Origin of the sequence: Paenibacillus aceris (genome assembly GCF_017874035.1) — a bacterium.
Taxonomy (GTDB): Bacteria; Bacillota; Bacilli; order Paenibacillales; family NBRC-103111; genus Paenibacillus_E; species Paenibacillus_E aceris.
Genome location: NZ_JAGGKV010000004.1, coordinates 403701 through 461371, shown reverse-complemented (window position 1 = coordinate 461371; position 57671 = coordinate 403701). Strand labels below are relative to the sequence as shown.

46 protein-coding genes and 1 pseudogene (1 of these 47 only partly in view) are annotated in these 57671 nt (G+C 43.7%); 31 read left to right on the top strand and 16 right to left on the bottom strand.

The genetic code is table 11. The features are described from left to right. The first annotated feature begins 109 nt into the window (after positions 1-109). Positions 110-259, top strand: a complete 150-nt coding sequence (locus tag J2Z65_RS35210; RefSeq protein WP_338111783.1) for a hypothetical protein — start codon at positions 110-112, stop codon at positions 257-259. A gap of 141 nt (positions 260-400) precedes the next feature. Then, on the top strand, positions 401-3118 hold the full coding sequence (locus J2Z65_RS10895; RefSeq protein ID WP_167065505.1) for a cohesin domain-containing protein: 2718 nt from the start codon (positions 401-403) through the stop codon (positions 3116-3118). A gap of 354 nt (positions 3119-3472) precedes the next feature. On the opposite strand, the gene J2Z65_RS10890 is transcribed toward J2Z65_RS10895, so the two are convergent. Beyond that, entirely contained in the window at positions 3473-3904 is a 432-nt protein-coding gene (locus tag J2Z65_RS10890; protein ID WP_167065503.1) for a DUF6442 family protein, read from the bottom strand. Beyond that, positions 3901-4107: a helix-turn-helix transcriptional regulator gene (locus tag J2Z65_RS10885; RefSeq protein WP_167065501.1), complete on the bottom strand. Its 207-nt coding sequence runs from the start codon at positions 4105-4107 to the stop codon at positions 3901-3903. Before J2Z65_RS10885 ends, J2Z65_RS10890 begins: the two co-directional genes overlap by 4 nt. Before the next feature lie 506 nt (positions 4108-4613). Here J2Z65_RS10885 and J2Z65_RS10880 point away from each other — a divergent pair. The 10 genes from J2Z65_RS10880 (at position 4614) to J2Z65_RS10835 (ending at position 20875) form a co-directional block, all read left to right on the top strand. Next, positions 4614-5696: an endospore germination permease gene (locus tag J2Z65_RS10880; protein WP_167065499.1), complete on the top strand. Its 1083-nt coding sequence runs from the start codon at positions 4614-4616 to the stop codon at positions 5694-5696. Positions 5697-5716: 20 nt separating this feature from the next. Further along, complete coding sequence (locus J2Z65_RS10875) at positions 5717-7195, top strand: spore germination protein (protein ID WP_167065497.1); 1479 nt, start codon at positions 5717-5719, stop codon at positions 7193-7195. Next, on the top strand, positions 7192-8316 hold the full coding sequence (locus J2Z65_RS10870) for a Ger(x)C family spore germination protein (RefSeq protein ID WP_167065495.1): 1125 nt from the start codon (positions 7192-7194) through the stop codon (positions 8314-8316). The genes J2Z65_RS10875 and J2Z65_RS10870 overlap by 4 nt, the downstream gene beginning before the upstream one ends. A 507-nt stretch (positions 8317-8823) precedes the next feature. Next, positions 8824-10365, top strand: a complete 1542-nt coding sequence (locus J2Z65_RS10865; RefSeq protein WP_167065493.1) for a response regulator transcription factor — start codon at positions 8824-8826, stop codon at positions 10363-10365. Positions 10366-10387: 22 nt separating this feature from the next. Continuing rightward, a complete protein-coding gene (locus tag J2Z65_RS10860) occupies positions 10388-12166 on the top strand; it encodes a sensor histidine kinase (RefSeq protein WP_167065490.1) in 1779 nt (592 codons plus the stop codon). A gap of 203 nt (positions 12167-12369) precedes the next feature. Then, on the top strand, positions 12370-13677 hold the full coding sequence (locus J2Z65_RS10855) for an ABC transporter substrate-binding protein (RefSeq protein ID WP_167065487.1): 1308 nt from the start codon (positions 12370-12372) through the stop codon (positions 13675-13677). 107 nt (positions 13678-13784) lie between these two features. Next, complete coding sequence (locus J2Z65_RS10850; RefSeq protein ID WP_167065655.1) at positions 13785-14651, top strand: carbohydrate ABC transporter permease; 867 nt, start codon at positions 13785-13787, stop codon at positions 14649-14651. Further along, a complete protein-coding gene (locus J2Z65_RS10845) occupies positions 14651-15469 on the top strand; it encodes a carbohydrate ABC transporter permease (protein WP_167065485.1) in 819 nt (272 codons plus the stop codon). Before J2Z65_RS10850 ends, J2Z65_RS10845 begins: the two co-directional genes overlap by 1 nt. Positions 15470-15508: 39 nt before the next feature. After that, positions 15509-18559 carry a beta-galactosidase, LacZ type gene (lacZ, locus tag J2Z65_RS10840; protein ID WP_167065483.1) on the top strand — a complete coding sequence of 1017 codons (3051 nt, stop codon included), beginning with the start codon at positions 15509-15511 and terminating at the stop codon, positions 18557-18559. A 123-nt stretch (positions 18560-18682) separates the two neighbouring features. Then, positions 18683-20875, top strand: coding sequence for an alpha-galactosidase (locus J2Z65_RS10835; protein ID WP_167065481.1), 2193 nt, complete (start codon positions 18683-18685; stop codon positions 20873-20875). Positions 20876-21504: 629 nt separating this feature from the next. Here J2Z65_RS10835 and arsC read toward each other — a convergent pair. From arsC to J2Z65_RS10820, 3 genes are read right to left on the bottom strand one after another with little or no spacing between them, the layout of a single operon-like run. Beyond that, complete coding sequence (gene arsC / locus J2Z65_RS10830; protein WP_167065479.1) at positions 21505-21933, bottom strand: arsenate reductase (thioredoxin); 429 nt, start codon at positions 21931-21933, stop codon at positions 21505-21507. A gap of 35 nt (positions 21934-21968) precedes the next feature. Continuing rightward, on the bottom strand, positions 21969-23381 hold the full coding sequence (locus tag J2Z65_RS10825; RefSeq protein WP_167065477.1) for an arsenic transporter: 1413 nt from the start codon (positions 23379-23381) through the stop codon (positions 21969-21971). Between the two features lie 8 nt (positions 23382-23389). Continuing rightward, a complete protein-coding gene (locus J2Z65_RS10820) occupies positions 23390-23713 on the bottom strand; it encodes an ArsR/SmtB family transcription factor (protein WP_240159956.1) in 324 nt (107 codons plus the stop codon). A 363-nt stretch (positions 23714-24076) separates the two neighbouring features. On the opposite strand from J2Z65_RS10820, the gene J2Z65_RS10815 reads away from it, so the two are divergent. The 3 genes from J2Z65_RS10815 to J2Z65_RS10805 all read left to right on the top strand — a co-directional run bounded on the left by J2Z65_RS10815 (position 24077) and on the right by J2Z65_RS10805 (position 25440). After that, positions 24077-24499, top strand: a complete 423-nt coding sequence (locus J2Z65_RS10815; RefSeq protein WP_167065473.1) for a VOC family protein — start codon at positions 24077-24079, stop codon at positions 24497-24499. A 239-nt stretch (positions 24500-24738) separates the two neighbouring features. Further along, positions 24739-24942, top strand: coding sequence for a hypothetical protein (locus J2Z65_RS10810; protein WP_193581087.1), 204 nt, complete (start codon positions 24739-24741; stop codon positions 24940-24942). A 54-nt stretch (positions 24943-24996) separates the two neighbouring features. After that, a complete protein-coding gene (locus tag J2Z65_RS10805) occupies positions 24997-25440 on the top strand; it encodes a cell wall hydrolase (protein WP_167065471.1) in 444 nt (147 codons plus the stop codon). Positions 25441-25608: 168 nt separating this feature from the next. On the opposite strand, the gene J2Z65_RS10800 is transcribed toward J2Z65_RS10805, so the two are convergent. The 3 genes from J2Z65_RS10800 to J2Z65_RS10790 are packed head-to-tail and all read right to left on the bottom strand — an operon-like array spanning position 25609 to position 29259. Continuing rightward, entirely contained in the window at positions 25609-26697 is a 1089-nt protein-coding gene (locus J2Z65_RS10800; protein ID WP_167065468.1) for a GerAB/ArcD/ProY family transporter, read from the bottom strand. Between the two features lies 1 nt (position 26698). Then, complete coding sequence (locus J2Z65_RS10795) at positions 26699-27766, bottom strand: Ger(x)C family spore germination protein (protein ID WP_167065466.1); 1068 nt, start codon at positions 27764-27766, stop codon at positions 26699-26701. 26 nt (positions 27767-27792) lie between these two features. After that, positions 27793-29259 (bottom strand): spore germination protein, encoded by a 1467-nt coding sequence (locus J2Z65_RS10790; RefSeq protein ID WP_167065464.1) that lies wholly within the window; start codon positions 29257-29259, stop codon positions 27793-27795. Positions 29260-29542: 283 nt separating this feature from the next. Between J2Z65_RS10790 and J2Z65_RS10785 the strand changes: the two genes are divergently transcribed. The 6 genes from J2Z65_RS10785 to J2Z65_RS10760 all read left to right on the top strand — a co-directional run bounded on the left by J2Z65_RS10785 (position 29543) and on the right by J2Z65_RS10760 (position 35714). Beyond that, entirely contained in the window at positions 29543-30031 is a 489-nt protein-coding gene (locus tag J2Z65_RS10785) for a GNAT family N-acetyltransferase (protein ID WP_167065461.1), read from the top strand. A gap of 237 nt (positions 30032-30268) precedes the next feature. Then, positions 30269-30877, top strand: a complete 609-nt coding sequence (locus tag J2Z65_RS10780; RefSeq protein ID WP_167065459.1) for a DUF1349 domain-containing protein — start codon at positions 30269-30271, stop codon at positions 30875-30877. Positions 30878-31327: 450 nt separating this feature from the next. Continuing rightward, entirely contained in the window at positions 31328-31957 is a 630-nt protein-coding gene (locus J2Z65_RS10775) for a cysteine hydrolase family protein (RefSeq protein ID WP_167065457.1), read from the top strand. 609 nt (positions 31958-32566) lie between these two features. Next, the gene (locus J2Z65_RS10770; protein WP_167065454.1) at positions 32567-32908 is read left to right on the top strand and encodes an ArsR/SmtB family transcription factor; all 342 of its coding nucleotides are present in this window, start codon (positions 32567-32569) and stop codon (positions 32906-32908) included. Positions 32909-33240: 332 nt separating this feature from the next. Next, a complete protein-coding gene (locus tag J2Z65_RS10765) occupies positions 33241-34629 on the top strand; it encodes an NAD(P)-binding domain-containing protein (RefSeq protein ID WP_167065451.1) in 1389 nt (462 codons plus the stop codon). A gap of 362 nt (positions 34630-34991) precedes the next feature. Further along, positions 34992-35714, top strand: a complete 723-nt coding sequence (locus J2Z65_RS10760; RefSeq protein ID WP_167065448.1) for a YheC/YheD family protein — start codon at positions 34992-34994, stop codon at positions 35712-35714. Between the two features lie 748 nt (positions 35715-36462). Here J2Z65_RS10760 and J2Z65_RS10755 read toward each other — a convergent pair. Continuing rightward, a complete protein-coding gene (locus J2Z65_RS10755; RefSeq protein ID WP_167065442.1) occupies positions 36463-37323 on the bottom strand; it encodes an alpha/beta fold hydrolase in 861 nt (286 codons plus the stop codon). 369 nt (positions 37324-37692) lie between these two features. On the opposite strand from J2Z65_RS10755, the gene J2Z65_RS10750 reads away from it, so the two are divergent. The 5 genes from J2Z65_RS10750 (at position 37693) to J2Z65_RS10730 (ending at position 46322) form a co-directional block, all read left to right on the top strand. After that, complete coding sequence (locus J2Z65_RS10750) at positions 37693-38745, top strand: hypothetical protein (protein WP_167065439.1); 1053 nt, start codon at positions 37693-37695, stop codon at positions 38743-38745. Between the two features lie 322 nt (positions 38746-39067). Beyond that, positions 39068-42772 (top strand): Ig-like domain-containing protein, encoded by a 3705-nt coding sequence (locus tag J2Z65_RS10745; RefSeq protein WP_167065436.1) that lies wholly within the window; start codon positions 39068-39070, stop codon positions 42770-42772. Between the two features lie 251 nt (positions 42773-43023). After that, a complete protein-coding gene (locus J2Z65_RS10740; protein WP_167065433.1) occupies positions 43024-44187 on the top strand; it encodes a DUF4317 domain-containing protein in 1164 nt (387 codons plus the stop codon). Positions 44188-44413: 226 nt separating this feature from the next. After that, positions 44414-45214 carry a MerR family transcriptional regulator gene (locus tag J2Z65_RS10735; protein WP_167065430.1) on the top strand — a complete coding sequence of 267 codons (801 nt, stop codon included), beginning with the start codon at positions 44414-44416 and terminating at the stop codon, positions 45212-45214. A gap of 157 nt (positions 45215-45371) precedes the next feature. Further along, positions 45372-46322 carry a methylenetetrahydrofolate reductase gene (locus tag J2Z65_RS10730; RefSeq protein ID WP_167065427.1) on the top strand — a complete coding sequence of 317 codons (951 nt, stop codon included), beginning with the start codon at positions 45372-45374 and terminating at the stop codon, positions 46320-46322. A gap of 59 nt (positions 46323-46381) precedes the next feature. On the opposite strand, the gene J2Z65_RS10725 is transcribed toward J2Z65_RS10730, so the two are convergent. Further along, positions 46382-47719: an S-layer homology domain-containing protein gene (locus J2Z65_RS10725; RefSeq protein ID WP_167065424.1), complete on the bottom strand. Its 1338-nt coding sequence runs from the start codon at positions 47717-47719 to the stop codon at positions 46382-46384. Between the two features lie 313 nt (positions 47720-48032). Between J2Z65_RS10725 and J2Z65_RS10720 the strand changes: the two genes are divergently transcribed. Beyond that, entirely contained in the window at positions 48033-48407 is a 375-nt protein-coding gene (locus J2Z65_RS10720) for a nuclear transport factor 2 family protein (protein WP_167065421.1), read from the top strand. Between the two features lie 163 nt (positions 48408-48570). Continuing rightward, complete coding sequence (locus tag J2Z65_RS10715; protein WP_167065418.1) at positions 48571-48765, top strand: hypothetical protein; 195 nt, start codon at positions 48571-48573, stop codon at positions 48763-48765. A gap of 79 nt (positions 48766-48844) precedes the next feature. Here J2Z65_RS10715 and pdxR read toward each other — a convergent pair whose 3' ends face one another. The 5 genes from pdxR to J2Z65_RS10690 all read right to left on the bottom strand — a co-directional run bounded on the left by pdxR (position 48845) and on the right by J2Z65_RS10690 (position 53660). Further along, on the bottom strand, positions 48845-50281 hold the full coding sequence (gene pdxR, locus J2Z65_RS10710) for a MocR-like pyridoxine biosynthesis transcription factor PdxR (RefSeq protein ID WP_167065415.1): 1437 nt from the start codon (positions 50279-50281) through the stop codon (positions 48845-48847). A 624-nt stretch (positions 50282-50905) separates the two neighbouring features. Further along, entirely contained in the window at positions 50906-51673 is a 768-nt protein-coding gene (locus J2Z65_RS10705) for an ABC transporter permease (protein WP_167065412.1), read from the bottom strand. Beyond that, positions 51674-52435 carry an ABC transporter ATP-binding protein gene (locus J2Z65_RS10700; RefSeq protein ID WP_167065409.1) on the bottom strand — a complete coding sequence of 254 codons (762 nt, stop codon included), beginning with the start codon at positions 52433-52435 and terminating at the stop codon, positions 51674-51676. A gap of 13 nt (positions 52436-52448) precedes the next feature. Then, on the bottom strand, positions 52449-53315 hold the full coding sequence (locus tag J2Z65_RS10695; protein WP_167065406.1) for a pentapeptide repeat-containing protein: 867 nt from the start codon (positions 53313-53315) through the stop codon (positions 52449-52451). A gap of 15 nt (positions 53316-53330) precedes the next feature. Continuing rightward, a complete protein-coding gene (locus J2Z65_RS10690; protein ID WP_167065403.1) occupies positions 53331-53660 on the bottom strand; it encodes a PadR family transcriptional regulator in 330 nt (109 codons plus the stop codon). 209 nt (positions 53661-53869) lie between these two features. On the opposite strand from J2Z65_RS10690, the pseudogene J2Z65_RS10685 reads away from it, so the two are divergent. Further along, a pseudogene (locus tag J2Z65_RS10685) lies at positions 53870-54061 on the top strand (HPr family phosphocarrier protein); the annotation flags it as partial. 142 nt (positions 54062-54203) lie between these two features. After that, the gene (locus J2Z65_RS10680) at positions 54204-54716 is read left to right on the top strand and encodes an acyl-CoA thioesterase (RefSeq protein ID WP_167065400.1); all 513 of its coding nucleotides are present in this window, start codon (positions 54204-54206) and stop codon (positions 54714-54716) included. A 61-nt stretch (positions 54717-54777) separates the two neighbouring features. Here J2Z65_RS10680 and J2Z65_RS10675 read toward each other — a convergent pair whose 3' ends face one another. After that, positions 54778-55875, bottom strand: a complete 1098-nt coding sequence (locus tag J2Z65_RS10675) for a glycoside hydrolase family 88/105 protein (protein WP_167065650.1) — start codon at positions 55873-55875, stop codon at positions 54778-54780. Between the two features lie 481 nt (positions 55876-56356). Here J2Z65_RS10675 and J2Z65_RS10670 point away from each other — a divergent pair, with 481 nt between their 5' ends. Further along, positions 56357-57671 carry the 5' portion of an MFS transporter gene (locus J2Z65_RS10670; protein WP_167065396.1) on the top strand. Its footprint extends 191 nt past the window's final position, so 1315 of the gene's 1506 nt are visible here — the first part of the coding sequence; the start codon lies at positions 56357-56359; its stop codon lies off the right edge, out of view.

Below are 57671 nucleotides of genomic sequence, written 5' to 3'. Positions count from 1 at the left end.
TCCTTAGGCGCGGGTATGCTGGCAGATGCAGTTGCCGTCATCTCCTCTTATCACGAGCTGCGGCTGGATGCATCCTATAATGAAAATTGAAAGCGGATAGGGATGGTTACTGCTGGCACTTGCGATCCTCTTTGAGTTAACCGGCACAACATCAAATGAAGCTATCTGTGGGATTTACAATGATCTTACCATCTTTTTGATGTTTGTTTTGTATGGCTGTAGTTTTACCTTCTTGAACTTCGCGCTAACCTTATATTGAAGTAGGGGTAGCTTACCCGATTTGAATGGTGCTTATTGTCATTGGTGTCATAGGTCTAAAAATAAGCAGTAAGGCTCACTAACTTCATTGGCTAGCTAGTGGAGGCCATGCAATTAAATTCGATAGAAATGAGGGCTGTACATGTGGTCTTTTCGTAATTCCATGTCCAAAGTGCTTGGTTTAACTCTCGCGATTTTAACCGTAATTCAATCCGTTCCAGGTTCGATTGAGCCTGCGCATGCGGCAATAGCCTCGATTGTGGTGGATAAATCCACGTATATTTCTGGAGAACCGATCACCTTAACTTATACAGGTTCGTCCCTGAAGGATTGGATCGGACTCTACAATTATGGGGCCGTACCTAAGGCGAGCAATCCAGCACTCAATTGGAAATATACGAGCAGCGGGACACAGCCTGACGGTGCGATGTCATTAACGCGAACGCAACCAGGTCATTACGAAGCGATTTATATGCAAAACGACGGATATACGATTCTGGGACGATCGGAATTTAACATTATTCAGTTAAATGCGCCTACGGGAATTACTTTCATAAATTCGGAAGTGGATGCCGGCGAAGTAGCAGGAGATGTCTTGGTCAAAAGCCCATCCGATCAAACCAATGTGACGGGGTACAACTTGTATTGGGGCGGCGATTCCGGCAAATTATCCGGACAAGGAGCGATTGCTTCACTACCGCGAACGGTATCCGGGGATACATTTGCTACCTATACGTTTCCTGCTAACACGGTTGTTCCGAGAGGTGCCACAAAGCTCATGGCCTACTCAAATTCAAGTGTAGGCGAATCTATTTCGAGTGTAAGCATGGAGATTCCGGGTATTGTACTGCCTACACCGAATGTGAAGTTTGAGGTCATCACGGATACTCACGTTCAAGCTTCAGCCACGGGGCAATATTCCAAAGGCTTCGATGCAGCGTTAAAAGATATCAGCACAAACGGTGCTGAAACAGATGGGATCATGCACATCGGCGATATTACCGACAGCGGCTCCCAAGCGGAATATGCGACTTTCTCAAGCATTTGGAATAAGTATAAAGCAAGCCTGCCACCGATGCATTTTACGTTTGGCAATCATGATGTCAGATGGGCAGATTTTAAACAACGTATGACCGTGTATACGGCAAATACAGGCATGGATAAGCAATATTATGATTTTTGGCTGAAAGGGTATCATTTTATTTTCTTAGGTACGGAAAAAGGGTTGAAGGATGCCTCTTACTTATCCGAAACGCAGCTAAACTGGTTGGATGAGACGTTATCGGAGAATGAATCGCCCGGAAAGCCAGTATTTATTTTTCATCATCAGCCATTAAAGAATACGGTTGCCGGTGCCAACGTTGGCTTCAATAAAAACTTTTACTGGTACGGCGTGAGACAAGATAGAGAGCTAAAAATGATTTTAGCGAAGCACCCTCAATCGATTCTGTTCAGCGGTCATACCCACTGGGAGCTGGGTTCGAAAGATACGATGTATAACGCCAAGTATGCAACGATGTTCAATGCGGCTTCGGCCGGGTATTTATGGACAGATAATGATACTAGCAAAAACGGTTCTCAGGGCTTCTATGTAGAGGCCTATGATGATAAAGTGCTTGTCAAAGGCAGAGATTTCATTGCGGGTTCCTGGGTTCCGAACGCACAGTACGTGGTTTCGCTTCCTGCACAGATTCCAGTTGTGGACCCTGCGCAGGACCCTGATTTGGATTTAGGCAATCCGACGATGCAATTGAATAAAACGAATTATCGCCCTCAAGAAGCGATTCAAGTTACGTATACAGGATCATTGAGGGCAGATGCCTTCGGTATTTTCCCTAGAGGAACGATCCCAAGTGAGACAAGTCCGAAAACGCCAATCGCAAGTATTAAAACAAGCGCGGTACATCAACCGGATGGTGAGTTGACGTTTACGACAAGTCTGGCACCAGGCAGCTACGATATGATTTACCTGGGTGAAACGATGAACACGGAGCTTATGCGTGTGCCATTTGAAGTTGTGAAAGTCGATAAAGCAGGCTTAACGGATGCGATTGCCGGCGCTCAAGTGAAATACAACACGGCTGTAGAAGGCGCGAATGTGGGCGAGTATACGGCTGGCTCGAAAGCTTTGCTGATGAGCGCAATTGAAGTTGCCCAGGCGGTAGTAGATGATTCCGCAGCTGTGCAAGCGGACGTAGATCAAGCAGCGTCGGCGCTAGCCTTGGCAGTGCAGGCGTTTGAAGCGTCCATCATTCCACAAGATCCGTCGACAACATTAATGGGAAGCAGCAGCATTCAAAGTGGACAGTCAATCGAGATTACTTATGCTTTGAACAGTGTTAAAAAGCAGGTGTACGCTGAAGACATCAAGATTACTTATGATCCTAATGTTATGGAATTCGTTTCCGCCAATTCGCTGCTGTCGGGCTTGAGCATTGTGAAGACGGTGAAAGATGTTCCAGGTAAACTTCGCTTGATTGTTGCGAGCCAAGGTGCTGGTCATGCTATCACTGGAGATGCGCAGCTAGTGAAAATGACATTTAAGTCGAAGCAACTTTCCAAAGTGACAACGACATTAATCGCAGTAACGGATACAACACTTGGAGACGAGCATGGAGATGAGTCCAAAGCGTTAAATTCTTCTTTAAGCATCCAAGTAACACCAGTCCCTGTCGGCATTCCAGGTGACATGAACCATGATGCGAAAGTATCGGTAGGCGATCTGGGCATCGTAGCTGCTAATTACGGCAAAACGTCCGCAAGTCCTGATTGGGAGAGCGTTAAACAAGCAGATTCAAACAATGATGGTAAGATCGATATTATAGATCTGGCATTCATTGCATTGAAGATTATGGAATAACGGAAGAAGAGGGGTAGTTTCAATAAGAGAGACAGAAATACGTTTTCGAATGGTCATTATTAAGCTAAACGGGAGAATGTTAGCTGAATAAATGTAACAAGAATGAAATCTTATTTTCATATAGCTTTAATGAATCAAGCCTATAATAAAACTGACCCCCTTTAAAATATAAATAATTATGACCCACAGCCCGTTGCTGTGGGTCACTTTTTTGTACCTTGAAGTAACGGGCAGTTATCTGGAACTATATTGACTTTGTGTTTTAGGTTATTCACATACGGCATTTCGATTTGAGCGCATTACATGAAAAAGGAGCAACCTTTCGATTACTCCTAAAGAAGTACTTGAATTTTATTACATCTCTTTATAGTACTTGACACGGTAATAAGCGCCATATCCATGGATAAACAGATAGGCAAAAACCAATATCAATACCGTTATTTTATCTATACCCATCAAGGCAAACGCTAATATTAAGGCTCCAAACAAAAAAACAATCATGTCATATGCTTTCGCTTTTGCCCGATTAGCGATTGCCAAATTACGCTCATCTTTCTTTTCAATCTCTATCTGCTTTGCTGCGGCAGGATTATTCTTCATAAGGCGTCGGCCGATTAATTCTCCCATACCGTGACCGAAAATACCACAGCCAAGCCCAACACAGATATAAGGCAACGCTCGCAGCATACCTTGTGGATCTTCAATTGTTTTGATGAAGTACAGACCACCTGCCAGTAGTCCTACGCCTACAAGGGTAAGAAAAAAAGACGAAATAGTTTTTTTCATACATTTTCATCCTCCTCATAAATAAAGATTTCTTCGATATTCATACCGAAAAAACGAGCAATCTTGAACGCTAAAAGGATCGATGGGTTATAACGTCCGTTTTCCAGCGAACCGATAGTTTGCCTTGACACTTCAAGAGCCGTTGCTAATTCTTCTTGTTTAATTCCGCGTTGTTTGCGGATTTCTTCTAAACGGTTGTTCAATGCGTTCACTCTCCTTATGGAAAGCTGGCTTTCCATAAGGAGAGTATATCGTGCATCTCAAGCGATGTAAAGCGTACTTTCCATTTTGATGAGGTTTTTAAATTCCTAAGGGGATGATATTGACGTCAAGGGGATAAACGAGGATATAGTTTTTACGACACCATCGAAATACGGACGAAGAGATCCTGCCCTCGCAGCATATCTGACCTCCACCTCATGGACAGGTTGAATGAAGGAATGTGGGAGCGTAGACTCTGTGAGACATGGGAGGGTTGACCGCCATGAGCACATGTGGAGATCCAAAGGTGCAACCATACTTTTCCACGGTAACCACAATTTACAGCAGGTGGTTTAAGTGAAGAGCTTTTTTGCACATCTGCATACCCATATATATCTTCATCTACAACTTCATTCCATTGAAAAGTTGTGATATGGGATATTTTTCCCAAAATAGGTGAACCATATATATAAATCAAGCTCATTTCATCTTAAAGGGGGATTCATACATGATTCAAAAGAATTTGCCCTTTGCGCTCGTCATGATGACTTTAATGATGTCTGTCGGTCTAATGAATCACGTTCAAATAGTCCCTTTATTATTGGAAACGGTACAAAGGGACGCTTGGATCAGTATCGTAATATTGACTGTCCCCATCTGCGTATTCATGATTCCGGTTTACTACATCTGTAAAAAAACGAGTGGAAGTAACATTCAAGACTGGATCAAGATCAACTATGGCTTCATACCTTCTCTTCTTTTTCGGAGTTCATGGATCGTATATTTTATTTTTTTCGTCTTCGTCGCGGTTAAAGATACGGTCATGTGGACGCATGTCTCCTATTTACCACATACCCCCGTGCTTGTTATCGCCCTATTCTTATGTGGTTTATCCGCGATTGTCAGCGTTTTTGGTGTACGCATGATTATGATTGCATGCGGCATTTTTTTGCCGACCGTATCTTTGCTCGGTTTCTACATTTCCTTTGCGAACATTCCGAATAAGGATTACTCCAGTATCTTTCCCGTCCTTGAAAACGGTTGGAGTCCTATTCTGAAAGGGCTGATTTATGTAGGAGGCGGATTGTCGGAGTTGGTCATCATCATATTTCTAAACCAGCAAGCTTCAAAAAAATCATTATTTTATTATGTTTTACTTGCTCTGCTGTTAGCCTGCCTGGCTTTTGGTCCGACTCTAGGATCGATCAGTGAGTTTGGTCCATTGGAGGGTGCCAAACAACGATATCCTACTTTTGAAGAATGGCGGCTTCTACGTATTGGACATTTTGTCGAACATATGGATTATTTGTCCATTTATCAGTGGATTACCGGCGCATCCGTTCGTATTTCGCTTGGCATCTGTCTAATCCTTGATCTTGCCAATTTGTATAAGCGGCGTACTCGAGCATTAGCCGCTTCATTGATTGGTGCAGGATTCATATTGGCTAACCTATTAAATATCAGCGATTATGATTTTTTGTTTTTTTTACGGCATTGGTATTTTCCAGCGGTATTACTATTCCATTTGCTGATCGTCGTGATCCTGCTCGGTCTTATCGCTCTATGGAGGCAAAAGAACGTAACAACGTAGTCTAAAAAGGTGGTACAACTATGCTGCAGTCAGACAAGATCTCCATCGGTTCTTTAGAAGAGCACTCCATCAGGGAGCTGTTCAAAAACAGCCACGATGTTCAAATCGATAACGTACTAATGAATTTTCGTCATTCAACGCATAGCGTGATTTTAATTTACTGCATCGGCATAGCCGATTCCAAGCAAATCAATAATTATGTCCTGCTTCATTTGGAGGGCATGATAGAGCTTCATCCGGACGAACAATCTCTCGAGTGCTTCGGTCCTTTACGATTGAAAAAGTTGAATGGGAATGACAACGTTGATACGCTGACAGCTGATGTTTTTACTGGAACCTTAATTATATATTTAGAAAAATCACAAACCTTTTATTCTCTGGAAATCGCCGATGCTCCGAAACGCAATCCTGAGGAATCCGCATCGGAGGTCTCAGTAAAAGGATCGCGTGACGGTTTTACGGAAGACTTGACAACCAACGTCGCCTTGGTTCGACGCAGAATTAAATCAGCCACATTGTGTGTTGAATATTTCACTGTCGGCAGAAGAAGTCAAACCAAGGTGGCATTATTGTATGTAAGTGATATTGCAAATTCCGATTTGATCCGAGAAGCCAAAGAACGTCTTTGTAAAATTGATGTGGATGTGCTGCATAATAGCAGCCAATTGGAGGTCATGCTTGCTGATAGTTCGATTTCTTTATTTCCTTTAATCGATTATATCGGGCGTCCGGATTATGTGACTGAAAGCTTAATGGTCGGTCGGTTTGTTTTTTTGGCTGATGGCTCCCCTAACGCCATTATTGCTCCAGTCACGTTTACCGAGATTCTCAAAACACCGGAGGATCTCTATTTACCATTTCAATTTGTTACCCTTGAAAGACTACTTAGAATACTTGGATTTATTATAGGAACACTATTGCCGGGCTTCTGGGTCGCATTATCCGCCTTCAATGTCGACCAGATCCCTTTCTCCCTGCTGGCTTCAGCAAAAATAAACAGGACTGGTCTTCCTATGCCGTCCACACTCGAAGCGTTTCTAGTAGTTAGTATTTTTGAAGTGTTCCGGGAAGCAGGCATTCGTTTGCCCAAATCGGTCGGTCAGACGGTTGCCGTTGTCGGCGGGCTGATCATTGGTGACATGTCTGTAAAAGCCGGTCTTACCTCGCCAATCATGATCGTGGTCGTATCGATATCTACCGTTGCATCGTTTATGCTGATCAACCAAAATTTAAATGGGACTGCGACCATTTTTAGATTTTATGTTCTTCTCATGTCCTGCTTTTTTGGCATATTTGGGTTTATCCTTTCCGTTATCTGCATTGTCTTTTATATGTCCGGCTTGGAATCCTTCGGCATCCCTTACTTGACTCCAATGTCTCCACCGCTTTGGAAGGAATTGATACCTGCTTTAGTGAGAAAACCACTATCTCAAATGAAAAAGAGACCAGGTTTTCTGCAACCAAAAGATGCCACCCGTCAAGGAGATGACGCTTCTTGAACTTCGGACGTATCGTTGTATTGATTCTAAGCTGCAGCCTGTTCCTTACCGGTTGTTGGGATCGAAGAGAGCTTCAAGATACCGTGTTCGTAGCTGCAATTGGCATTGATTATAAAGACGGACAATATCTCGTATCTTCCCAACTTATTAATTTCGGTAACGTTGCCAAGCGCGGCGGGACGGGAAAAAATGCTGGAGAGAGCACATGGATAGGTACAGCATCCGGTAGTAACCCGTTTATCGCTTTTCAAAATTTAAATCAAATGACATCCCAGCAGCAGTTATATTTAGGACAGGTGTCAGCTCTGGTCTTAACCAGCCGCGCGATTGAGCAAGATGTAGAGGACATCCTCGAAGCGTTATACCGTTATCGGGAGCTTCGTTATACTGCCTGGTTATTTGGGACCGAGGAGTCCATCACGCCATTGTTTGGTTCAGATGCTCTACTTGGGCTCTCACCTGAGCTAACCGTCATCCACAATCCTAGACCCGCTGCCGCCAAAGTAGCACGAACTCGGCCAGTTTCTGTGCGACAATTCCTTAAGGCCTATAGAGAGCCCGGGGAAACGGCGTTTATTCCCTCTCTATCGTTAAATAACAAGTGGGAGACAAAAGAAAAACCGATGCCCGTAGCCTATATCGATGGACTCTATGCTTTTTATCAAAAAAAGTATAAAAAGAAATTTCTGCTTTCCGATGTCGAAGGAATTCGTTGGATGAACAAACCTTCAGATGAGGTCATGCTGCAGGTAAATGGACCGCAATTTCAAGCGACGTGTATGGTGAGAAGTAGTCATCGGAGCGTAAAGTGGACTTATGCGAAAGGACAGCTTCAATATATTCTGGACTTAAAAATAAAAGCCAGCATGGAAATGGGGAATGGTCAGTTCTCCAAAGAAGAGCTGAGGGCGGCTGTGGACAAAACGATACGCAATGAAATCATGGAAACCTTTCAACTGGGTAAAAATTCCAACGCCGACTTGCTGAATTTGGGGAAGGAAATGTATAAATATGATCTTCGCCAATGGCGTGAAATTTACCATTCACCAGAAGTCAAACCTGCATTGAAGGTGAATATCCATTTGTTCCTAGAGCATTCGGGAACTTATAAGGCGGGATAATATGATAAAATCGCACGGTATGTGCTTGAATTACCGACAATCAGATTCGACGATAATGACTATTGTATATGACTGTATTTACGAACATATAAGATGAGTCTTGAATGAGCACATTAATCGAATCAAGCCTGCCTAAGCTTCCATCCTAGGTTCTTCAAGAATATTCAACTGACGAAGACCCTCAAAGCATTACGGGGGCGATCTACGTTCCAATGAGGAAAATATAATTAAAATGGGAGAATGATACTTGCTCTGTTGTTGCTATTAAATTGGATTTGTCTTTAAGACTTCAGGGTGTACTAAGAAGGTGAAATCTCGCATTTTCTTTGTAATCTCGTATGTTTTTTGCTAGAATAGGTTGCCAAGGATTGGCACGACGGATACCATTTCCATAATAGCATCGAGAGAGGGACGCTTCACACAGAAGCATCCTCTCTCGTTTTTTTGCATGTATAAAAATGGATGTCACCTGCGAGACTAATTATATTTGGATTGAAGGAGCGGAACATGGAGGCTAAGGGCAGAATCCTTGTGGTTGACGATGAAATGCTGGTGCGTCAAGGAATTATCCATCTGTTGAACTGGGAAAGCGAAGGGTTTCAAATCGTCGGCGAAGCCGCCAACGGCAAGGAGGCGCTGGAGCTTGTTCATTTGCACCGGCCGCATATTATTTTGACCGACATTGTGATGCCGGTGATGGACGGCACAGAGCTGGCGAAAGTCGTGAAAGCGATGTATCCGGACATTGAAATTGTTGTGCTGAGCAGCTTCGGCGAGTTTGAATATGTGCGTTCGACCTTTCAGAGCGGCGTTGCCGATTATATGTTGAAGCCGAAGCTCGATGCCGCTTCTCTGTTGGAAGTGTTGCATAAAACGGCTCAGCGCATCCCCGAGCTGCGGGGTATGGAGCTGACCGGCGACAGTAAGCATTCTCTGGACTATATTCTGGATAAGCTGATATCCGGCTATTCCATCACGTACGACCGTCAGGAGCTGGAAAGCGCTCTTCCTTACACTGACTTTGCGCTATTAATCGCAGATGCGCAGCTGGGTTCGGCAACGTTACAACGCAGCGAAGAATGGGCCGAGGCCGTTATCGGAGCCATTGTGCAACATATGCAAAGCCCACTGACTGTACGGCTGCTGTCTCATCAAGACGGGCAAATCCGCTTCTTGCTTAACCTGGATCCGGAGGCCAAAGCGGCCGCAGCTCGTTTGGTTAGACAGCTTGCGGAAACCGGGGCTAGCTCGGGCATGGGCTTGTTTTTCGCGCTTAGCCGATTTTTTACAGACATTGAAGCCATGCACGAGGTTTATTCTAACGAAATTATGCAAATCGTCAACCACCGCTTCTTTTTGTCGAACCGGCAGTACTTGATTTTGGATGAGCTGAATGAGCAAGGGGAAAGCGTCAGTTTTGATATGGAAGCCTTTAATGCCGGGCTGAATCGCCAAGAGTATCCTCAAGCGTTTGGCCGGCTGCGCAGCTATGTGCAGTCGATGCCCGGGCGGAAGGACATGGACATGTTCGCATTGAAATCGTCTTTAGGCCACAGCCTATTCAATATTATCGTCTCCCTACAGCATTTTCATTATGAGGCGGCTTCCTTGGATGAAGGCAAGTATGAGTATTTTCGTTCGATTCATGAGGCGGACCATATTACAGACGTGATTGCGCTGGTAGAAAAATTTTTGAACGAGGCAATGGAATGCGTCACCGGCAAAAAAGCCGGCTCGCCGGCCTTTCAAAAAATTTTACAGTATATCGATGAGCATCTTTCGGAACCGCTGACATTAACGGAAGTGGCGAAGCTGTTTCATTTTAACGCCTCGTATTTGTCCAATTATTTTACCGTTCATAATAAAGAAGGCTTTAACGAATACTTGAACCGCATTCGCATTGATAAGGCGTGCGAGCTGCTGCGGGATAACTCGGCGCTTTCGATTGCAGAAATAGGCAGCCTGGTCGGCTACTCCGACCACAGCTATTTTACTAAAGTGTTTCGCAAGCTGAAGGGGATTTCGCCCAGTCTATATCGTAAAAATTAATTGAGGGGACAATCGGCTGCCAATGGGAACCCGTCTACGGAAAATCGCAGAACAAAGCTTATTTAGCAAAATTTTTTTCGTCATGGTGATCAGTATTATCTCCATCACGATCTTAACTTCATGGGTGACTTTGCAAATGTCTAAAAAGCTGTTTGTACAAACATTCAGTATTACAAATTCGAAGATTATCGACCAGATCAAAAGCGGTTTGGAATCGTTCCACTACTCCAACGTAAACATAGCGATTAATACAGCGCAAAGCGCTGCAATCAAAAATTATTTGACCGCGCCAGACATGGACTCCTTGACGAATTACAGAACTGTTTACAGCATGGAGGATCAGATGAACCGGATCCAATCGCGAATCGGCACCAAAAGCATCGGGATCTTGCTGCTCGGCGGAAACGGCAAAAGCTATATCAGCGACCGTGCTTATTGGTCCGGCTCTACGCAAGAGCTGCAGCAAAATCCGATTACACAAAGTACGCTCAGTCAGCCTGGAAAGCTGCTATACAGCTTTATGAAAGATAAGGTTGCGGGTTCCGGCGAGTCTAGTCTGGTCGCTTCGAAAGCGCTGTACATACCGGGGAGTGAGCAAATTTACGGCACGCTGTACATGATGATCAGGGAAAGCGAATTTAGCGGCATTTACAACAGTTTTACAAGCACCGGCAATGATGTGATGATCCTTAATCAATCCGGGGTCATCGTCTCCAGCAATCGGACGGAGCTTGTCGGGACGGTGTCAGACCAGCTGTCGGACAGCGCCAAGACGCTGCAGCAAACGGGAGGAGCCAATCTGGAGCTGGAAATGAGCGGCAAAGACGTTATCGTGCTTGCCGATTATTTGCCGTTGTTTGATTTTTACATTGTGAATGTGATCGATAAAAATGTGGTGCTCGGCCATATGCTCAACACACAGGCGATCGTGCTTATTTGTACAGGTATTGTGGCGGCAGCAGTACTGGTCGTTTACTTTATTACGCGTAGGCTGACCCAATCGCTGCGAACGCTCGTCAAGAAGATGTCGAATGTAACCAAAAACAATTTTAACAACTATATGACGGTCTCCGGCACCTACGAAACGAGGGAGCTAAGCAATTCCTTCAATTATATGCTCGACGAGCTCAACGACTATATCAGCAGGTTGGTTGAAACCCAGAAGGAGCGGCGTAGGGCGGAGCTGGCCGCGCTGCAGCAGCAAATCAATCCTCATTTTCTGTATAATACGCTCGCTTCCGTGAACATATTAGTCCAGCGGGGCAGCAATGAGCAGGCTACAGAGACGATTTATGCACTCATCTCGTTGCTGCAAAATACGATCAGCAATGTCAAAGAAACGATTACGGTTGAACAGGAGCTGCAGAGCCTGAAGCATTATGTGTTTATTAACCAGGTGCGCTATGGCCGCGGCATTAAAGTCGATTACTTCGTCTCGCCGGATTGCCTGATGGCGCAGGTGCCCAAACTGATGCTCCAGCCTTTTCTCGAAAATGCCTTTTTTCATGCTTTTCATAAAAAACATACAGGTTATATTTACGTCATCATCACCAGAGACCGGGAAACACTCGTCTGCGAGGTCGTCGATAATGGCGACGGAATGGAGCAGGCACCTTATGAGGAGACAACCACGAATCCGAACCATGCGAAGCAGCCGTTCACAGGCATCGGCATCCGCAACGTTCACGATCGCTTACTGCTGCTGTACGGCAAGGAATACGGCGTTTCGATGGAGAGCGGATTAGGCCAGGGAACAAAAATTACCATTAAGATTCCGTGGATGACCGATCAGCCGGTATAAACACCTACAATACACCTGCAATACTAAAAAAAGTACAAATTCTAAAAAAAGTACAAATTCTAAAAAAAATGAGAATAAAAAGCGGTTGCAAATTCAAAGAATAACACTAATTGATGAAAAGTAATTCCTAACAGGCCGTTTTCGAGGGATGTTATGATTACTTTGTAAGCATTTTCATAACTCTATCAAACAGGGGGAGCAACATGAAAAAGAAACTTTCAGCAGTCCTGTTGTCGAGTCTTTTGCTGCTATCGGCATGCTCGAGCAACTCCGGCAACACAACGAATACCGCGAAACCTTCGGATCAAGCGACGTCCGGCACCAAGGAAATTACAGTCTGGGCATGGGACAAAAACTTTAATATCGCAGCGATGAAATTGGCGCAAGAAGCGTACGCGAAAGATCATCCTGATGTGAAAATCAACATCGTGGAGTACGCCCAGGATGACATCATCCAAAAGCTGAACACCGGACTTAATTCCGGCACGACCTCGGGTTTGCCTAACGTAGTATTGATTGAAGACTATCGCGCCCAAAGCTTCTTGAAAGCATATCCCGATTCTTTCCAAGACCTGTCGTCTTCCATTAAAGCGTCTGATTTCGCCGATTACAAAATCGGATCGACCAGTCTAAACGGTAAACAGTACGGTCTTCCGTTCGATTCCGGCGTAACAGGATTGTATGTCCGCACCGACTACCTACAGCAAGCCGGCTATAAAGTCGACGATATGAAGAACATTGATTGGGACAAATTTATTGAGATCGGTAAAGCGGTAAAAGCAAAAACCGGCAAAGATATGCTGACGCAGGATCCGAACGACCTTGGTTTAATCCGCATGATGATTCAGTCGGCAGGCTCCTGGTATCTGAAAAGTGATGGCTCTACGCCGGATCTGAAAGACAATGCCGCGCTGAAGGACGCTTTCCAAACGTACAAAACTTTAATGTCCGCCAATATCGTGAAGATTACTTCCGACTGGAACGCTTTCCTGGCTGGCTTTAACAGCGGCGCTGTCGCAACCGTGCCGACAGGCAACTGGATCACGCCTTCCGTTAAGGCGCAAGCTGACCAATCCGGCAAATGGGCTGTCGTTCCGTTCCCTAAACTGAAAAACACAGCCAGCTCGGTCAACGCTTCGAACCTTGGCGGAAGCTCCTGGTATGTGCTGAATAGCCCTGGTAAAGACGTTGCCGCGGATTTCCTCGGAAAAACGCTTGGCTCTAATGTAGATCTGTATCAAAAAATGCTGACCGATATCGGAGTTATCGGCACCTATAAGCCTGCAGCTTCAGGCGAAGCTTATACGAAAGCGGACGATTACTTCGGCGGCCAAAAGATCAGCTCTGATTTTGCAACCTGGACGACGCAAATTCCAAAGGTCAACTATGGTATGCATACGTATGAGATCGAAGATATTCTCAAAGTCGGAGCACAGAGCTATTTAAAAGGAACAGATTTGGATAAAGTGTTGAGTGACGCGCAATCTCAAGCGGAGTCGCAAATTAAGTAACCCGTTGCATTTCCGATCAACGCTGACCTTCGTTTTGCCGATGCGCATGGCGGAGGTCAGCGTTTCCATTTTTCTGAAGGAAAGGTTTGGTAACCTTGAACTATACAATGAAAAACCGAGCAAAGTTGACGGGATGGCTATTTATTGCGCTCGCCGTAATCTTGATCTGCATCTTTTACTTTTATCCAATGATTCAAGCCTTACTGCTCTCCTTTAAGACCGGAGCTGGAGCAAATCTGCATTTCAATGGCGTCGACAACTACAAACGGCTGTTTAGCGATAAGACGTTCTTTACTGCTGTCAAAAATACGTTTCTCTTTTTGATCATTCAAGTGCCTATCATGATTTTGCTGGCCATGATCATCTCCGTGCTGCTTAACGACAGCAATCTACGGTTCAAGGGATTTTTCCGCACGGCGATTTTTTTGCCCTGCATCACCTCACTTGTCGCTTATTCAGTCGTGTTCAAATATTTGTTTGGTAACGATGGTCTAGTCAATCTGGCGCTCATGAAGCTGCATATTCTCGCGCAACCGATTCAATGGATTTCCGATCCGTTCTGGGCGAAGGTAACGATTATTATTGCGATTACTTGGCGCTGGACCGGTTATAATATGATTTTCTATTTGTCGGCGCTGCAAAACATCGACAGTTCGATCTATGAAGCCGCTCGCCTCGACGGCGCTTCCTCGGTACGGCAATTTTTCAGCATTACGGTGCCATTACTGAAGCCGATCATTTTGTTTACTTCGATTACTTCGACGATCGGGACGCTGCAGCTGTTCGACGAAATTGTTAATATTACAAAAGGCGGACCAGGCAATGCAACTCTTTCGATTTCCCAATACATCTATAATCTTTCGTTCAAATACTCTCCCGACTTTGGTTATGCCGCTACCGTCTCCTATTCGATTGTGGTCATGATCATCGTGCTCTCCGTCCTTCAAATTAAACTGGCAGGTGAGAATAAATAATGTGGAAAAGGATCTTCATCTATGTATTTTTGACCGCTGCGGCGATCATCTCGATATTCCCGTTTATTTGGATGGTCATTAGCTCGACGAATCTTTCCGTGGATGTCACCCAGGGGAGAATGCTGCCGGGCAGCCACTTTGTGCAAAACTTCAACAAACTGGTGAGCTCAATCAACCTGTTCCAAGCTTTCGGCAATTCACTCAAAATCTCTATATCGACGACAGTGCTGGCGCTGCTGATTGCCTCTCTGGCCGGTTACGGCTTTGAAATTTACCGCAGCAAGGCGAAAGATGTTGTGTTCAACATTTTGCTGCTGTCGATGATGATTCCATTCGCGGCGATGATGGTGCCGCTTTATCAAATGTTTTCCAAGCTGTCGCGAACGGTTCCCGTGATTGGCGTCAATACGATCGTGGCGGTCGTGCTCCCCACTTTTACGACTGCGTTCCTCATTTTCTTTTTCCGCCAAAGCACGAAAATGTTCCCGAAGGAGCTGCTTGAGGCCGGACGTATGGACGGCTTGACCGAGCTCGGCTTGTTTTTCCGCATCTACATGCCAACGATGAAGACAACATTCGCCGCTGGGTCGATTATTACTTTTATGTCCAGCTGGAACAACTACTTGTGGCCGCTTATTGTACTGCAGACCCCGGATAAAAGAACGATTCCGCTCTTAGTCTCGAACTTGGGTTCCAGTTATTCGCCGGATTTCGGTGTGATCATGACGGCTATCGTTATTTCCACGCTGCCGACTGCACTGGTTTTCTTCCTTATGCAAAAACAATTTGTTGCGGGCATGGTCGGATCTGTAAAATAGAGTAAAATGCTAAATATGATTGTTTAGGAGACGAATTGAATGAGTCATACGAAACCAAGCCTGGATTGGCTTCAAGATGTCAGCATTTTTAGAGTGAACAGGCTGGATGCTCACTCAGACCACCGCTACTATAGCTCGATGGCGTCCGCCACGGCCGGATTGCCGATGGACATGCGCCACAGCTTGAACGGCAGCTGGCAGTTCAGCTATGCGGTCAATCCGTCAAGCCGGATTGCCGCGTTTTACGAATCGGATTACAATTGTGCCGCTTGGGAGCATATTCAGGTGCCGGGCCATATTCAGCTTCAAGGCTGGGGCCAGGCGCAGTACGTGAACACGATGTATCCATGGGATGGGCTGGCCGATCTTCGTCCTCCGCACATTTCCCAGGAGCATAATCCGGTGGGCAGTTATGTGAAGCATTTTGATCTGCCGGCCCATATGCAAGGCAAGCCCGTTTATATTTCTTTTCAAGGCGTCGAATCGGCTTTTTACGTTTGGCTGAACGGCGAATTTGTCGGCTACAGCGAGGACAGCTTCACGCCTTCCGAATTCGATTTGACACCGTATATCCGCGAAGGGTCGAACAAGCTGGCTGTTGAGGTCTATCAGCGCAGCACCGGGGGCTGGCTGGAGGATCAAGATTTTTGGCGCTTCTCCGGCATTTTCCGCGATGTGTATTTATTTACGGTTCCGAAGCACCATGTTTGGGATTTGCGCGTCAATGCCGAACTGGATGACCGCTATGAAAACGGCACATTAAAGGTGGATCTGGCGCTGCGCGCAAATCCGTCTGCTCCCGTTCATGCGCTGCTGGAACTGAAAGACGCCGCGGGCAAGACGTGCCTTACGGCAAAGAACGAATTCCAAAGCAGCAAGCTGGAAGTGATTGCTGAAGCAGGCCATGTGCATCTGTGGAGCGCCGAGAGCCCGTATTTGTATTCGCTTTGCATTTCGATTTTGGATGAGAACGGGGAACTGGTCGAAGCGATCGTACAAAAGGTCGGCTTCCGCCGTTTTGAAATGAAAGACAAGCTGATGTGCCTTAACGGCAAACGGATAATGTTTAAGGGCGTCAACCGCCACGAGTTCAACTGCCGCAGCGGCAGGGCGATCACGAAGCAGGACATGCTTTGGGATATCCAGACGTTGAAGCAAAGCAACATCAACGCCGTTCGCACCTCGCACTATCCGAACCAAACGTTGTGGTACGAGCTGTGCGACGAATATGGCGTCTACGTCATCGATGAGATGAATTTGGAAACGCACGGATCCTGGCAAAAAATGGGCGCCGTCGAGCCTTCTTGGAACATCCCGGGCAACGATCCGCAGTGGCAGGACATTGTGCTTGACCGTGCGCGCTCGATGGTGGAACGGGATAAAAACCATCCTTCCATCTTGATCTGGTCGTGCGGCAACGAGTCTTATGCGGGACAGGTTATTTTGAACGTATCGAATTATTTCCGCGAAACCGACCCGAGCCGGCTTGTCCATTACGAGGGCGTATTCCATAACCGCAAATATGATGCTACCAGCGACATGGAGAGCAGAATGTACGCGAAGCCGGCGGATATTGAAGCCTATCTACAAAGCCAGCCGGAAAAACCGTACATCAGTTGTGAATACATGCATGCCATGGGAAACTCTGTCGGCGGCCTGCATAAATATACGGAACTGGAAAACAAGTACCCGATGTATCAAGGCGGCTTTATTTGGGACTATATCGACCAGGCGTTGGTGAAAAAAGACCGTTTCGGCCGCGAATATTTAGCTTACGGTGGCGATTTCCAGGATCGCCCGTCCGATTATAGCTTCTGCGGCAATGGTCTTGTATATGCGGATCGGCAAATCACGCCGAAAATGCAGGAAGTTAAATTCCTCTATCAGAATTATAAGTTGGAGCCGACCCGAACGCATATTAAAATCGTCAATGAAAGCTTGTTCACAGGAACGGACCATCTTGTACTGGCGTATAGCCTGTATCGTGATGGCAAGCAGATAGGGAAATGGCAAACACATGTCGACGTAGAAGCGCAAAACCAAATTAGCGTTCCGATAGAACTGCCCCATATGGAAGAGGGACCCGGTGAGTATTGTCTGCAAGCTTCGCTGAAGCTTAAAGAGGCGCTTCTGTGGGCCGAGGCCGGATTTGAGGTCGCTTTTGGCCAAAAGATTATGGCAATTCAGACTCCATCCGATTGCAGTCTGCCATCCGGAGCTCTTAATGTGGTCGAAGGCGATGTAAATATAGGCGTCATGGGCAAAGATTTTTCTATGCTATTTTCCAAGCAGGTCGGATCGCTGGTATCAATCAGATACAGCGGTCGCGAAATGATCGCCGTGCCACCGACGCCATTATTTTGGAGGGCCACCACCGATAATGATAAAGGGACTTCGCTCAGCTTCACGGCAGGCGCTTGGTACGCTGCAAGTTTAGCGAGAAAATGCGAAAAAGTCGAACTACAGCAAACATCGGAAACGGCAACCGTCTCGTTTGAGTACACGTTCAGCATCCATTCCGAAATACGTGTTAGAACGGCCTACACGGTGTATGTGGATGGAACCGTCCGTGTGCACACCTGCTACAAAGGAGCCGAGGGGCTTCCGAATCTGCCTATCGTTGCTCTGTCTTTCAAGATGGCGTCTGAATATAACCAATCCGAATGGTACGCGATGGGGCCTGAAGAAAACTACATCGACCGCGCTTGCGGGGCGCGCTTAGCTGTTTTCAGCAGCCCGGTCGATCAATTGCCTTCGCGTTATCTCGTTCCGCAGGAATCGGGCAACCGCACTGGCGTCCGAAGCGTGAAAATAACCGATGCGAATGGACTAGGGCTTATGATCAAAGCAGATCCGCTTACTCCAGTAGAGTGCAATGTATCTCCTTATTCCGCTTTTGAGCTTGAGCAAGCTAATCATCATTGGGAGCTGCCTGAGGTGCATTATACGGTCGTAACCGTGGCGGGCAGACAAATGGGAGTAGGCGGAGACGACAGCTGGGGCGCACCTGTGCACGATGAATATTTGATACCGTCACACCAGGATTTGGAATTTGAATTTGATATTTGCGGGATTACTGTGAAGGAATGACAGGCATCGAGTTAAAAAGAGCGAGACTAGGGGGTTAGATTCCCCACCCATCTCGCTCTTTTCCTTTCACCATAGCCCATTTGAGGAGAATCTATATCGTAATCGGAGTGAGGGAGAAGCACTATGAATATCTATTACAACGAAAATAAGCAGATGTTCCATCTGCAGTCTAAGGATATGAGTTACATCATTCAACTGGTGAACGGATATCCGTCTCATGCATACTGGGGAAAGAGACTGGATCAGGATGGGAACTTGGACGATTTTCTGATGTTGCAGGAGCGATGCTCGTTCAGCCCTAATCCGGTGCCGGACGACAGGAGAATCTCGCTCGATACATTGCCGCAGGAATATCCGCAGTATGGTACTAGCGATTTTCGCCATCCGGCTTATCAGGTACAGCTGCAGGATGGGAGCCGAATTACAGAGCTGTTATATAGAACGCACCGAATCGTAAGGGGGAAACCAGCGTTGGATGGGCTGCCGGCTGTCTACGCCGAGTCGGAACAAGAAGCGATGACACTGGAGCTGGAGCTGACCGACGCGTATTCCGGCTTGCTGGTTATTATCAGCTACACGGTTTTTGAAGCGTTTAGTGCCATTACACGATCCGTACGTTTTGTCAATAAAGGGCAGCAAGCGCTGAATCTACGCAGCGCCTTGAGCGCAAGTGTCGACTTTGCTGATGCCGAGTACGACTGTTTGGTTTTAACAGGCGCTTGGGTAAGGGAAAGGCACGTGCAAAGAAGTCATCTCAAAATGGGTGTCACTACAAAAATTGAGAGCCGTCGCGGCTCCAGCAGCCATCAGGCGAATCCGTTCATCGCCTTGCTCCGGCCGGACGCAGGCGAAGAGCAGGGGGATGTGTACGGGTTCAGTCTCGTATATAGCGGTAATTTCGCTGCACAAGCCGAGGTGGATCAGTTCGCTACGGTGCGTGTGTCGATCGGCATTAATCCGTTTGATTTCGCTTGGCTGCTAGGGCCGGGAGAGTCGTTCCAAACGCCGGAAGCGGTGCTTGTCTATTCGTCCGAAGGCTTAGGAGGCATGTCGAGAACGTACCATAAGCTGTACCGTACAAGGCTGTGCCGAGGGGTTCATCGCGATAAGGAACGGCCGATTCTGGTGAATAATTGGGAAGCGACATACTTTGATTTCAACGCTGACAAAATTGAAGCGATCGCTGGCGAAGCCGCTGAGCTTGGGATTGAATTGTTCGTGCTCGATGACGGCTGGTTCGGCAAACGCGATAACGATACGACTTCTCTTGGAGATTGGACGGTCGACCGCAAAAAGCTGCCGAACGGCCTGGAAGATTTGGCTGTGCGTGTCAATAAGCTTGGGCTTCAGTTCGGTCTATGGTTTGAGCCGGAGATGATATCACCTGAGAGCGAACTGTATCGCCTTCACCCGGACTGGTGCCTGCACGTGCCGGAGCGGCGCAGAACGGAAGGACGGTGCCAACTCGTTCTCGACTATTCCAGACAAGATGTCAGGGAGTATATTTTTGACGCGCTTAGCGACATCTTCCGAACCGTCCCCGTCACCTATGTCAAATGGGATATGAACCGTAATATGACGGAGATTGGTTCCGCTGCACTGCCGGCGGAACGCCAATCCGAAGTAGCGCATCGGTATATGTTGGGGCTTTATGGGCTGCTGGAGAAGCTGAGCGGATCATTTCCGCACATCCTTTTCGAGAGCTGCTCCGGCGGAGGAGGCAGGTTCGATCCGGGAATGCTCTACTATATGCCGCAGACGTGGACAAGCGACGATACGGACGCTGTCGAAAGGCTCAAAATCCAATACGGAACCAGCATCGTCTACCCGGTCAGCGCGATGGGTTCGCACGTTTCCGCGGTACCGAATCATCAAGTGGGCCGCATCACGCCGCTCAGGACCAGGGGCGACGTGGCAATGTCCGGCAACTTCGGATATGAGCTGGACCTGACAAAGCTATCTGAGGAAGAGAAAGCGGTCATAAAGCGGCAAGTGAGCGATTATAAAGAGCTTCGCGGGCTTGTTCAGAGCGGCGATTTGTATCGGTTAAAAAGTCCGTTTACCGGAAATGAAACGGCTTGGATGTTCGTTTCGGAAGATAAGAAGAAAGCGGTCGTGTTTTATTTTCGGGTGTTGGCGGAGCCTAACGCACCGCTGCGGAGGCTGCAGCTTCGCGGTCTGAATGCGGACTTCGATTATCGCGTCAGCCAACTCGGTACCAGCTACCGCGGAGACAGGCTTTTGCACTACGGGCTGAATCTACCGCAGATCGACGGCGATTATGCTAGTATTTGGTTTAAGCTGGACGCCGAGTAACGATGCGTTTAGACTCAGCAAATGTGAAACAAACCGCTAAATACACTGCGGATTAATTCAAATTCTAATGAATGATGGAACAATGAAAACGGAGCGCCGCGGGTTTGCGGGCTCCGTTTTTTAATTAATTATGGAATATCACACTTTTTTTTCTGTGATGATTTTTCAAAATTAACTGTAAATGTGTTGTCTTATAAAGAGCATCATACGTTAGTGAAAACAAACAGGGAGCGCTGCTGCGGCAGTTGCTCCCTGTACTAATAGGAGAATTATATCCTTCCCAAGATTTGGCATAGTATTCTTTTGGGATGAGCGTTTGAGTGAGCGGTTTTTATTTTCCCTTGAATCCGTAAATGAAAATTAGACCTACAGCTTTCTAGGGCTGTAAGTCCAATTTCCCTTATGTTTTAACAGTGGGGTTGATTCTTAGAATAACAATGTAAGATTAAATCAAGCTTAAGATAAAATAATTATTGTGTGAAAGAAAATTACCAGGGAGGCCCCTTCCCTGAAGCAAAGCCAGCATTGTCCTTGAATTTAGAAGGCTCCTGCCAAAGAAAGCACGGTAAAAAACAAGCGACTTCTGAAGGTCTGAACAGTTAACCGCAACGTGCATTCTATTGATTAGCTTACTTGCCTTCTTTGACGAATTGATCAATTCGGCTCTTAATGGATTCGCGCACTTCACGGAATTTGGCGGTAATTTCTTCTTCCGTCCCAGTTGCTTTCGCAGGATCGTCAAATCCCCAGTGCCATCTTTCAGCTTTATCATTTCGAACAACTGGGCAGTTGTCGTTTGCATGACCGCATAAAGTAATGATGTAATCAGCTTGAGCCAAAACCTCTGGATCGATTACATCGGATGTATGGTTCGAGATGTCAATACCATCTTCTTTCATAGTTGCAACTGCACGTGGATTTAATCCGTGGGCTTCCAAACCAGCACTTTTTACTTCGTATTTATCCCCGCCTAAAGCTTTTAAATATCCATCAGCGATTTGGCTGCGGCAAGAGTTACCTGTGCAAAGAAAATAAACTAAACGTTTTTTGTTATCCATGGTTTCATTTCTCCTTTTAGTGGGATCATTCAGGTTTAAACACCTTGATGTCCTCTTTTCATTTGTTTTGTCCATAAAATGGCTTTTATGATCAGCATGGCAACTACCACAAGTACTGCGATCGCAACAATTAACAACCAAATATTCATACTTGTTGTATTAATAATGTGAAGCCATAAATAAAGCCCAGTAAGAGTAATTAAGAGCGTTGGGATAGTAAGAATGATACCTGTCTTAAAATAATTGCCCCATGTGATTTTTACACCTTTTGTAGATAGAACATGAAGCCATAAAAGCGTTGCGAGTGATCCAATCGGTGTTATCTTAGGTCCAAGATCGCTTCCGACAATGTTGGCGTAAATTAGAGCTTCTCGAAGAATACCGTCTGTATTTGTACCTTTGATGGCTAGTGCATCAATCATAACTGTCGGCATGTTATTCATGATGGAGGACAAAATAGCAGACAAGAAGCCCATTCCTACTGTTGCAACAAATAATCCTTGTCCTACTAAGTTCTCAACCACTTTTCCTAGAGCATCGGTTAGACCGACGTTTTTAAGGCCATAAACGACGACATACATGCCGATAGAGAAGATAACAACCGCCCAAGGAGCATCTTTAATCACTCGTTTTGTTTCGATCACTTTACTGGACCTGGCCATTAAAATGAAGACCAATGCAACGACACCTGCGATGATGGAAACAGGAATTTTAATAAATCCGCTGCTTACATACGCGACGAGAAGGATGCAAAGGATAACCCACGACATTTTGAATAGCTTAAGATCTTTGATGGCATTCGAAGGTTGCTTTAATTGTTTCAAGTCGTAATTCGTTGGAATGTCCTTTTTGAAGAAAAAGTACAAAACCGCCAGACTTGCTGCTAATGAAAACAGGCTCGTAACAATCATGCGGCTTGCATAAGTGACAAAGTCGATGCCAAAGAAGTCCGCCGATACGATGTTCACTAAGTTGCTGACAATCAAAGGCAAAGAAGTTGTATCTGCGATGAAGCCACTTGCCATGATGAAAGGCAAAATCATTTTGTCTGGCAGCTTCAACGCCCGAACCATTGCCAATACAATCGGCGTTAGAATTAACGCTGCACCATCATTCGCAAAAAATGCGGCAACTGCCGCGCCTAATAAAATGACGTATACAAACATGAGCCGACCGTTTCCTTTCGCAATTCGCGCCATATGCAAGGCAGCCCATTCAAAAAATCCGATATTATCTAAGATTAAGGAAATGAGAATAATTGCGACGAAAGCGAGCGTAGCATTCCAAACGATGGATGTAACCGTCAGTACATCGTGGAAAGACACGACTTGGAAGACGAGGGCAAGGATTGCGCCAGCAGAAGCAGACCATCCAATGTTGAGACCCTTAGGCTGCCAAATAACAAAAGTTAATGTAAGCAGAAAAATAATTACCGCAATGTAAGTCATGGTTCCTCCTAATCGCAACAGTTTAGATCTTCACATGATATGGCATCCACTTTTTCTTTTTGGGAAGGCAGGTACTGAAAAAACTCATTCAGAAAGGGTTTATCCTCAATATTTAACGAATAAAAAACCCATTGGCCCTTTTTGGCTTCCTTCACTAAACCACCGGCTTTCAGCTTTCGCATATGTTGGCTCACATTTGGCTGACTTGTTTGTAAGAGTTCAACAATCTCATATACACATAACTCACGTTCTTTGAGTAGAGATAGAATCGTCAATCTCATTTTGTCCCCGAGTAGTTTACATACATCAGATAACGTTTCAATTTCAGGCAAAATAACACGCTCCTTTACATGCTGCATTCAAGCCTTTTAAGAGTTCAATCACTTTCTTTTGTATTTTGTCACGTGCACGTCGAACTGACTGGATGTCATTTGTAAATGATTATATAATTATTCGCTTATATATAAAAGTTAAGGTTTTGTAAATGCCACTGAATCGAATGGCAAGCTTTTTAATAGTTATTCATTTATGTAGTAGAACTAAAGTTATTTTGAAGCATCAATTTAAGTATTGCAGTTGAAGATTAAGCAGTGGCGTTAACGGGCAGGATTGCGTGATGGTTACTTGACTACTGGGAAGATGGTAAGATAAGACTATCCGTTGACAATTATTCACTCTATCGGGAGGAGTCAAGTATGATTCAATCAATTGTTCATATCGCTCTTGTGGTAAAAGATTATGATGAAGCAATAGATTTTTATACAAAGAAGCTGAACTTCACTTTAGTTGAGGATACCTATCAACCTGAACAAGATAAACGATGGGTAGTAGTTTCTCCACCAGGTTCTGTTGGTACCACATTATTGCTTGCAAAAGCATCGAAACAGGAACAAGATATGTTTATTGGAAACCAGACGGGTGGTAGAGTTTTTCTATTTTTAAGCACTGATGACTTCTGGAGAGATTATAATGACATGGTGTCAAAGGGAATTGAGTTCGTTAGAGAGCCTAAAGAACAATCATATGGAATTGTCGCCGTATTTAAAGATTTATATGGGAACCTATGGGATTTGCTAGGGTTAAATGAGGATCATCCTATTTCGAAGAGAATTAAATAACTTCCTTTGGGGCTTTTCGCTAACGCAAAACGATAATGAGGGAGATGTTGGGGGAAGATTTCGTTCATATATTAGAAGGAAAATGGAATTTCGATGATCCGATTACGATGGATCGACTTCTCCCTTTATTGCCACGCATTATTAAGTCTATGTAAATGTTATTATTTGCTCGAGTACGCCTGAAAATCTCAACTTTGTACAGATTATATACGAATAAAAGGTGCTATTGTGATACGAGTATGCAGCCATTTAAATCTCATCAAATAAGAAAGAGAGCCAAACGCGATGAACAAAATAATCGATTCGATGAGCATGGTTGGCTGCGAATGGAGGCGCTCACGTATTATGAGGTAGATGATGGTCGGCTCTTGCTGGCTGGATTAACGGGCAGAAGAGTGTGGTGGAACGGCTATTTGTTATCGCACACAATTTTGCCAGAGTAACACATCCGCTTCACCTACAATATGATGTGTATAGAAATCTAAAGAGGTGAGCAAATGGCAGTCGTAAAAGCTAGGAAACAGGATATTGATATGTTGGCTAGGTTGCTTCGAGCTGAAGCTGAGACCGAAGGCGAAATGGGCATGCTCCTTGTTGGAAATGTTGGCATTAACCGAATAAGAGCGAATTGCTCCGATTTTAAAGGAATACGGACAATTCCCCAAATGATCAACCAGCCGCATGCGTTCGAAGCATTGCAACATGGTATGTACTATCAAAACGCAAGAGAGAGGGAACGCCGTCTGGCGCAACGGGCCGTGAATGGGGAGCGGAATTGGCCAGGCAAATTCTCCCTATGGTATTTCCGTCCAGGAACGTTCGAAAATCCCGGACCATGTCCGCCAACTTGGTATAATCAGCCGCTCGTAGGACGATGGAAGAAGCACTGTTTCTATGAACCGACGGCGAAAGAATGTGAAAATGTATATAATACGTTTTAATTTTATAAACGTAAAGAGCTCGGGATCTCTTAACCCCGCGGGGGCCGCACATATATTTTCGTTGTCAATAAGGTAGATATAGGACGGGACGGTATAATGGCTCAAGAAATACAGCGCCTGCGCGTCGAAAGTTCGAGACGTATAGGCGCTGTTTTCTAGTTATAGGAATTAAACTACATTCAAGTTAGCTTTTCTTTTATTCTGGATTAAGTAAAGAATAAAAAGTAATGGGATGTAGGCGAACACAAAATATATCCCAATATTAATGGTGAATTTTCCTAACGCGTCAACTTTAAACTTATCGTTGAATTGAACAACAATAATGAAGAATATGGTTAGAATCCAAACTAACGATGCTCGGGGTTTGAGAGGCGTGACTCTCTTCAAAATTCTCGTACAGCTCCAGATTGAAATGCAAAGTGACGGAATAAACATAATAAGCCAGCAAAATATAAATATTAATTCGATTCTTTCTACGAATTCAAACTCAATAATTTTGGTTATGCCTAAAAGCGGATAGAGCGTATTTCTTAGCAATCCCTGACTGTAATATAGCAGGCTGGAAATGGTTAATGCAACGAATTGAAGCGTATTGATCAATATACCTAAATGGGCCCATTTCGCTTGCTTTTCAACTGATTTTATAAAAGGGAAGTAAACGAGAAGCGCTTCAAATCCAATAAATGCACCGTAAGAAACTTTAGAAGCCTTTAGCAGTTCGGGAACAGTGTGATTCCATACCGGCATTAAATAATTGAGGTTTCCAAGTTTAATCGGGAAATAGATCAGGGAAAACAATAGGAAGGCAGTTACTGTAGAGAACAAAGCAAGACCGGTTAGAACCCTGAATCCTCCCGAAATAAGATAATAAATCAAACAAATAAATAAGACGGCCAATTCCCAAGTTCTCATGGACGGAAATATCCATACCTGTACAATGTCAATATAGGTTCGGAAGACATATAAGGCTGAGGTGAAGTAATATCCGATTATAAGTAACGAAAAGGTATTACCCAAGAAACGCCCGAAAATCATTTGGTGTAAGTCAATGATGTCCTTAGCGGGATTACTAAGCATCTTATAAATTATCCAAATAATCAAATGAAGGCTTAAACCCAGAATAAGCACGGAGATCCAGGCATCCTGACCCGAGTATGTAAACACTGCATTTGAGGAACCTAGACCTCCAATGCCAGACTGTGAAGCAAAAATCAAGAAAAACACGAAAAATCCCGAAACCAAGTAATTTTCCTTCACGCTATTCTGCACCAACGCCAACTCCCGACTGAGAAATAATAATCTCTGAATTCACTTCAAATTTGATGTTAGGGTACGTTTTATTTTTATATTCCTGCTCGTTCCAATTTCTATGATTGCTTCTATAAAGCTCGCCAAAACCAATCGGATCCACGGCATTCATTTGGAATTTTTTCAACATGTCACTAATTTCGCTTGTAAAATGTTGTTCGATGTCATGTTTAAGATCGAGCAAATCACTGTTACTGACAGAGCTTATTGTTTTTGGAAGTTCTCTGAGTTGTATATGTAATTTCAAGGAAATGACTACAGAGTCATTTTGATCATGCGATATATTTCTTTTACCATACAAGATCTTAAAATAAATGGGTTCATTTTCTCTTCTCCTAAATTCGTACGACCCGATCATTGTTTTCGATTTATCTTTGAGGAGTTTCAGCAGGAGGGATTCTTTCTCGGTTAGTAAAAGACGTAATTTGTCTTCTTTAAATACACCAACCCCATCCAAGTGAATGAGGCCATTTTCGTCTTGATCCAATACAGGTAAGTACACGTCTTGACCTTCTCCATAATATTGATTAAGTACAGAATGCGCATTTGTCAAAGGTGTGTTCCCCTTTTCCATGTTCTGTTTGATTAGATCAGATAAATAAAATGGGGGATTTTTTAAGGCTTCAGACATTATTGTGCTTACCTCTTGTTTGCTGATAACGATCGTTGCGTTATTACTTACGACTTGATCTCGAAGAAGACTCATGGCTAGTGGTTGAATGCTTTTTCTTGCAAACTTTTCACTAATAACGATTGTTCTTATTTGTCCGGTCACGATTTGGTCATCCGATTTCGTATTTTGGGGGAGCCAAACTCCGCCAAATGTTTGCGCTTCTACGTTCATCAACCGCAAAAGTTCTTTCTTCTGATAGGAAGCGTATGTGCCGCTTGATTTAAATATATCTCCTTGGACGTCAAAACCGACGCTCTGCACAATTTTGATCCGATCTATAATTTCTTGTTTTGCACACCCGGATATAAGGAAGCAAACGAGAAGAATGCTTACATACCTTTTCATTCATGTTAGTTCCTTTGCGGCGAAGTTTATTCGTTACTGTAATCGTCACCGATGTCTTTACGCTTATTTACGGTATATCGTCTAGCGTTAAGTGGGCGTAAAAAATTTGGTCGATTCCAAGTCACGCTGAAGGGAGAACGTATGGATTCTTTAAAACCTTTGTATCGAAATGGAAATACAGGAACCAGGTAAGGTGTCCCGAAAGACTTTAAGCGCAGCAGATGACCCAATAGAAACATTACTCCTACCATCAAGCCCAATCCTCCCCAAGCTGCCGCCAAGAAGATCATAGGAAACCTGAGAAAGCGGATTGTGTTGGCCATTTTGAAAATCGGCGTTGTGAAGGATGCCAGTGCAGAAAGCGATACAATAATAATTAAGTTATTGCTCGTCAAGCCTGCTTGAACTGCAGCTTGGCCGAGAACCACGCCTCCTACAATCCCTAACGTTTGTCCAACCTTTGTTGGCAGCCTGGCTCCAGCCTCGCGCAACAGCTCAACGGTAATTTCCATTAAGAGTACTTCTAAAAATGGCGGGAAGGGTACGTTTGATCTGGACTCGATAATCGGACCTAACAGTGCTCTTGGAACGACGGTATAGTGATAAGTCATGACCGACACATATAGAGATGATGCAAAAACAGAAAATGTAACCCCCACATAACGAATGAGTCTAAAAAAGGCCCCCAGTACCCATGGCAAATAATAGTCTTCTGGAGAGTTAAAAAAATCAAAAAAGGAGGTAGGGCCTGATATGACATAAGGGGAACCGCTGCTTAGAACAGCTACATGTCCGCTAATAATATTAAATTTCAATCGATCCACCCGTTCGGTTGATATAAATAAAGGGAACGGCGTATTGGAATTGTCGGATATAATCTGATCGAGGGTGGAACTATCAAAGATTACATCAAAGTCCAAATCCCTAAGTCTTTGCCTTACCGTGTTGAGATGCTGAGGATTAGCGACCCCTTCAATATAGGCGATGACGACTCTTGTTTTGGAAATTGAACCCTTGGTTTGCTCCTCAAAAACCAAATTTTCCGAGATAATTTCTTTTCTCAGCAAATTTAAATTCGTATCTAGATCTTCGACGAAAGCCACCTTCGGACCGATTACACTGTATTCGTTTTCCGATAAGTTATTTCCTCGATAGCCTTTTTCTATATCTGCAACATTGATCAATAAGCCTTCATTTAGATTGGTATCCAATTGTAAATAGATAAAACCTTTAAGAAGACTGAGTGAAATCTCACGAATGTTTGACGAAATTTTGATACCTTCAATGGGAATGGCATTTTTTAAATCGTTCAAATTATGGATTTCTGCGTTTGAGAGTAGAATAACGGTGAATAGATCCCGATGCAGAGTTTCATGATTGACAATGGAAGTGTAAAACGACATATGAAAAAGCGTATGTCGGATTGTTATATCAGATTGTATAAAATCATCCGACTTGGAAGCTGCTTGTAACAAAACTAGAATATTTTCCATTTTTCGAATACCGCCCTATTATAGCTTTGTTCTTATGTTGCTGATTTAAATGGAAAATTATGCACTCTTTATAACCTTATTTTCGGTTGATTTTGCGGGTTCGCTCGATGGTGCTGTATTCAAAGGTGCGAATATAGAGGGATTTACGACCCACAGTCCGTTGCTGTGGGTTACTTTTTTGTTCATTAAAGTAACAGGCGGATTCTTGAATCGGTTGAATTATTTGGCGAATAATATTAGAGTTAATAAATTATAATTATTTTGATATTGGGGGAATGAAACAATGCAAATACGTGAAATTGAAGAACAGGACAATCAAACAATAGAGCGAATTATTAAACGTTCATTGGAATCATTTAACCTAAACATTCCGGGAACAGCATATTTTGACCCTCAACTGAGCAGTCTGGCACAATATTACAAGGAACAATCAAATTCAAAGTATTGGGTTGCAGTGAATGAACATAATGAAGTGGTAGGCGGTGTGGGGATTGCACCATTTGGGCAGGAACCGGGAATTTGCGAGTTGCAAAAGCTATACATTACACCCGAAGCTCAAGGTATGGGTCTGTCGAAGGATCTTATGAAAGTAGCACTGGACTTCGCCAAGGAACACTATACACACTGTTACTTAGAAACATTGAAGAAACTTCAAGCAGCAAATCTCCTTTACATCAAATTAGGTTTTCAACAACTTGAAAGACCACTAGAAGGTTCAGAGCATAATGCTACGGACGCTTGGTTTATAAAAGATTTATCGTTTTTGGGTTAGTGAGATTTTAAGAAATAATTCAATAAACGAAGAACGATAATGCAAAAAACAAAAATGCGGCCGGATTATCTTAACGGCTGTTATTTCTGTATCCATTTTCTAAAATGCTGTCTGCAGTTCCTAGATAAACATGGAGGATTATAGTAAGAGATTTGAACAAAATTTTCCCCCTCTGTTATAATCACACTAGATATACACTATGTCATATACTATATGGATGGGTGGCGATGGTTAGGTATGAATCTCTTTAATAACTGCGTGGGGAAGAGTCTAAATACTTCTCTTAAATGGATTAATGAACCATATGAATGGGAGTTTTCTGAACAAAATTCACTTATGATTACCGCACCACCTCGTGCAGACTTCTTCCATAACCCAACACAGGAAAGAAGAAAAAATTCTGCTCCATTCCTATATACGACAACAAATGCAAATTTTATTTTAACCACTCGGGTCAGCGTAGACATACGTGACCGGAATGACTCCGGATGTCTTATGGTAATGGCAGACGAGAATAACTGGGCCAAGTTATGTTATGAGGATTTTAGAGGTCGACCGTCCATTATTAGTGTAGTAACTAAAGATATTTCGGATGATTGTATCGGTGACTATGTCGGGAATATAAGCCCTTTCTTAAGAGTATCTCGATATGATAATTGTATAGCTTTTCATTACTCTCTTGATGGTAATGAATGGGCATTAGTGCGGTATTTTGGAATGAATAATATTCATAGTTTAAAAGTCGGTGTAGTTGCTCAGAGTCCAGTTGGTGATGGATGTGCAGTGCAGTTCGATTACTTACACCTCCTTCCTAATACGAATATAGATGTAAGAAATATAAAATGATAAAATCTTTATTTTCCTCTTACTTAAGTCATACTCCAAATGGAAGTGAACTCATAAAAGATTACCGATTTCCCTGATCTTAAGAGGCTTTTTTATATAAAAGAACGATTCTAATACAATAAAAATGAAGGCGTTCACTCAATCTATTGGGTGAACGCTTATTACATTTTTTTTCATGATTTCCATTAGCGTAGCATCCTGCATAGGGAGCGTGGAATGAAATATCTAACGCCACTTTAACATCCTGCCATGTTTCTTTGGGTTGGATTAGGATGTGCTATTCGACTTTCAATTGAATACTTCTTTTTGACAGGTCCTACAGTTTGCGAGTTTGTTAGACATGTTTGATTTCTCCTTTTAATGGACTGGCTCTTATAGAAACGCACATAAGACAAACTGGAATTGACATATAAATTGCTGTAAAGAAGCTCTGAGTGGGAGGGAAGGTAAATGATGTTTCAACCACACCCAGATAATACCGCAATTGTGATTACAGACCCACAAAATGACTTTATGTGTCCTGGGGGGAGAGGCTATCACCTGACAAAAGCAAATATTGAACGAAACAATACTATACAAAACCTTGAACTATTAATGGGAACTGCCATGAATAAAGGATACCAACTATTTATATCACCCCATTATTTATACCCTCATGATTATGGCTGGCAATTTACAGGAAATGAGCAAACAATGTTATTAGGTCTTAGAATGTATCAAGTGGCAAATGCGTACACACCACCGTCATTTGGAGCTGATTTTGTTCATTCTTTAAAACCTTATATTTTTGATAGGAGAACCGTCGTTTCAACTCCACACAAGGTTGCTAGCCCACAAACAAATGACTTGGTTTACCAGTTACGACAACATCGAAAAGAGAAGATAATTATCGCAGGAGTGCTTTCCAACATTTGTGTAGAGTCCCATATGAGGCATTTAATCGAAGCTGGTTTTGAAACAGCTGTTGTATACGATGCCACGGCAACAATTAGTGAAGCAGATTTTCAAGCAGCCGTTACGAATTACAAAGCATTTGCCAGTGCTAGTTGGACAACAATGGAAGCTATTTCATACTTATAAATCCTTTGAGGGTTTACAACGTGCGAATGAAAGTTTGCTAGCAACTCGTTAGGTAGATTTGATGCGGCTTTTTCATTTTATGTCCTCAAGTTCTTGTCAAAATTAAATGACAAGAACTTTGGGACATTCCCGATTTTGACGAGAACATTATGACATTTCTCTGGTGTTTTACTGATAAAGAACATAGAATAGTATTTTCCTCATCTAAGCATAACTTTATTGGACAAGAAGAATTAAAGGAGTTTATTGAATCGAGGACAATATTCATCGAAAACAATTACTCAAACCGTTCAGTTACAATTCATGGGGGAAAGTGATGGTTCGAGATAAATTCAAGTTATGGGTGACGCCAAACAAAAGTAATCTGGAGAATCACAGGCGTTGTGACAAATGTTGGAGATTAGTAAGTATGAACCTGAGTTTCCATCATTCCTGGTGATGTCATTGATGATATGATCTGGTAACAGTTTGCCGCGCGACAGATAACAAGCACAACAACCAGTGAAATCATTAATCAAATATTTTTGATTAAGTATTGCAATTTGGTTCTTATTGGTATATATTATCGATATATCAAAAATATTTGATCAATGAATCGGGTGGAAACAAATGAAAACCATAATACCTATACATGAAGTAAAAACGAATACAACACCAAATGACTCATTTTTCACTTCATATGAGTCAAAATTTAAAGCCTTAGCTGATAGCAAGCGATTGCAGATCATGTATGAGTTAACCCAACGTGGTAAAACGTGCGTTTGTGACCTATGTGATATCGTCGAAATGGCTCAATCCAAACTTTCGTACCACTTAAAGATCCTGCTAGATGCAAACCTAATAACTAAAGAAATCATTGGTACTTGGAGTTATTATGAGATTAATCAAGCAGAAGTAAATGGTTTACTGTCTGAGCAGTTATGTTGTGTTTTTAGACCAAGCGGAAAGTAAATTTTTTTAAATAAATAATCAATTTTTTTTGATTAATACATCAATATTATTTGATTAAAGGAGTGTTTTGTGATGTTACTTCACGATGTGAATCCACAACTTATGTATGTATCTCGGTTAGACAAACGGGTTGACCAGCTGGAATTGAGGGAGCCTCAAAGCAGAAAGCAATTTCGTATCAGGTTCAACAAAATTACTAACTTATTTAAAACAAAACAAACTCAAGTCACTTGCTGCGCACCTGCTTGCTGCTAAGAATCAACAAGCTCGCGTCCTTTGAAATTACTACTAGTCATAAATAATTGAACAATATATTATTTGGAGGTTTCTCAATGTCTGAAAATAACTTGCCTACTCAAACAAAATTACCTGTAGCTATTATCGGTGCCGGTCCTGTCGGCCTTGCCGCTGCTGCGCATCTAGCGACTCGTAAGGAGGCCTTTGTACTGTTAGAAGCAGGGAACGAGGTTAGTTCAAATATTGCTTCATGGTCTCATGTCAGACTCTTTTCTCCATGGGAATTTAATATCGACAAGGCTGCTCGCCAACTACTCTCCTCACACGGTTGGAAAGCTCCAAATAACTCAGATATCCCTACCGGCCTTGAGATGATCGAAAACTATTTCAAGCCTTTGGCAAACCTGCCTGAAATTAAACCTTACCTTCACTTCAATGCAAAAGTCGTCGCTGCAAGTCGCAAAGGTCTTAGCAAGGTAAAAACACAGAGTCGCGACGAGCTTCCTTTTGTTTTGCATGTTGAGAAAAATGGAGAGCGAATGGTGGTTGAAGCCAGGGCAGTTATAGATGCCACGGGCACTTGGACGAACCCGAATCCTGTCCTTTCAGAAGGTGTTTGGACGACTGAGGAGAATTCTCTAAGCAACCACATTTTTTACGGGATACCAGATGTTCTTGGCAAGCATAAAGAGCGTTATGTTGGCAAAAAGGTGCTAGTGGTGGGAAGTGGTCACTCCGCCATTAATACGCTTTTGGAACTTGGAGAACTCAAAGATCAAGTACAAGAAACGGAAATTGTTTGGGTGCTCCGGAAATCTATGGTTAAAGATGTTTATGGAGGGCAAGAGCAAGATCAGCTGGCTGCTAGAGGAGAACTTGGCACACGTATTCAAAAGCTTGTCGAATCAGGAAAAGTAAAAGTTCTGACGTCATTTTATATTCAAGAGTTAAAAACGAATGGCGAAAAGATTCAAGTCATTGGTTCCTATGAGAATGAGCTGCTATATATGGATGATATTGATGAGATTGTTTCAAATACAGGCTCCCGCCCGGATCTATCTTTTTTAAGGGAAGTCCGAGTGATAACAGATCCAAGCTTGGAGAGCACTGTGGAACTGGCACCTCTCATCGACCCAAATGTGCATAGCTGCGGCACAGTAAGACCTCACGGGGAGAAAGAACTAAGGCAACCAGAGAAAGATTTTTATATTGTGGGTTCGAAGAGTTATGGCAGAGCACCAACATTCTTGATGACTACAGGGTATGAACAAGTAAGATCCGTTGTAGCAGCTCTAGTCGGCGATTATGAAGCAGCTGAGAGGGTAGAACTTGAACTTCCTGAAACAGGGGTGTGTAGCATTCAGACTAATTCATGCTGCGATTCGGAGCAAAGTAACCAATCCCTTGTCAAATCAGAAGCAGTAAGTTCTTGCTGTTCAACAGTAACCAAACCGGTGGTGTCGAAGTCTTCTTGCTGCAGCTAAAATCCATTGGCATTGTCCTTGAGCAATGCCTTTTTCATTTGAAAAGGGAGAAGTTTGTATCAGAGACCGGGAAGAAGAAACGCTCTTTGCGTCGAGCCTGTTTTTTTCCAAACTATCCTAGCCTACTTCACCACATAAAAATAGATGAATCGACTCCGATACTTGACACTGTCAACGCCCTCAGTGCGGAATACAAATGATATAGGGCTTGAAAACGCCAAATTGTAACTTGCGAAAAGCTTTCGAACACATCTATGTCAATTTCGAGCGGTCCTATCCCAGGAGCAGTGGAGGTAGCCGTGTCTACCAACAGAAGAATCATTTGCCTACAAGTAACTGTAAGCTAAAGGATTGTGATTCGAATGTCGATTAAACGAGACAAATGGATGCAATATCGCACTCTAAAGGGTACGTCCTCTCTCGCCGCATGGTTGCCTGAAACTCGGCTACTTAAGCTTAACGAGTTGGTAAAGCAGATGAATCAATATCAAAGCCTCGTTCTAAAGCCGCGCGACGGTAGCTTCGGACGGGACATCCTGTTTATTACCCGAAACGGAGCGAACTCCTATCGTATTCATAACGAAAAGAAAACACGCTATATGAAAGACACCGAGCGGTTGCTCAAATGGATCACTAAGCAGACCCGAGGACGTGGATATATTGTCCAACGACGTCTACAGCTTGCTCAAGTTCAACACAAGCCGTTTGACATTCGGATAATGGTGCAACGAAGAAAAGGCACTTCGTCCACTTGGAAAGTGACAGGCTCATACGCGAAAGTGGCGGCGCAGGGTTATCTCGTCACGAATGTGCCTAGTCGCATCATCCCAGTACCTGAAGCGCTGAAAAAAGCAGGCATAGTAGATCGAAGCTTATTGGTCAAAACCAAAAGGGTCGCGCTAACGGCTGCAAAGCGGCTTGGAGAGCATTACCCCAAGCTTAGGCAAGTCGGGTTCGATATCGGCATCGATAAGAAGCGGCAGATTTGGATCATCGAAGGCAATTATCAACCGGATCTATTCCCTTTCCAACTCTTAAAAGATTCCTCGATGTATCGCAGAATACTATGGTATCAGAAACATTAAAGCAGCGGACCAGCTTCGGGTTCGCTGCTTCTGCGTCCAAACTTTATGGTTGAAGTTAGTCTTCTGATTGGTAGAGTCGTGTTTGGTTCAGGGATGCTGGAAGAAAGGCTTGAAACGGATGGAAATGGACGTGCTTTTTTATTCTTATCCACATTTATACCTTACCAAAACTCTTTCAACAGCATCTATTGAACTATGTCAATAAGAAGGGAGGGATCGGGTATGGGATGTAGGGGATGTAAAAAAGCTTACCCACCCGTTCAGATCGTTAACTCTACCTCATTTAATGTATCTGGGAAGGTTGAATACGCATCATTTCTTTGTTCCGACGACAACTATAATGTTCAACGTGACGAAACTTGGACAGCTACTAGCCGTGGAGTCTGCTTGGTGACGAGAATCACCGCAACCGTTAAAACTCCAAGTGGAAATATTACAGCGGAACCATATACTTCTTCTGGCACTTCTTTCAGCAAGTTTGCAATTATACAAGTAGGAGTTAATAAGTTCCAAGTGACACGCGTTGTAAACTCCAAGAGACGCGTGTGAAATCCCAATAGTAGGGTATGAATTGATCCTAAACTAGCAGCATATTCTTCGGTGACCTAATGAGGAACAATAGTAGTCAATCACGACATGACGGCAGCCGGCGCACGATAGGCTGCCGTTGTCTGTTGAAGTAACGGCAGTATAGTGTGTTGAAAATACTTAATTTCAGTTGATGGAACAAATTTGGAACTCATACCCTTTAATTATTACAAACCCGCGCAAAGAAACTCTTAATCAAATCCGATACATGCCGGCTTTGTTCCTCCAGCACGAAGTGCCCGCCGCACAGAAAACAGGTTTCGATATATTTTAAATGCCTGCTGAAGGCAAGAGCCCCCTCCAACGTAAAGATAAAATCGTTTTTGCCCCAGGCGACCAGCGTCGGAGGCTGATAGGTTCGCATGTATTGCTGCCAGAAGGGATATTGCTCTACGTTCTTTCGATAATCGTAGCCGAGCGCCAGCTGGATTTCGCCATTGCCGGGGCGGTCCAGGAAGAACTGGTCCATCGAATAACTGTCGGGGCTAACCAGATAGGGGTTGCATACTCCCGTTAAATATTGCTTCTTCGTAAATTCGAAGGAGGTCAGCGCGGAGAATGCCGCTGCTGTCTTCGGGCTCGGTTCCACCCACAGCGCTTTGAAGAGGTCGAATGGCTGTCCAAGCCCTCTCACGTCGGCAACAGCATTCTGAATAACGAATCCAAGAATCCGGTTCGGATGGCGAACGGCCAGCCTGAATCCGATCGGCCCTCCATAATCATGGACGTACAAGAAATAACGAGGAATACAGAGCCTGTCGAGTAGCTTCTCGATGACGAGGGAGAGATTCTCGAAGGTGTATGAAAATTCTTTCGTTGAAGGCATGCTGCTATTTCCGAATCCGGGGTAATCGGGAGCGATGACGTGAAACCAGTCTGCCAGCAAAGGAATCAAATCCCTGAACATATGGGAGGAGCTCGGAAAACCATGAAGGAGGACCAAGGTCGGACAACTCGGATACCCTGCCTCGCGAAAAAAGATATCCAACCCTTCGATGTTCGCTTTTTTATATAGAACCATTTTTTCCTCTCCCTATTGGTAGCAATCTCACCCTGCATAAGAAATATGTAAAGGATGTGCCTTTAAGAACCTATTTATTGGACCGCTAAACAAGCAAAGAGATTAAAACCAAGTAGTTTAGGGCATCGGAAATCTTTTCCTCTCAGCGGCAAGGGTACAATTGAAGAATTGGGGGAGAAGATCTTCTTCTCCCGCCTATGCACTTAAAGTAAAGATCATGTACATCTAGGTCAAAATATTGCATAGCTTTCAGGTATGTTTTTTATTATATTGAACCCATGATACAATTTGTTACGTGTTTTCGCTTGCTTACGATCATTGGGGGGATCGAGAATAAGCTTGACAAAAATATTATCGGGGGAACCATCAATGATAAAGAAAAAATTTGCAAGCTCTCGCTTCATTATTGTGTCTTGCGCATTGGTCGTGTTAGCGGTTGCCATAAGTGCTTCTGTGCTTTACTTTGAAAGTCGTTCGAACGAGAAGGTCATATTTACAATTGATGGCCAGGCGATAACTTATGACGAATTTCATTTGGTTTTACAAAATAAGAAAGCGCTAACAACGAGTTATTTTAAAGAAAAATATAATGTCGACTATAACAAGAACTTCTGGTCAGGTGTTTATCAAGGCGAAAATCCGTCCGAATATGCAAAACGACTAGCCGTGAATGAGCTGTTGGAAATCAAGGCGGAACAAATGCTTATGAAAGAAAATGATGTCATCCAGGAAACAACGTATCGTGCTTTTCTGAAAAACCTGCAAGATGAAAACGAGCAAAGGCAAATGAAATATAAAAATAATCAACCTGTTTATGGTCCGATACAATACAGCGCTTTTGAATACTATTCGTATTTCCGAAGCAACAACTATCAGAAACTTATTGAGAAACTGGCAAAGGATGCCCAAAATACAAAATCCGATGATTTTTTCCAAGTCTACTATAAAAATATTAAAGATGATTATTTTAAAAGGAGAAACAGCTTTGATTATGAGAAAATTTCTTTAAAAGGCGGACCTGGCACAAAGGAAATGCTTCAGGAGATCAAAGACAAAGCGTCGGCTGGAGGAATTGCATCAAAAGCAGCGGCAGAACAATTAGGAGTATCTGCAAATATTGAAAAGCAAACGTTAGATCCGAAAAAAATATCGAAGGACGATATTTTTACTAACCAGTTATATGAAACGTTCCTGGATTTGAAAGAAATGGATTTTAGCAATATTTTCGAAACGGATCGTGAAGTAACGGTTTTTAGAGTCCTGAAAAAGCAAGAAGGCGCCTATGAGGAATACAAGGATGTGAAAAGCGCGGTCATTCAGATTTACGTGCAAAATCAATTGGATGAGAAAGTGAAGCAGTATATGAAGGAGGCGAAGGTTGAAATCAACTACTCTGTCTATGATAAGATCATTCCCCAATAAGGTTGCCGTGGCTATCATCCATAAAGTAAAAATCATACACGCAATGGTCAATATTATGCATGCCAATTCGCCTATCGTATCTTTATATTTAAATATGATACGGATTGTTTCAATGAACAGTTGTAGAAATTTTAGAAATGATTGATATCTCCACAGAAAATGACAGCGCTTCCAAGTGTGGATCTTTTTGCGGGGGCGCTGCATCTCAACGGATGGAGCTGAGGGGGGGGGGCAGTCGGAACGTGATTTGATTTATTTTTTCGTTGAGGGCAATCAAATCAAAGATTGATAGTTAGCAGGATACTAAAGGAGGAGTTACAAATTGAAAACGAGTCGGACATATAAGGTAACGGTCTGGTCTATTATGTTGACGGTACTCATCACACTGATTTTCCCTGCAATCTCTCCGATGGAAGCGCGAGCGGCGACTTCGGGAAATACTTACTATGTTAGCTCTTTAACGGGTGATGACAATAATGACGGACTATCGCAAGTAAAGCCGTGGAAGACTTTGGATAAAGTAGGCGCCGCCGTCTTCGGACCTGGGGACAAAATTCTTTTCAAAGCAGGCGATGTTTGGAACGGAAGCTTGAGGCTTAGAAACATATCCGGAACCGCGCAAGCTCCTATCGTCTTTGACAAATACGGCAGTGACGATCCGAATGTCAGACCGATTATTAATGGCAATGGCACGACGACCAAAGAAGTTTTTTCACTTTATACGTATTATAGCGGAGTAACGGACAAGACACAGTCCTCCACCATCGACGTTTTGGACGGAAGCTACCTCGAGATCAACAATTTTGAAGTGACCAACTATAGTGAGACTGTTGTTTCTCAACGGGGGGGGATTACGGTAAAAACCTCTGCGACGAACCAGACGGAATGGTTGAATAATGCGCAGAAGGGAATTGTTATCAAGAACAATTACATCCATGATGTCAATGGTAATCCCAAGGGGCATAAAATGGGCAGCGGAGGAATCCTACTGCTAGGTAATATCAGCGATGTGCTAGTGGAAAACAACAAAGTTATCAAAGTGGATATCGAAGGCATAAGAAATGCGGGCTTGTACAAAGAAGGGGATATTAGCGCAAACTTCCCTAAAGTCCTCAACAATGTTCAATTTAAAAATAACTATATTGAAAAAGTGCAAGGCGACGGCATCGTTTTGAGCAATGTCGGAGCAAACGGCCGACTGGAATATAACACGGTTGTCGAACATTCGTATAAAAACGTTGGAAATGTGAACTATGCGGGATTATGGGTTATTGCTGTAAAGGACACCATTGTCCAATATAACGAAGTGTATGGCGGAAAATACGGCTATAATGACGGTCAGGCGTTCGACATTGACTTGTTTAGCGAAGGAACATTGTACCAAAATAACTACAGCCATGATAACAGAGGCGGTATGATCCTGTTTATGGGCGGTTCGACCAACTCCGTGGTCAGGTACAACGTTAGCGTTAATGACGGAAACGGCGCCTACATCCTCCATTATTTGCCGACAACTGTGAACGATGCGCCTCTGATACATAATAATTCCATATTTACTGATTCTCAGATTAGCACAAGGATCTTTAGCGATACGGGCAAGTATGCCAAGCTCTATAACAACGTCTTCATGGCTAAAGGCACAATGACCATGGGGTCCAACAACTTTACAGGAGGCGCAATCAAGTACAACGATTTTTATCCTGGCAGCGATATAAAAGGTCAAAACTTTGCCGGAGTTGCTTTTGAAAACAATTTGTTTACCAGTCCGAAGTTCTCGAGACCCGGAGAAGAGCCTAAAAATCTCATTACCGGCATGAACACATTTAACCCAGCGGCGTTAGACGGATACAAATTAATGAGCGATTCGCCGTTGATTGACGCAGGGATGGATGTCTCCAGCTTGACTCCTTCCGTATGGGAGAAGGCATCCAAAGATTTCTTCAACAATACGCTTAGCGGCAAGGTTGATATCGGCGCCCACGAATATTCGAACGATCAGCCGGATACTGTGAAACCAGAAATTATGACGACTTCTATCTCGCTTGACCCAAGTGACGTGCATCTCTATTTGCAGCATTCGGGGGCTGCTCTGACGGCAAAAGTGCTGCCTGAAGATGCCTGGTTTAAAGGTGTGAAATGGTCAAGCAGCAATCCGTCCGTTGCGTCCGTTGATGCAAGTGGCAATATCTCGGCCAATGCCGTTGGCACGGCAGTCATTACAGCAGAGAGCGTTGTGAATCCGAATGTGAAAGCATCAAGCCAAGTTACAGTAAGTCCTGCTGCGGCGATCAAACAATATATGGTGACATCGGATGACGCCACTTTATCCGATTCCAAGAAGTCCGTCCAGTTAAATGTTAAGGGACAAATGGAGGATGGAGGCACAGTAAATAACCCACCTTACTATAAACTGACTTATCGTACGGATCATCCGGATGCAAAGATTGATCAACTGGCAGGAAAGCTTGAGTTTACTGGCGATTTAACAAAGGTGGATGAAATTTCCGTTTCGGCTGAAGTTCAAGAATATAAGGATCTCATCTACTCGGAAAGCTTTGAAAACGGCTGGGGTAATTTTGTAACGGAACAAAATCCGCCTACCAATGGCTCGGGTGGCAAAATCTCCAACAAAATTGCGTATCACGGAACTAACAGCGCCTTATATGACAATCCGCCTGCGGTTGAAAAGGTATTTGCGCCGAATCGGAATGGGGTCGTCACGATGATGCTGTATGATGACGGCTCAAAGAACGGCGCAACCAGAGTCATTGCGCATGTTGGTAACCAACGCACAACCCTTATGGCAGCGCTGGGCATATTTTATGACGGCGGCAGTGTGGGCAATTTGGACAATTACTCTGTAAGAGCAAGCAGTACCTCTTCAGCTTGGGAAAAAACGAATGTTCCTCGGACGGTCGGCTGGCATGAGCTGAAATGGGATTATACATCAGGATCGGATTTAAAAATGTATATCGATAACCAGCTTGTGAAAAGCACTACGGCTATCAAAAACTTTGACCGGATTTTACTTGGCTTTATATGGGATAAGGCGAATGGACGCACGTTTGGTTTTGATAATATCAAATACGCCGCATCGGATGCCAAAATCACTTATTCGGCGCAAGAACTCAAAATACGTGCCGATCACCCGGAAGCAGCGGTTACAGGCGTTCAGATCGACAAACAAGAAGTGTCTATAGACCAAGGGCAAACGGCGGAGTTGACCGCAACCGTACTCCCTGGAAACGCAAGCAACAAGAACGTTGCGTGGAGCAGCAGCGATCCGAACGTGGCTCGTTTGGAAATCATGAACGATAAGGTGGTAGTTAAGGGATTGCAGCCAGGTCAGGTGACAATCACTGTTACTACAATAGACGGCGGCTTTACCGCTGCTGCGACAGTCACCGTTAGACCGGTTACCCCGACGGGACCTGTAACTACGTTAACCGGAGCAAGCTCCGTTCAGTCGGGAGAACAATTCTCGCTCAATTATGGGCTAAACAACGTGGCGAAAGGCGCTTATGCGCAGGATGTTCATATCGCCTATGATGCGGCCGTTATGGAGTTTGTATCGGCAAAATCCGCAAAAGAAGGAATAAGCTTGCTGAAAGCCGAGGAGGGGGCTGCAGGGACGATTCGCTTGATTATGGCCAGCCAAGGCGAAGGGAACGCGGTTATTGGGGACGCTCAACTCATAGAACTGACGTTTAAAGCGAAGAAAGTAGCTCAGACAACGGAAGGGACGGTAGCAGTAACGAGCGCTCTTCTTGGAGACAGCCAAGGAAACGAAACGCAAGCTGCCGCATCGTCACACAGCATGGAAATCACGGCTGAAATTCCGGGAATTCCAGGAGATATCAATGACGACGGGAAAGTAACGATCGGCGATCTGGCTATGGTAGCTGCTAATTATGGCAAAGATATTACAAGCCCGGATTGGGAGCAAGTGAAAAAAGCGGATGTCAACAATGACGGCAAAATCGATCTTCTTGATCTCGCAGTCATAGCCAGAAAAATTCTTGAATAGCGATTCCGAGACTTAGTGCCGGAAGTAATACCAAGGGGGAGAGTATGTTCTCCTCCTATTTTTTGTGATCCGTGGTGTCATCATATTTGAGGGGATTTTCAGAAGTAGTGAGGATAGATTCTCAAAATTGTTGAGAAATCTATGATTATGATTTAACATACAGGAAGTAATTCATCCAAGTGAGGAGAGCACATGTACATAGGTTTATTCTGGTAAGGCTATTTCACTTCTTAGGAGTTGACTGACGGATTATGATAAAGAAAGAAATCGCGCATATTCGCAAGCATTTTAAATTGGATAATGAGATGCTTAAACTTTTCGAAATTTTTAACGTGTATATTATGAAGGAAAGCAACGAGATCTACCATTACGAGCGTCAGCCGTTCGCCCTAGTGGACCGGGAGAAGCAGGAACTATATATGGCTAATTTTAAAAAACTGCTGACCGGCGAATTAGATCAGAAGATGTTCGAGTTAAAATTTCAGGAGGAAGCGGAACAGCCTACGCAGGTGCTTCTCCATCAAGGTTTGGTGACCGGTAATCCGGAAGAATGGCAGGATCTAATGCTCTTGTTAGTTGAGAAAATGTTGGTGGATACCGTATATGAACAAGATACGGTAATTACATTTGTCCGCGGACAATATTCCCGCCCGACCAAGGCGAGGAACGAAGAAGCCGAGCAGAGCGAAAAGGACGAAATGTTCGCGAATTTGTTCATTCTGTGCAGCGTGAATTCCACGGAGCAACAGCGGAAAACGCTCATGTTTGATTATGTCGAGAGAGAATTCAAGTATAATGTCTTCGTAGACCCAATCATCAAATTGAACACGCCGGAGCAAGGTTTTTTCTACCCTAGCGTGACGGATAACTATTCCGACGTAAATCGCATTTTGTATTGCACGGGGAGAGCAAATGAACCGAATTTCCAATTCATCGAGCAAGTCTTAAATGCAGAGAAGACCGTGACTGCGATAGAAGAGAGAACTATTTTCGAAGACATCGTGAAAGAAGTGACGGGGGAACAAATTGATGTCGCTACAATCGCTCATGTGTATGAGGAAATCCATCGGGTCATCGAATCCAACGAGGAGGAAGAGCCGGCAAAGCTGGATTATAAAGATGTGGAACGCATGCTGACGTTGAGTGGCGTGGAGGACGTGACGAGTGAAAAGGTGGAACGAGCGTTTCAAAATGTCGTGGACGACAAAAACTATGAAATAAAAGCGAGCAGCGTCCTTCCGAAGTTCACTTCGAAATCGATTAGAATTGATACAAAAGTAGCTACAATTACGGTCAGTCCGCAAGATTTAAAGTACGTCAGACAGGTGAATTATCAAGGAAAACGATGTATCTTGATCGAGGTTGACGAAGACGTCGTGATCGAAGGATTTACGCTCAGTACGGAGACGTTGTAAAGTATTTTCTAACGAATTCTGCAACAACAAAAACGGAGTGCCGCGGCTTTGCGGGCTCCGTTTTCTAATTAATTCTGGGCTAACGTAGAACGTTAATTGAATAATTTACAACTACGTTAGTCATTTAATAAAAATCCGAAATGTGAATAGGAAATTGTTTAACAAAAAATACTTGAGTATGACGCTACGTAATACTCTATCTTAATCTTGGAAGGAGGATCTGGTAGTGAGTAAAAAATTATATCAAACGAATGAGTTTGCCAAGAAATCGTCTGTTTCCGTGAGAACACTTCAATTTTACGATAAAAAAGGGTTACTTTCTCCCTCGGGATTCACCCAAGCTGGGTACAGATTATATTCAGACGACGATCTCGTGAGATTACAACAAATTTTAGCCCTAAAATATCTTGGCTTTTCATTAGCGGGAATCAAAACTCTCATAAATAAAGGAGTAAGCGGGTTCCCAAATGCACTTAGAGAGCAGAAGGAAATGTTGTTTGATAAGCGGCGGCAGATTGACTCCATCATTGCAGCAATTGAGAAAATCGAAAAAATGGAAAATGAAAAATTAGATTTTGAAGCAATTGTCAATATAATCGAGGTGATTCAAATGGATTTAAAGCCAGAGTGGGTAAACAAATATTTGACTTCTGAAGAACGCACAACTTTGCGGTCTTTAACGAAACAATCTTATTCAGAGGAAGCTTTGAGGAAGCTGGGACAGCAAAAATTTACAGAGGAGTTACATCAACAGTATGGTTATTTTAGAGATGAGCTGCGGAGGCTGGTGGTAAAAAACACAGATCCAGCCAGTCAAGAGGCACTGAGTCTTGCGAAGTATTTGATGGACTTAAACAGACAACTTTCTCAAGGATGGGATGAAGAAATACTCGGTGGAATGAAGAAGTCTTGGGAGAATTTCAATGCATTACCCAAGGATAAGAAGCCGCAGATGTACACTCTGACAACAGAGGAAAGAGAATTTATTAAACAAGCTTGTTCAATACTGTACAAACCAAAACCTTAGGATTAACCCAAGTGTGACGGAGTAGAGAGGTCTCTGTCATTGTTGATTTAGTTATAGCTTCAGACTATAGCAGGATATAGGAAATACAAGTTATCTTTTAGCCGATAGGTAATGATATCATTACTATATGTATTACCGTTATGGAGGTTAAGTGGATATGCTAAAAGAAAAAATATTAGGTAAAAAGGCGGGAATTTTAACATATGGGATGACGCCGCCGAAGATAGCTAATACCCCAGAAAAGATAGCAGAGATTGCACAGAAGCAAGTTGAAAGATTAAATGATCTCGATATAGATGCATTAATTCTTTACGATGTTCAGGAAGAAATGGATCGAGTAGAACAACAAAGGCCATTTCCGTATTTGCCAACTATTGATCCTGGAACATATAGCGATGAATATTTAAATGATATACGAATTCCCAAAATCATATATCGTTGCGTAGGTGGATATAGTGAAGAACAGTTCTCGAAATGGGTAATGGCCGACACGGACCGAGAAAGATACTCCGTATATGTAGGTGCTTCTTCAAGTAAGCAGGAGATTAACTTAGATCTTTCTGAGGCTTCTATATTAAGTAAGAGATTTAATAGCAACTTAACTTTTGGGGGAGTTGTCATACCTGAAAGACACATGAAAAAGAAAGATGAGCACCTACGAGTTAGAAATAAGATAATAAACGGGTGTGCTTTTTTCGTATCACAGGCAACATATGATATAGAGGCATCGAAAAATTTCCTTTCCGATTACTTTTATTTCTTTACAAATAACGATTTAGAAATGGTACCCATTTTATTCAATCTAGCCCCCTGTGGATCAGAAAGAACGTTAGAATTCATGAAATGGTTAGGAATAAGTATACCAACATGGTTAGAAAATGAACTGAAATACTCAAATGATGTACTGGAAAAATCAATCAAATTGTCTCAAAGAATCTTCGAAGAGATTTTAGATTTTGCATTGGAAAAAGGAATCCCTGTTGGTTGTAGTGTTGAAAGTGTCTCAACAAGGAAAGTAGAAATAGAGGCATCTGTACAACTGGTTAGAGACATAAAAACCATGTTAGACAGGAAGCTGAAAAGAAACGTAATAAATTCACTCCAATAATCTATATAAAAAAACAGTTGATCGGGAGAATAAAAATCCCGGGCAACTGTTTTTATTTGTTATTTATAATCACCTAGCAGATAATTGTAGAAGGGTTCGTCCACCCAGAACTTATAGGAGTCGACGTTCAAGCTGGCGTTGATTTTCTTTAGGCCAGTAACAACTTCGTCAGATTTATCGCTGAGGGAGAAGGACTGTGCATAATAATGGCCTTTACTGACTTTATTGTTTGCAATCACTTTATAGTCTTTTACATCTGATAATGAATAGTAGAGTGGCTGCCACCAGGAAGAATAAATGAGTCCTGTCTGGTCATTACTGTTCTTTTTAGCATACTGGAAAATGATCTGCTGGAACTTGTTCTTTTGCTCAACGTTATCGAATTCGAACTCAATGTCGTATTCCTTGGCATAAGCTATGAAATTGCCGTTCTCGATTTGGACGACTTGATAATCGTCGGTTTGTGTCGGCTCGCCCCATTCCTTCAAATAGATGAAGGCAGACGTTTTGGGCTCCAGCTGTACTTTCGCCTGGATGTTCTCGCTGCGCAGCAATCCTATTAGCTGAATCGCATGCGTAATGTCAGAATGTCCATAGGTGAGTGATTGCTTTGGATCAAAGTTTGCATCGAAACGAGAATCCTTCAAGTTGTAGCCGGTAATGAGATTCTTTTTCAAGGCTTCATCGAAAACAGAACGCAAATCTGTTGATGAAATTAGATCCTCCGTACGCCAGGCATCGTTAATTTTACGGAAAATATCATCATCGGAAGTCGTTCCAAGATAATGCTTATATTGTCCGTTGAAAGTCAGAATCTTACCAAGCAGTTCGCTAGCAAAGCTTTGACTCGCCGCCGCATCCGCTTCGAAACCAGAAGAGACAAGACCAGTATCAATTGCGGCGGCCAGCTCTTGGGCGGCTTGCAGCGTTAATTGATTGTTTTGATCGTAATCAATATGTACTTTAGCCAGAGCAGTCTTGATTTTATCCTTTGGGTAGGTATAGGCGAGTTCTTTCAAGCCGGAGGCTTTTAAAGCAATAAAAGTCGCCTGGAGCTGGGTAAGCGGCTGATCACCCTGCAGCTTGCCTTCGGATAGAATACCTTTTTCGTGTAAAGCAAGCGCTGCTTTGTAATAAGGACTGTCCTTTTGTAAGTCTGTAAATGCATTGGTCTGATCTTTCGCTTCCGCTTTCAAGATTCGGCTCACTGCGATAACAAAATCGCCTTTTGATAAGGAATCTGACAAGGTGAAGGCATACTGATCATTCAAAAACTGCTTGTATGAGACTGCTGAGTCACTCGCTGCAGCCGCACTGCTTAAAGTGCTTACTGAGGATAGGAGGACAGCTGTTAAAACGGCTATTTGCAAGGGCTTGCGGGATTTCAATGGTTTCATAAGAATGAAACACCTCCAAATTTTTAATTCATATAGGAATAGTATGTTTTAATGAAATATATCAGCTAAGATGAAAGGTGTCAATAAGTAATGGTTGATGTTTAGCGGCGCAGACGATAGCCTGTGAAGACTGTTTCTCATTTAAATATTAATCCCTAGTTGACAGGTGAGAATTGTGGATTGCTGTTGGCGCTTATTTAATGCCATTGAAAGAATGGGTTGGCCGCACCGCCGAACCGAATTTGAATGTCTCCACCCCCATATGATAAAATTTTTAGAGGAATAATGAACTTTATATAAAGGGAGATCTGCAATGATGAGCTCTAACAAGGAGAAGGCTGTATCGTTTTTGCAATTGGTGGCGTCGGGGGACGTGCGTGAAGCATACCGGAGCTACATTGGTCCTGAATTCCTCCATCATAATCCCTTTTTCCGTGGAGACGCAGATTCTCTTATGCTCGCAATGGAAGAGAACGCCGCCAAGAATCCTCACAAAATCCTTGAGGTCAAATGTGCCATCGAAGAGGGTAATATTGTTGCGGTACACTCCCATGTAAAGCAAAGGCAAGAGGACATCGGAGGAGCTGTGGTTCATATTTTCCGCTTCAATAACGATCTGATCGTCGAATTCTGGGATGTGGGACAGCCCATACCGGAGAAGTCTCCCAATGAGAATGGCATGTTCTGATGTGGATATGAAAACGATAACTTCATAACAAAGATCAAACAGGCTGCCGGTGATAAACTCAGTGGCCTGTTGTGCTAACGGTCAGCATTCCCCTAAGTATAGATTTGTGGGATGATATTGTAGTTTTCAGGTATGTGAACGCTTTCAGAAGAACGCGCGTGTTATGGATATAGTAACTTCGCTCGATGCATGGTTACTCAAGATTGATGGACAAGCTACAGAAACGGAAGTGGCTCCTTTAAGCGGATTGGAAGAAGGCATACAGCTTGCTGAATTAATAGATGCCGTATATCGTTCTATCCGCGAGGGGACTAAAGTTAGTTTGAGTCGGCTTTCTAAATCGGCAAATCTAGTATGATTGCAATGACCTAATATACATAGCTAGAGATCTCTTAGCATTAGCTGAGAGATCTCTTTACCTTCTCGAGGGAACTTCTTCATTCAGTCAACTCACGTAATGCCCTAGCAAATCTGGCTATCCCCGGTTCAATGTCCTCCGGCTTCGTTCTGGCGAATGTAAACCGCACGTAACCCGAATCAGATCCATACACACTCCCGGGTACAAATATAATTCCTTTCTTAATTGATTCTTCCAACAATTTAGCGTCCGGAATATTCGGGATCAATTTGCACCAGAAATGCAATCCCCCTTTTGGCGCTACGTATTCAATCAGACCTGAAAGCTCCTTCTCCAGGGATTCGATGAGTAAATCCCGTTTAAATTGAAGTTGGATACGCAATCGCTCCAAATGGGGATCTAAATAAGATGACTGTAAAAATTGTCCCGCTACTAGTTGCGGAATGATGCTTAATCCAAAATCCATCTGTTGTCTAGCATCGGCAAGTCGTTCCACAATGGAACGGGGCGCTACCATCCAACCTATCCGTAAGCCAGAGGCTGCGATCTTGGAGAATGAGCCAATATATAGAATTGAACCCATAGTATCCATTGATTTGAGTGGCAAAGGAGGGGTGCCCTCATAAGATGTTAAGCTGTATGGATCATCTTCCACAACAGGAAGTCCTAATTCACAAATGATATCAAGAAGACGTTTGCGCCTTTCATCACTTAGTACCGTTCCAGTTGGGTTCTGGTAGCTCGGATTCAAGAACACCATCTTAATTCGATGTTTTTTATATAAAGCGCGAATATCTTCTGGTTCTATGCCATGATTGTCGACCGGCAGGCGGAACAAACGAAGACCAGCTGATTGAAACATAGGCAGCGAATAGCAGTAGGAAGGATCTTCAATTGCAACTGCATCACCTGGAGACAGAAGACATTGCGTGATTAAAAATAACGATTGCTGAGATCCCGATGTGATAAGAATGGAGGATTCCGTTGTCTTAATTCCTCGATAATTGTTCAGATATTCTACTAAAGCCTCTCTTAATAGAGTTGAACCTTGAGGGTTATCGTAACCCATATAGGACGTATAGGCATTTTTACTCATTAATGCAGCGATTTCATCTGTGGGTGCCAAATCAGCAGATAGTTCAGGGCTCGCAAAATCGATCAGTGATGGATTTTGAGCTAACGCTTCGCGGATCCTTCGCAAAAAGGGCAGGTTCGGAAGAAAGCTTCCTCCTTCGGCAAACCGACTCCAGTTTGGAGTATGCTTTGGAGTGGCCCCCCATTTGGAGGTACTTACCCGAGTCCCGCTACCAGTGCGACTTTCGATGATCCCAAGTGATCGAAGTTCGGCGAATGCAGAAATGACGGTGCTGCGGTTCACATCAAATTGTTCAGCAAGTTTCCGCTCAGAGGGCAGCAAACTACCCGGAGGAAACTCCCCATATGAAATTCTTTGCTCGAGATGGTCGGCAATTTGCTCATAAAGAGCCTTTTTACTATTGCGATCAGGTTTCCACATCTTAAAATCCCCTTGAATATGCAATCAAACCATACAAATTTTAACTTTATAATACCACTTATCTATGAAAAATAATCGATGTTTTCGTCTTTATCATTTAGCATTCTGTGAACATGGAGTCTACGAATGATTGAGAAGAAGTATTGTTAGTGGATGGCATAAAAACTGATTGATTGGTTGGTTACATTCGTCCACTTCAATCTTATGATATTAATTGTATTACGGTTGATGTCATAACCTGCGGAAAGGAGATGGGCCAGTTGGCAGCTTTGATATCTTTTATTTTACTTTGTAGTGCACTTGTAGCAAGTCCTTTGCTTATCGCTATAGGGGGGGCTTTTCTCATCCGTAAAGATGAGCTTAATCAGAGCAAATAGTAAAGATTAATAGAAGGAGAGATTTTAAAATGAATCATTCACATAGAAATAATTACGAACAAAAATTGGATGGACTTCTCCCATTAACTATTATTTTCTTTCTTTTCGTTTTTTCAGGTTTTTTTTATTTTCTAATTAATGAATTATGAACGCGCATGGTAAAATAAAAAGCACCGCTTGGGTGCTGTAAGCTGAGCTGATATTCGGCCTTGGGGCTGATGTAAGCCCAGTATAAGTGTCCTTTTTTTCACACCCGCTTTTTGTACACCCTCATTGCAAAGAAATAGGCTACGAACAAAATTCCGACGCACCACGCAAGAGCGACCCAAATATCATTGCCCACCGGCTGCCCTGACAGTAGCGCACGGATAGCTTCCACGATCGAGGTCACCGGTTGGTTTTCGGCAAAGGCGCGAACGATGGATGGCATCGACTCGGTCGGCACAAAAGCCGAGCTAATAAACGGCAGGAAGATAATCGGGTAGGAAAAGGCGCTTGCACCGTCCACCGACTTTGCGGACAGTCCGGCAATTGCCGCGACCCAAGTTAATGCCAGCGTAAACAGCGCGAGTATTCCGGCTACTGCAAGCCAAGACAGTATCCCCGCGGACGATCGAAAGCCCATAATCAACGCTACGAGAATGATGACGAGAACCGATAGGGCGTTGGATACCAGCGAGGTCAGCACATGCCCCCACAGTAAGGTGGAACGTGAAATTGGCATGGTGTGAAACCGTTCGAATATGCCTCGTTGTACATCCGTAAACAAGCGGAAAGCCGTGTAGGATATGCCGCTAGCAATAGCAATCAGGAGTATACCGGGCAACAGGTAATTCACATAGTTATCCGTTCCGGTTTGAATTGCACCGCCGAACACATAGACGAACAGCAACATCATCGCGATGGGCATGATGGTGACCGTGACGATGGTGTCCATACTGCGGGAAATATGACGCATGGAACGTCCAAGCATAACGCCCATATCGCTGAAAAAGTGTTTCTTTACCGCCTCCATTTACTTTCCCTCCTTTTTGCCGATGATTGCGAGGAATATTTCCTCCAATGTCGGCTGTTTTTCAACATACTCCACCTTTGCGGATGGGAACATCTTTTTTAACTCCGAGAGTGTGCCGCTGGCGATAATCTTACCCTCGTGCAGAATGGCAATTCGGTCGGCAAGCTGCTCAGCCTCCTCCAAATACTGCGTGGTTAGGAGTACCGTCGTGCCGCCTAAGGCAAGCTCCTTAACAATCTTCCAAACCTCGATGCGCGCCTCGGGGTCAAGCCCAGTGGTCGGCTCGTCGAGGAAAATGATTTGCGGTTTTCCCACAAGGCTCAAGGCGATATCGAGCCTGCGGCGCATACCACCCGAATAAGTAGATGCCCTGCGGTCGGCGGCGTCTGTCAAGCCGAAGCGTTTAAGCAAGTCGTCCGCAACCTGACGCGGATTTTTGAGATATCGGAGTTTGGCAATCATCATCAGATTTTCCCGTCCGGTCAAAATTTCGTCAACGGCGGCAAATTGCCCGGTCAGACTGATCGCTTGCCGCACATTCTCGGGTTTTGACGCAACATCGAATCCGTTTACGGTGGCGGTTCCGCTGTCTTGTTTTAACAGTGTGGTGAGGATTTTGACAACCGTTGTCTTGCCTGCCCCGTTGGAGCCGAGCAAGGCGAAAATACTGCCCTTTTCCACCTCGAAATCCACGCCCTTTAAGACTTGATGCTGCTTGTAGGATTTTTGCAGTCCAATTACTTTAATTGAATTGTTTTGCATAAACTACCCCTCCTTATCGAACAGTAACATTGGACAAATCGGCACCCATGCCTTTCAGGGCAGCATAGGTCAACTTATCCATGACTGCGCCGTCAAAGCAGATGGTTTTGATGCCACGGTAATACTTATTGGTCAACGAAAAGAAAGCCTGAAAAGACACATTCTTGAGTGTAGCGCCCTTGAACGAAACATCGTTTAATGCCGACTTGTCAAACTTAACGCCGATAAACGTCTGTCCGTCAAAACACATTCCGCTCAGATCAGAGTACTTGAAGACCACGCCGTCAAAGATACAATTTTCAAAGATTGTTTTTCTAAGGTCGATCTTGGTTAGCGTGACATCGGTCAGTTTTACGCCTGTGAATTTTGCTCCGTTCAGCCCCGAAATGCTGAAGGTGGTGCGTTCAAGGATCGATTCATTGAAGCTCGCATCCGAAAGGTCCAGGGCGGAGAAGCTGCAGTCTGTCAGATTCGCGCCGTCAAAATTGGCTTCACTTACGTCGCTGGTCTTAAACGAACTGCCGGTCAAGTCTGCGCCCGCAAAGTCGGAACCGCGTAACGCGCTCGATGTAAAATTCCCTTTATGAGCAATAACGCCTGCAAAGTCGCTTTTCGCTAGGTTGCTCGCGCTAAAGTTTGTCAGCACCTGCCGCTCCAGCGAGCGGGAGAGGTTGGCGACCTCCAGTATCGTTTGTTCGATGTCGCCGATGCTCTCAATGGTCATATTAAACGCTGTTTCATCGTCTTTGCCCTCCGCTTTGAGTTCACCATATCGCTCCTGCAAATCGGAGTGCAGGTCTGCCTTTAATTCGGTGACGCTTTTTACCCCATCATATGGCGTAAAAACGCCGTTCAAATAGTTCGTCAATTTCTGATTCATCTCATCAAGTCTCCTTTATAATAAATTTTCTAGCACGCGCTTCGAGTACTCCCAATTGCTTTTGTTGCGGGCGTAAGTATCCTTGCCTTTTTCGGTAATCCTAAAATACTTACGCCGTCCGCCCTGAGATTCATCGCCCCAATACCACTCGATGTCGCCGTCTAGTTCAAGCCGCCGGACGCTGGAGTACATCGTGGCTTCCTTTAATTCATACTCGCCGCCCGAGCGCTCGGCGATCAGTTTTACAATTTCGTACCCGTAGCGGTCAGCTTCGGATAAGAGTCGTAAAATCATTGTATCGGTATGTCCGCGCAGCAAGTCGGATGTAATTTTGCTCTCACTCATTTCATCACCTCACATTTATAGAATACGACATACTACTATGTCTGTCAAGGTACTATTTTAAATAAAATACCTTGGTTGAAGAAACGGTATTTATTCATACAAACTGAAGCAGTGAACGATGTCACACATTGAAACTGCCAATTGTCTTAATAGTGTCAAACAAAATAACAAACGAGTTAGATTAATAAGATACAAAGGTATTCGTTCAAGCAGCAAGCGCTTTTCCATGTAAAATCAACGTTGCGAAGGGCAGCAAAAAAGTGAATGGCAAAAGCTCCCTTAGCATGCTTACGCTGGGTATTCAGCAGAATGAGGAAGTGACGTTGGAAGTAGAAGGCGAGCAGGAAGAGCAGGTACTGAAGTCGCTAGGAGAACTGTTGACGAAAATTTTTGAAGAGTAACGACCGATAAGCCGCCATGTTGTGCGAAATCTTCCAAGGGGGAGCACACTGCCGGTTTTTTTTACCTGTGAGGAAATAGATAATGCCCAACTCGTTGACTGGGTACTCTATATTTAGATGTGTTGGATAGGGGGGAATATGTTTGGAACAAAAATATGTGAGGGAAACGAGATGCTTCAAAACATCAAGAGTATTTCCGTTAGATGTGAATAATCATAATACCATGTTCGGCGGTAAACTCATGTCCCTGATTGACGATATCGCCTCAATTACAGCTTCCAAGCTTTGCCGAGTGACCGCAGTAACAGCATCCACGGATTCCGTCGATTTCTTGAAAACTATTCGGCCAACGGATTGTGTGTCGTTGGAATCCTTCGTAACCTGGACTGGGAAGACATCGATGGAAGTGTTTGTGAAGGTCATTACAGAAGATTTACGGAGTGGAAAGAGGGATATCGCAGCAACCTCATTCTTAACCTTTGTCGGACTGGATGAAAACAATGACCCGGTTCCCGTTCCTCGAATTGTTCCTGAAACGGAGGAAGAGAAAAAGTTAAACGAAACGGCCGGCCATAGAACGGAAATGCGAAAAACACGAAGAGAAGAAAGCAAGAAGTTCGCCCATTACTTGATTACCAGATATCCTTGGGAATAGAAAAAGAGCCCGCGCATTTGCTGTGCGGGTTTCTTCGTATCCGGGGCGGCCCCATATGTCTTTAAACTTTTTTAGACGCAGCTTCAATTTCCAGGCAGGCCATGACAAACGGCGCAAAGCCCTTCGGATCGTCGCGGCGGATTGGTTCGCTGATGTAGTAGGCATATGATCCATCCCGGTATGGCGTATTGCCTAGCCCTGCTACGCTGCAAATGCCGTTCAGATGTAGAGAAGCGTCGTCATCGCGCTCTACAAATTTTGTTAGGCTTCCTTCGTAAGCTTTACGAGCCGCTTCTATAGCCCATTCTTCAAGATAGCCCTTATTTGCGCCCTTGGCCAGTGCGCAGGTAAACATCGCGGTGCTGGAAGCCTCCAAATAGTTTCCTTCTTCACCGCCACGATCCATGACTTGCCACCACAATCCGCTCTCTCTGTCTTGCACTTTCACAATCGCCTTTGCCAAACGGTGGAAGATACCGATAATTTGACCGCGCTGAGGATGATCAAGCGGCAGGAAGTCAAGCACATCAACAATCGCCATGACGTACCAGCCAATGGCACGTCCCCAAAAATGCTCGGAGCAGCCTGTTACTTTATTGGCCCAGCGCTCCTCTCGGCTCTCATCCCACCCGTGATACAGCAGTCCGGTTTGCGGATTGCGGACGACACGCTCCATCAGCAAAATTTCATTGGCGATATCATCAAACCATTCATGTTCATTGAACACGTGTGCAAATTGAGCTAAAAAAGGAGATGTCATATATACGCCATCCAACCACATTTGGAACGGATAAATTTTTTTGTGCCATAAACCGCCTTCTTTGGTGCGGGGATGGCCCTTCAATTGCGTCACCAATAACTCAATGGCCTTACGATACTTGGGTTCGCCGGTTTTCTCGAACAAAAGAAAAAGCGTTTTTCCCTGGTTGATCATATCGACGTTGTACTCGTTCAAATTGTACGTAGCAATGGAACCGTCATCCTGAATAAACAGATCCATGTTATTTTTAATGTACTGTAAGTAGCGTTCTTCCCCCGTTGTGTGAAACATCCGCTCAAAAGCAGTTAAAATACAACCGTTCTCGTAGTTCCAGCATCGACTCTTTTGAAATGGCATGTCAGATACAAGAGGATATTGTTGCATGAAAGATTCGGACATCGCCGCAGACCAAAGATTTTTCAAAATTTATGCCCCCTAATTCAATCAAATAATTTCTTATTACATTCAGGAAACCTATTTACAACATGATGCAACAACATTTGCTTCTAGTCAAATCCAATTTGTTTTACATGATTTTAGTGAAAAATATGAATAGTTTTTAAGAAAAATAAGAATAGATGATGAGAAATATTTCGTTGCTTGCGATAAAATAGACAAGCATTCGTTATGTAAACGTCCGTGAAAAGATGAGAGGGTTTCCAACATGAAGCATCTAATCGTAGCCCAGTAATCCAATCATTTGTAACCGGAAACACTTCTTTAAGTGTAAAATGTATGCGTCATCTTAAACTATAGTTTAGCCGGATTGAAAGCATTGTGATAGGCATACGTGACGCCGACGGACATCTTCTACTTTTCTCGGTCTCTTTTCAACAACGTAAGAATAATCAGACATCATCGGTATTAGGAGGCGTTAAAATTGGAGAAAAAAATTGGACTTAGGCATTCACTGGCCTACGGAGGTGGAAACTTTCTGGGCAGCGGTGCTCTAGCAGTAAGTGGAGCTTGGTTGCTTTATTTTTACACTACATTTTGTGGATTATCTATTGTGCAAGCTGCTTCTATTTTTTCCATTGCCACCTTTGTAGACGCAATCAGCAACCCGATTATGGGATTTATTAGCGACAATTTTCACAAAACGAAGATTGGAAGAAAATTCGGAAGAAGAAGATTTTTCATCATGCTGGGAATTCCTTTAATGCTTGTATATCCGATGTTATGGATTCATGGCTTCGGTTACTGGTATTACTTAGTAACTTATCTGTTATTCGAGTTGATTTACACCGCTGTTATGATCCCGTATGAATCGCTCGCGGCCGAAATGACAAAAGACTTCGGTGCACGTTCTAGATTAACCGGTTTCAAGGCTATTTTTGGTAAATTAGCCAACTTCGCAGCAGCGTTTATTCCGGGAAGGTTTATTGCGATGTATGGCAAAGATTCACCAACACCTTTTCTAAGCACAGGCTTGGTATTCGCCGGAATTCTGATTATTGCATTGATTTTCTTATATGTGTACTCATGGGAACGTTCTCCACAAGAGCTGGAAATGGAAGCGAAAAAAGAACCATCCCTTTCATTCGTTGAATCTATGAAAAAATTGTTTATCGATCTTTACTCGACATTTCAAATCAAAAGCTTTCGACATCACTTAGGCATGTATTTGGGCGGATTTTCCGCTGAATGGCTCTTTACGTCGGTTTTTACTTATTTCGTTATTTTCTCGATGCATCAGGGTTCAGAAAATGTTTCCAATCTGTCTAGCTTTAACTCTGTAATTCAATTGGTTGCAACGTATATTTTTATTAGTTATGTCGTGAAAAAAGGGTTTTCCAAGCCATTTATTAACGCTCTTGTTATTGTTTCACTAAGTGTACTTGGATATTTGGCAATCTTCTTGATTCAGCCGTCTCATACGGTAATGTGGCTTTATGCGGTTACTTTTGTTATGGGTTTTGCCACAGGCGGCGTATACTATATACCTTGGAACCAGTATACTTTCATGGCTGACATCGATGAGGCTGTAACGGGCCGCAGAAGAGAAGGGATTTATGCAGGTGTGATGACGTTTGCTGGGAAGTTGGTACGCTCGATTATTGTCTTTTTATTGGGATGGTGTCTGCAGCAGTATGGCTTCGTGTCTAAAGCCGCTACTCAACCCATTTCCGCCCAATATGCAATCGTCGGTGTAATGGTTATTGGAACGATTGTGCTAGGCTTATTCGGAATATGGG

What these genes read in the sequence shown, in the direction of transcription:
- J2Z65_RS10895 (WP_167065505.1), top strand. Translation starts at nt 401, where the DNA reads ATGTGGTCTTTTCGTAATTCCATGTCCAAAGTGCTTGGTTTAACTCTC.
- J2Z65_RS10890 (WP_167065503.1), bottom strand. Translation starts at nt 3,904, where the DNA reads ATGAAAAAAACTATTTCGTCTTTTTTTCTTACCCTTGTAGGCGTAGGA.
- J2Z65_RS10880 (WP_167065499.1), top strand. Translation starts at nt 4,614, where the DNA reads ATGATTCAAAAGAATTTGCCCTTTGCGCTCGTCATGATGACTTTAATG.
- J2Z65_RS10875 (WP_167065497.1), top strand. Translation starts at nt 5,717, where the DNA reads ATGCTGCAGTCAGACAAGATCTCCATCGGTTCTTTAGAAGAGCACTCC.
- J2Z65_RS10865 (WP_167065493.1), top strand. Translation starts at nt 8,824, where the DNA reads ATGGAGGCTAAGGGCAGAATCCTTGTGGTTGACGATGAAATGCTGGTG.
- J2Z65_RS10860 (WP_167065490.1), top strand. Translation starts at nt 10,388, where the DNA reads ATGGGAACCCGTCTACGGAAAATCGCAGAACAAAGCTTATTTAGCAAA.
- J2Z65_RS10855 (WP_167065487.1), top strand. Translation starts at nt 12,370, where the DNA reads ATGAAAAAGAAACTTTCAGCAGTCCTGTTGTCGAGTCTTTTGCTGCTA.
- J2Z65_RS10850 (WP_167065655.1), top strand. Translation starts at nt 13,785, where the DNA reads ATGAAAAACCGAGCAAAGTTGACGGGATGGCTATTTATTGCGCTCGCC.
- J2Z65_RS10845 (WP_167065485.1), top strand. Translation starts at nt 14,651, where the DNA reads ATGTGGAAAAGGATCTTCATCTATGTATTTTTGACCGCTGCGGCGATC.
- lacZ (WP_167065483.1), top strand. Translation starts at nt 15,509, where the DNA reads ATGAGTCATACGAAACCAAGCCTGGATTGGCTTCAAGATGTCAGCATT.
- J2Z65_RS10835 (WP_167065481.1), top strand. Translation starts at nt 18,683, where the DNA reads ATGAATATCTATTACAACGAAAATAAGCAGATGTTCCATCTGCAGTCT.
- arsC (WP_167065479.1), bottom strand. Translation starts at nt 21,933, where the DNA reads ATGGATAACAAAAAACGTTTAGTTTATTTTCTTTGCACAGGTAACTCT.
- J2Z65_RS10825 (WP_167065477.1), bottom strand. Translation starts at nt 23,381, where the DNA reads ATGACTTACATTGCGGTAATTATTTTTCTGCTTACATTAACTTTTGTT.
- J2Z65_RS10815 (WP_167065473.1), top strand. Translation starts at nt 24,077, where the DNA reads ATGATTCAATCAATTGTTCATATCGCTCTTGTGGTAAAAGATTATGAT.
- J2Z65_RS10810 (WP_193581087.1), top strand. Translation starts at nt 24,739, where the DNA reads ATGCAGCCATTTAAATCTCATCAAATAAGAAAGAGAGCCAAACGCGAT.
- J2Z65_RS10805 (WP_167065471.1), top strand. Translation starts at nt 24,997, where the DNA reads ATGGCAGTCGTAAAAGCTAGGAAACAGGATATTGATATGTTGGCTAGG.
- J2Z65_RS10795 (WP_167065466.1), bottom strand. Translation starts at nt 27,766, where the DNA reads ATGAAAAGGTATGTAAGCATTCTTCTCGTTTGCTTCCTTATATCCGGG.
- J2Z65_RS10790 (WP_167065464.1), bottom strand. Translation starts at nt 29,259, where the DNA reads ATGGAAAATATTCTAGTTTTGTTACAAGCAGCTTCCAAGTCGGATGAT.
- J2Z65_RS10785 (WP_167065461.1), top strand. Translation starts at nt 29,543, where the DNA reads ATGCAAATACGTGAAATTGAAGAACAGGACAATCAAACAATAGAGCGA.
- J2Z65_RS10780 (WP_167065459.1), top strand. Translation starts at nt 30,269, where the DNA reads ATGAATCTCTTTAATAACTGCGTGGGGAAGAGTCTAAATACTTCTCTT.
- J2Z65_RS10775 (WP_167065457.1), top strand. Translation starts at nt 31,328, where the DNA reads ATGATGTTTCAACCACACCCAGATAATACCGCAATTGTGATTACAGAC.
- J2Z65_RS10770 (WP_167065454.1), top strand. Translation starts at nt 32,567, where the DNA reads ATGAAAACCATAATACCTATACATGAAGTAAAAACGAATACAACACCA.
- J2Z65_RS10765 (WP_167065451.1), top strand. Translation starts at nt 33,241, where the DNA reads ATGTCTGAAAATAACTTGCCTACTCAAACAAAATTACCTGTAGCTATT.
- J2Z65_RS10760 (WP_167065448.1), top strand. Translation starts at nt 34,992, where the DNA reads ATGTCGATTAAACGAGACAAATGGATGCAATATCGCACTCTAAAGGGT.
- J2Z65_RS10755 (WP_167065442.1), bottom strand. Translation starts at nt 37,323, where the DNA reads ATGGTTCTATATAAAAAAGCGAACATCGAAGGGTTGGATATCTTTTTT.
- J2Z65_RS10750 (WP_167065439.1), top strand. Translation starts at nt 37,693, where the DNA reads ATGATAAAGAAAAAATTTGCAAGCTCTCGCTTCATTATTGTGTCTTGC.
- J2Z65_RS10740 (WP_167065433.1), top strand. Translation starts at nt 43,024, where the DNA reads ATGATAAAGAAAGAAATCGCGCATATTCGCAAGCATTTTAAATTGGAT.
- J2Z65_RS10730 (WP_167065427.1), top strand. Translation starts at nt 45,372, where the DNA reads ATGCTAAAAGAAAAAATATTAGGTAAAAAGGCGGGAATTTTAACATAT.
- J2Z65_RS10725 (WP_167065424.1), bottom strand. Translation starts at nt 47,719, where the DNA reads ATGAAACCATTGAAATCCCGCAAGCCCTTGCAAATAGCCGTTTTAACA.
- J2Z65_RS10720 (WP_167065421.1), top strand. Translation starts at nt 48,033, where the DNA reads ATGATGAGCTCTAACAAGGAGAAGGCTGTATCGTTTTTGCAATTGGTG.
- J2Z65_RS10715 (WP_167065418.1), top strand. Translation starts at nt 48,571, where the DNA reads ATGGATATAGTAACTTCGCTCGATGCATGGTTACTCAAGATTGATGGA.
- pdxR (WP_167065415.1), bottom strand. Translation starts at nt 50,281, where the DNA reads ATGTGGAAACCTGATCGCAATAGTAAAAAGGCTCTTTATGAGCAAATT.
- J2Z65_RS10705 (WP_167065412.1), bottom strand. Translation starts at nt 51,673, where the DNA reads ATGGAGGCGGTAAAGAAACACTTTTTCAGCGATATGGGCGTTATGCTT.
- J2Z65_RS10700 (WP_167065409.1), bottom strand. Translation starts at nt 52,435, where the DNA reads ATGCAAAACAATTCAATTAAAGTAATTGGACTGCAAAAATCCTACAAG.
- J2Z65_RS10695 (WP_167065406.1), bottom strand. Translation starts at nt 53,315, where the DNA reads ATGAATCAGAAATTGACGAACTATTTGAACGGCGTTTTTACGCCATAT.
- J2Z65_RS10690 (WP_167065403.1), bottom strand. Translation starts at nt 53,660, where the DNA reads ATGAGTGAGAGCAAAATTACATCCGACTTGCTGCGCGGACATACCGAT.
- J2Z65_RS10675 (WP_167065650.1), bottom strand. Translation starts at nt 55,875, where the DNA reads ATGTCCGAATCTTTCATGCAACAATATCCTCTTGTATCTGACATGCCA.